45 protein-coding genes and 12 pseudogenes (2 of these 57 only partly in view) are annotated in these 56,778 nt (G+C 59.2%); 22 read left to right on the top strand and 35 right to left on the bottom strand.

Annotation, left to right across the window (positions count from 1 at the left end):
• The 6 genes and pseudogenes from AC1RZR_RS34380 to AC1RZR_RS34405 all read right to left on the bottom strand — a co-directional run.
• Positions 1–442 carry the 5' portion of an HAD-IA family hydrolase gene (locus AC1RZR_RS34380; protein WP_481829570.1) on the bottom strand. 1,793 nt of this gene lie to the left of the window's left edge, so only the first 442 of its 2,235 coding nucleotides appear in the window; the start codon lies at positions 440–442; its stop codon lies beyond the left edge, outside the window.
• A 50-nt stretch (positions 443–492) separates the two neighbouring features.
• Positions 493–1,515: a hydroxymethylglutaryl-CoA lyase-like TIM-barrel protein gene (locus tag AC1RZR_RS34385; protein WP_481829571.1), complete on the bottom strand. Its 1,023-nt coding sequence runs from the start codon at positions 1,513–1,515 to the stop codon at positions 493–495.
• A 46-nt stretch (positions 1,516–1,561) separates the two neighbouring features.
• Positions 1,562–2,368: an SDR family NAD(P)-dependent oxidoreductase gene (locus AC1RZR_RS34390; protein ID WP_481829572.1), complete on the bottom strand. Its 807-nt coding sequence runs from the start codon at positions 2,366–2,368 to the stop codon at positions 1,562–1,564.
• Positions 2,369–2,485: 117 nt separating this feature from the next.
• Positions 2,486–3,250: an SDR family NAD(P)-dependent oxidoreductase gene (locus AC1RZR_RS34395; RefSeq protein WP_481829573.1), complete on the bottom strand. Its 765-nt coding sequence runs from the start codon at positions 3,248–3,250 to the stop codon at positions 2,486–2,488.
• A 352-nt stretch (positions 3,251–3,602) separates the two neighbouring features.
• A pseudogene (locus tag AC1RZR_RS34400) lies at positions 3,603–4,025 on the bottom strand (winged helix-turn-helix domain-containing protein); the annotation flags it as partial.
• A gap of 448 nt (positions 4,026–4,473) precedes the next feature.
• Positions 4,474–4,617 (bottom strand): annotated as a pseudogene (locus AC1RZR_RS34405) (IS630 family transposase); the annotation flags it as partial.
• A 112-nt stretch (positions 4,618–4,729) separates the two neighbouring features.
• Between AC1RZR_RS34405 and AC1RZR_RS34410 the strand changes: the two are divergent.
• Positions 4,730–5,766: pseudogene (locus AC1RZR_RS34410) on the top strand (IS110 family RNA-guided transposase).
• A 268-nt stretch (positions 5,767–6,034) separates the two neighbouring features.
• Here AC1RZR_RS34410 and AC1RZR_RS34415 read toward each other — a convergent pair.
• Positions 6,035–6,319, bottom strand: a pseudogene (locus AC1RZR_RS34415) (transposase); the annotation flags it as partial.
• Positions 6,320–7,019: 700 nt separating this feature from the next.
• Between AC1RZR_RS34415 and AC1RZR_RS34420 the strand changes: the two are divergent.
• Both AC1RZR_RS34420 and AC1RZR_RS34425 read left to right on the top strand, forming a co-directional pair.
• A complete protein-coding gene (locus AC1RZR_RS34420) occupies positions 7,020–7,727 on the top strand; it encodes a class I SAM-dependent DNA methyltransferase (RefSeq protein ID WP_481829574.1) in 708 nt (235 codons plus the stop codon).
• A 1,015-nt stretch (positions 7,728–8,742) separates the two neighbouring features.
• Positions 8,743–8,868, top strand: a pseudogene (locus AC1RZR_RS34425) (IS256 family transposase); the annotation flags it as partial.
• Between the two features lie 894 nt (positions 8,869–9,762).
• On the opposite strand, the gene AC1RZR_RS34430 reads toward AC1RZR_RS34425, so the two are convergent.
• Both AC1RZR_RS34430 and AC1RZR_RS34435 read right to left on the bottom strand, forming a co-directional pair.
• A complete protein-coding gene (locus AC1RZR_RS34430; RefSeq protein WP_481829575.1) occupies positions 9,763–10,482 on the bottom strand; it encodes a hypothetical protein in 720 nt (239 codons plus the stop codon).
• A gap of 40 nt (positions 10,483–10,522) precedes the next feature.
• Positions 10,523–11,014, bottom strand: coding sequence for a hypothetical protein (locus AC1RZR_RS34435; protein WP_481829576.1), 492 nt, complete (start codon positions 11,012–11,014; stop codon positions 10,523–10,525).
• A gap of 142 nt (positions 11,015–11,156) precedes the next feature.
• Between AC1RZR_RS34435 and AC1RZR_RS34440 the strand changes: the two genes are divergently transcribed.
• Entirely contained in the window at positions 11,157–11,573 is a 417-nt protein-coding gene (locus AC1RZR_RS34440; RefSeq protein ID WP_481829577.1) for a hypothetical protein, read from the top strand.
• Between the two features lie 617 nt (positions 11,574–12,190).
• On the opposite strand, the gene AC1RZR_RS34445 is transcribed toward AC1RZR_RS34440, so the two are convergent.
• From AC1RZR_RS34445 to AC1RZR_RS34470, 6 genes are read right to left on the bottom strand one after another with little or no spacing between them, the layout of a single operon-like run.
• Positions 12,191–13,294, bottom strand: coding sequence for a PfkB family carbohydrate kinase (locus AC1RZR_RS34445; protein ID WP_481829578.1), 1,104 nt, complete (start codon positions 13,292–13,294; stop codon positions 12,191–12,193).
• Entirely contained in the window at positions 13,291–14,406 is a 1,116-nt protein-coding gene (locus AC1RZR_RS34450; protein WP_481829579.1) for a hypothetical protein, read from the bottom strand. The genes AC1RZR_RS34445 and AC1RZR_RS34450 overlap by 4 nt, the downstream gene beginning before the upstream one ends.
• A 1-nt stretch (position 14,407) precedes the next feature.
• Positions 14,408–16,318, bottom strand: coding sequence for a hypothetical protein (locus AC1RZR_RS34455; protein WP_481829580.1), 1,911 nt, complete (start codon positions 16,316–16,318; stop codon positions 14,408–14,410).
• 7 nt (positions 16,319–16,325) lie between these two features.
• Positions 16,326–17,069 carry a phosphoribosyltransferase-like protein gene (locus AC1RZR_RS34460; RefSeq protein WP_481829581.1) on the bottom strand — a complete coding sequence of 248 codons (744 nt, stop codon included), beginning with the start codon at positions 17,067–17,069 and terminating at the stop codon, positions 16,326–16,328.
• Complete coding sequence (locus AC1RZR_RS34465) at positions 17,060–17,467, bottom strand: hypothetical protein (RefSeq protein WP_481829582.1); 408 nt, start codon at positions 17,465–17,467, stop codon at positions 17,060–17,062. Before AC1RZR_RS34465 ends, AC1RZR_RS34460 begins: the two co-directional genes overlap by 10 nt.
• The gene (locus AC1RZR_RS34470) at positions 17,464–19,407 is read right to left on the bottom strand and encodes a sucrose-6-phosphate hydrolase (RefSeq protein WP_481829188.1); all 1,944 of its coding nucleotides are present in this window, start codon (positions 19,405–19,407) and stop codon (positions 17,464–17,466) included. The genes AC1RZR_RS34465 and AC1RZR_RS34470 overlap by 4 nt, the downstream gene beginning before the upstream one ends.
• 821 nt (positions 19,408–20,228) lie before the next feature.
• Here AC1RZR_RS34470 and AC1RZR_RS34475 point away from each other — a divergent pair.
• The 3 genes and pseudogenes from AC1RZR_RS34475 to AC1RZR_RS34485 all read left to right on the top strand — a co-directional run.
• Positions 20,229–20,723: pseudogene (locus AC1RZR_RS34475) on the top strand (Mu transposase C-terminal domain-containing protein); the annotation flags it as partial.
• A gap of 1 nt (position 20,724) precedes the next feature.
• A pseudogene (locus tag AC1RZR_RS34480) lies at positions 20,725–21,604 on the top strand (TniB family NTP-binding protein).
• A gap of 80 nt (positions 21,605–21,684) precedes the next feature.
• Positions 21,685–22,419: a TniQ family protein gene (locus AC1RZR_RS34485; protein WP_481829189.1), complete on the top strand. Its 735-nt coding sequence runs from the start codon at positions 21,685–21,687 to the stop codon at positions 22,417–22,419.
• A 259-nt stretch (positions 22,420–22,678) separates the two neighbouring features.
• Here AC1RZR_RS34485 and scpB read toward each other — a convergent pair whose 3' ends face one another.
• The 4 genes and pseudogenes from scpB to AC1RZR_RS34505 all read right to left on the bottom strand — a co-directional run bounded on the left by scpB (position 22,679) and on the right by AC1RZR_RS34505 (position 26,118).
• Positions 22,679–23,389: an SMC-Scp complex subunit ScpB gene (gene scpB / locus AC1RZR_RS34490; RefSeq protein ID WP_481829190.1), complete on the bottom strand. Its 711-nt coding sequence runs from the start codon at positions 23,387–23,389 to the stop codon at positions 22,679–22,681.
• Positions 23,390–23,394: 5 nt separating this feature from the next.
• Positions 23,395–24,385: pseudogene (locus AC1RZR_RS34495) on the bottom strand (DUF1403 family protein).
• 525 nt (positions 24,386–24,910) lie between these two features.
• A pseudogene (locus AC1RZR_RS34500) lies at positions 24,911–25,387 on the bottom strand (transposase); the annotation flags it as partial.
• Positions 25,388–25,557: 170 nt separating this feature from the next.
• Complete coding sequence (locus AC1RZR_RS34505; RefSeq protein ID WP_481829191.1) at positions 25,558–26,118, bottom strand: ISAs1 family transposase; 561 nt, start codon at positions 26,116–26,118, stop codon at positions 25,558–25,560.
• Positions 26,119–26,493: 375 nt separating this feature from the next.
• Between AC1RZR_RS34505 and AC1RZR_RS34510 the strand changes: the two genes are divergently transcribed.
• From AC1RZR_RS34510 to AC1RZR_RS34540, 7 genes are all read left to right on the top strand, one after another.
• The gene (locus tag AC1RZR_RS34510; protein ID WP_481829192.1) at positions 26,494–26,814 is read left to right on the top strand and encodes a HesB/IscA family protein; all 321 of its coding nucleotides are present in this window, start codon (positions 26,494–26,496) and stop codon (positions 26,812–26,814) included.
• 26 nt (positions 26,815–26,840) lie between these two features.
• Positions 26,841–27,302: an iron-sulfur cluster assembly scaffold protein gene (locus AC1RZR_RS34515; RefSeq protein WP_481829193.1), complete on the top strand. Its 462-nt coding sequence runs from the start codon at positions 26,841–26,843 to the stop codon at positions 27,300–27,302.
• Positions 27,303–27,423: 121 nt separating this feature from the next.
• A complete protein-coding gene (queE, locus tag AC1RZR_RS34520) occupies positions 27,424–28,059 on the top strand; it encodes a 7-carboxy-7-deazaguanine synthase (protein WP_481829194.1) in 636 nt (211 codons plus the stop codon).
• Positions 28,056–28,409 carry a 6-carboxytetrahydropterin synthase QueD gene (gene queD, locus AC1RZR_RS34525; RefSeq protein WP_481829195.1) on the top strand — a complete coding sequence of 118 codons (354 nt, stop codon included), beginning with the start codon at positions 28,056–28,058 and terminating at the stop codon, positions 28,407–28,409. Before queE ends, queD begins: the two co-directional genes overlap by 4 nt.
• A 4-nt stretch (positions 28,410–28,413) precedes the next feature.
• The gene (queC, locus tag AC1RZR_RS34530) at positions 28,414–29,142 is read left to right on the top strand and encodes a 7-cyano-7-deazaguanine synthase QueC (protein WP_481829196.1); all 729 of its coding nucleotides are present in this window, start codon (positions 28,414–28,416) and stop codon (positions 29,140–29,142) included.
• A 6-nt stretch (positions 29,143–29,148) separates the two neighbouring features.
• The gene (locus tag AC1RZR_RS34535; protein WP_481829197.1) at positions 29,149–30,102 is read left to right on the top strand and encodes a hypothetical protein; all 954 of its coding nucleotides are present in this window, start codon (positions 29,149–29,151) and stop codon (positions 30,100–30,102) included.
• A gap of 3 nt (positions 30,103–30,105) precedes the next feature.
• A complete protein-coding gene (locus AC1RZR_RS34540) occupies positions 30,106–31,146 on the top strand; it encodes a LacI family DNA-binding transcriptional regulator (RefSeq protein ID WP_481829198.1) in 1,041 nt (346 codons plus the stop codon).
• A 204-nt stretch (positions 31,147–31,350) separates the two neighbouring features.
• Here AC1RZR_RS34540 and AC1RZR_RS34545 read toward each other — a convergent pair whose 3' ends face one another.
• Both AC1RZR_RS34545 and AC1RZR_RS34550 read right to left on the bottom strand, forming a co-directional pair.
• The gene (locus AC1RZR_RS34545; RefSeq protein WP_481829199.1) at positions 31,351–31,650 is read right to left on the bottom strand and encodes a helix-turn-helix domain-containing protein; all 300 of its coding nucleotides are present in this window, start codon (positions 31,648–31,650) and stop codon (positions 31,351–31,353) included.
• A gap of 144 nt (positions 31,651–31,794) precedes the next feature.
• The gene (locus tag AC1RZR_RS34550; RefSeq protein ID WP_481829200.1) at positions 31,795–31,965 is read right to left on the bottom strand and encodes a hypothetical protein; all 171 of its coding nucleotides are present in this window, start codon (positions 31,963–31,965) and stop codon (positions 31,795–31,797) included.
• Between the two features lie 1,277 nt (positions 31,966–33,242).
• Here AC1RZR_RS34550 and AC1RZR_RS34555 point away from each other — a divergent pair.
• Both AC1RZR_RS34555 and AC1RZR_RS34560 read left to right on the top strand, forming a co-directional pair.
• Entirely contained in the window at positions 33,243–34,079 is an 837-nt protein-coding gene (locus AC1RZR_RS34555; protein ID WP_481829201.1) for a DEAD/DEAH box helicase family protein, read from the top strand.
• A gap of 25 nt (positions 34,080–34,104) precedes the next feature.
• Positions 34,105–35,781, top strand: coding sequence for a helicase C-terminal domain-containing protein (locus AC1RZR_RS34560; protein WP_481829202.1), 1,677 nt, complete (start codon positions 34,105–34,107; stop codon positions 35,779–35,781).
• A 103-nt stretch (positions 35,782–35,884) separates the two neighbouring features.
• On the opposite strand, the gene AC1RZR_RS34565 is transcribed toward AC1RZR_RS34560, so the two are convergent.
• Complete coding sequence (locus AC1RZR_RS34565; RefSeq protein ID WP_481829203.1) at positions 35,885–36,058, bottom strand: hypothetical protein; 174 nt, start codon at positions 36,056–36,058, stop codon at positions 35,885–35,887.
• Between the two features lie 364 nt (positions 36,059–36,422).
• Entirely contained in the window at positions 36,423–37,436 is a 1,014-nt protein-coding gene (locus AC1RZR_RS34570) for a 1-aminocyclopropane-1-carboxylate deaminase (protein ID WP_481829204.1), read from the bottom strand.
• A 513-nt stretch (positions 37,437–37,949) separates the two neighbouring features.
• On the opposite strand from AC1RZR_RS34570, the gene tnpA reads away from it, so the two are divergent.
• The 4 genes from tnpA (at position 37,950) to AC1RZR_RS34590 (ending at position 40,592) form a co-directional block, all read left to right on the top strand.
• Entirely contained in the window at positions 37,950–38,288 is a 339-nt protein-coding gene (gene tnpA / locus AC1RZR_RS34575; RefSeq protein ID WP_481826261.1) for an IS66-like element accessory protein TnpA, read from the top strand.
• A complete protein-coding gene (gene tnpB, locus AC1RZR_RS34580; protein WP_006201720.1) occupies positions 38,285–38,632 on the top strand; it encodes an IS66 family insertion sequence element accessory protein TnpB in 348 nt (115 codons plus the stop codon). Before tnpA ends, tnpB begins: the two co-directional genes overlap by 4 nt.
• 66 nt (positions 38,633–38,698) lie before the next feature.
• Positions 38,699–40,369 (top strand): IS66 family transposase, encoded by a 1,671-nt coding sequence (gene tnpC, locus AC1RZR_RS34585; RefSeq protein WP_481826260.1) that lies wholly within the window; start codon positions 38,699–38,701, stop codon positions 40,367–40,369.
• 1 nt (position 40,370) lies between these two features.
• The gene (locus AC1RZR_RS34590) at positions 40,371–40,592 is read left to right on the top strand and encodes a hypothetical protein (RefSeq protein ID WP_481826259.1); all 222 of its coding nucleotides are present in this window, start codon (positions 40,371–40,373) and stop codon (positions 40,590–40,592) included.
• A 956-nt stretch (positions 40,593–41,548) separates the two neighbouring features.
• Here AC1RZR_RS34590 and AC1RZR_RS34595 read toward each other — a convergent pair.
• The 8 genes and pseudogenes from AC1RZR_RS34595 to AC1RZR_RS34630 all read right to left on the bottom strand — a co-directional run bounded on the left by AC1RZR_RS34595 (position 41,549) and on the right by AC1RZR_RS34630 (position 49,143).
• Complete coding sequence (locus AC1RZR_RS34595) at positions 41,549–41,869, bottom strand: exopolysaccharide production repressor protein (protein WP_481829205.1); 321 nt, start codon at positions 41,867–41,869, stop codon at positions 41,549–41,551.
• Positions 41,870–41,907: 38 nt separating this feature from the next.
• Complete coding sequence (gene fdxB, locus AC1RZR_RS34600; protein WP_202296272.1) at positions 41,908–42,225, bottom strand: ferredoxin III, nif-specific; 318 nt, start codon at positions 42,223–42,225, stop codon at positions 41,908–41,910.
• Positions 42,222–42,425: a CCE_0567 family metalloprotein gene (locus AC1RZR_RS34605; RefSeq protein WP_481829206.1), complete on the bottom strand. Its 204-nt coding sequence runs from the start codon at positions 42,423–42,425 to the stop codon at positions 42,222–42,224. The genes fdxB and AC1RZR_RS34605 overlap by 4 nt, the downstream gene beginning before the upstream one ends.
• 25 nt (positions 42,426–42,450) lie before the next feature.
• Positions 42,451–42,870: pseudogene (locus tag AC1RZR_RS34610) on the bottom strand (DUF269 domain-containing protein).
• Between the two features lie 780 nt (positions 42,871–43,650).
• Entirely contained in the window at positions 43,651–43,854 is a 204-nt protein-coding gene (locus AC1RZR_RS34615) for a hypothetical protein (protein WP_481829207.1), read from the bottom strand.
• 112 nt (positions 43,855–43,966) lie between these two features.
• Positions 43,967–45,967 (bottom strand): class I tRNA ligase family protein, encoded by a 2,001-nt coding sequence (locus AC1RZR_RS34620; RefSeq protein WP_481829208.1) that lies wholly within the window; start codon positions 45,965–45,967, stop codon positions 43,967–43,969.
• A gap of 328 nt (positions 45,968–46,295) precedes the next feature.
• A complete protein-coding gene (locus AC1RZR_RS34625; protein WP_481829209.1) occupies positions 46,296–47,075 on the bottom strand; it encodes a phytanoyl-CoA dioxygenase family protein in 780 nt (259 codons plus the stop codon).
• A gap of 763 nt (positions 47,076–47,838) precedes the next feature.
• Positions 47,839–49,143: a lysine N(6)-hydroxylase/L-ornithine N(5)-oxygenase family protein gene (locus AC1RZR_RS34630; RefSeq protein ID WP_481829589.1), complete on the bottom strand. Its 1,305-nt coding sequence runs from the start codon at positions 49,141–49,143 to the stop codon at positions 47,839–47,841.
• Between the two features lie 659 nt (positions 49,144–49,802).
• Between AC1RZR_RS34630 and AC1RZR_RS34635 the strand changes: the two are divergent.
• Positions 49,803–50,651: pseudogene (locus tag AC1RZR_RS34635) on the top strand (GDP-mannose 4,6-dehydratase); the annotation flags it as partial.
• Between the two features lie 89 nt (positions 50,652–50,740).
• On the opposite strand, the gene AC1RZR_RS34640 reads toward AC1RZR_RS34635, so the two are convergent.
• Complete coding sequence (locus tag AC1RZR_RS34640; protein WP_481829210.1) at positions 50,741–51,583, bottom strand: radical SAM/SPASM domain-containing protein; 843 nt, start codon at positions 51,581–51,583, stop codon at positions 50,741–50,743.
• Between the two features lie 1,139 nt (positions 51,584–52,722).
• Between AC1RZR_RS34640 and AC1RZR_RS34645 the strand changes: the two genes are divergently transcribed.
• Complete coding sequence (locus AC1RZR_RS34645; protein WP_481829211.1) at positions 52,723–53,466, top strand: acetoacetate decarboxylase; 744 nt, start codon at positions 52,723–52,725, stop codon at positions 53,464–53,466.
• 1,140 nt (positions 53,467–54,606) lie between these two features.
• On the opposite strand, the pseudogene AC1RZR_RS34650 reads toward AC1RZR_RS34645, so the two are convergent.
• The 3 genes and pseudogenes from AC1RZR_RS34650 to AC1RZR_RS34660 form a co-directional block, all read right to left on the bottom strand.
• Positions 54,607–55,229: pseudogene (locus AC1RZR_RS34650) on the bottom strand (NAD(P)/FAD-dependent oxidoreductase); the annotation flags it as partial.
• A gap of 174 nt (positions 55,230–55,403) precedes the next feature.
• Entirely contained in the window at positions 55,404–56,291 is an 888-nt protein-coding gene (locus AC1RZR_RS34655; RefSeq protein WP_069091080.1) for a universal stress protein, read from the bottom strand.
• Between the two features lie 98 nt (positions 56,292–56,389).
• Positions 56,390–56,778, bottom strand: the 3' end of a protein-coding gene (locus AC1RZR_RS34660; RefSeq protein ID WP_136617667.1) for a response regulator transcription factor. Its footprint extends 397 nt past the window's final position; the window shows 389 of its 786 coding nt (coding positions 398–786); the start codon falls outside the window, past its right edge; its stop codon occupies positions 56,390–56,392.

Raw genomic sequence — 56,778 nt, forward strand, 5'->3', positions numbered from 1 at the left:
CGTTTAGCACTAGAACGATGTCGTGATTGGGGTCGATCCTGCTCGTGTTCGGAAAATCTCCGTAGTCACAAATGTGCCGATTTTGAGGGGCAAGCCCTAACGTATCGATCTCATTTGCCCAATACTGCGAGAAGTTGTCTGACAAGAATGTCTCGACTGGACACGGGCCGAGCAGATTTTGTAAGGCCATGCTGCAGGCCCCAGTGCCTGAACCGGGCACGATTCCGCAGAGCCAGCTATCAGGCAGCTCTAGCAAAGAGGCCATGCGCCGGATTACTTCTCCGAGCCGTTCGGCTCCCTCGGAGCTTCGGTGACTCCGTCCCACATAGCGCAGCATAGTTGGGTGCACGCTCCAGCCGGGATGTTTGCGGCAAGGGCCTGATGAAAACCGTGGATCGAACGGGAGGACCGATGGTTTCACTACCGCATTTGGCAGGGTCATGGCTTCCTCCAAGTTGGGAAAAAGGGGCACCTCAATAGAGATATCTGAGATCAGGCGATGTCCTGCGCCATTAGCGCCGACAGCTTTTCATCGGCAAAACTCATCCGTTCATCGCGGCGGAGCTCTGAAAGGCGCCTGATAATCGCGGCGTTTGACAATGCCCCGCCTTCACAAAGCTTTTGAACGTAGGACGGATGGATGAAGTTTGAGCCTGCGAATTGATATGCCGCGCTGCTGCCCCAGCCATACCGTTTGCGAAGCGGATCGAAGTGACGCAGAACGTGCTCGAGGAGTGCCCGTTCCTGGGATGTTTCTAGGCGAGTGAGAATCGGTAGGAGCTGCTCACTAGCCGTATTTCCTGCCCCGCGGCCCATGCCCCCCATGGTGCAGTCTATCCAGGTCGCTCCCGCCGTCGCGGCGGCCACTGAATTGACCAGCGCATATCCGCGGTTGTCATGGCCGTGGAATCCAATGCCAGGCTCGATTCGGTCCGCAAACCAGCCGATTAATTCCTGAACGCGAGCCGGCTTCATAGAACCAAAGGAATCGACGATATAAAGCACGTCGATGGTGTCGATCTGCTTTACCTCCTTCAGGCACATCTCAACTGCTGCAGGATTTGCCGCGTCGATCTGCATGAGATTCAAAAACACACGGAAGCCCCTGTGAGACAGCTCACCGCAAATGTCCCGGCAGGCAGCCAAGTTGCTGTAATGCGCCGCCACGCGGACGGTCGTAATATGCCCTGGCACCAGCCCTTCTGTCAGGCGGATCACGGCAAGGGGTATAGGCAGTTCGCTCGCAAGCACATCCTTGGCATCGATCATCACGCATGCCTTGACTAGGAGACCGGCGGCCATCTGTTCGGCCTTAGAGCTCGTCACACTGGCGAAATATCCGTGGCTCGCAGGCTTTCCGGCGAGCCCCAGCTCGACCATGCGCACCGGGAGAGTGTTGATAGTAGCAATATAGTCCGACACCAGTTCCGGCGCGAAATGCCAATTTGTGTAGTAGCCGCCGTCGCGCAAGGTGCAGTCTAGGAAGTTCATTTCTTTTGGTATCGCGCTTAACATTACCCAGCCTCCTCGAAATACCGCCTCAACGTCGAAGCATCCTGCATCAGCTCGCGGCGTAGCCCCCATCGACATAGAGAATCTCGCCTGTTACGAACGACGCAGCTGGGCTCGCGAGGAAAATGTAAGGCCCGAAGTACTCGGACACATTGCCGCGGCGTCGCATCGGAGTGAGTTCCATTGCGCGGCGCTGATAAGGGCTATCGAGATTCGGATGCACCCCATCCATGAAGTTGTTGATGAATCCCGGTGCGACGGCGTTTACACGAATACCCCTATTGGCCCATTCTACCGCCATGGTGCGTGTCAGTTGATTGACGCCACCCTTGCTCGCAGCATAGACAGTCAGACCCGGTATGCCGAGCGAACTGGCGACCGAAGAAGTCATGATGATGCTGCCGCCGCCTTGATCCAGCATTGCTTGGGCGGCAAACTTGGCACAATAGTAGTAGCCACGCAGATTGGTATCGACAATTTCGTCCCATTCCGGCTCCTCATATGAATGCGCTGGCTTAATGATGTCGGTACCTGCGTTGCAGATCATCACGTCGATCTGCCCAAACCGGTCGACCGTGCTAGTGATCAGAGCCTTGCAATCGTCGTGCGACCGCACATCAGCGCGGATGGCCGTCACGTTGATTCCCTGGCCCGCGAGTTCGGCCTCTGCTTCGGCCAGCTCTTCAACATTGTGCGAGGAAAGGACTACCTTCGCCCCCAATCGTCCAAAGCAGGTGGCGAGCGACTTCCCTAGACCGCGGCTCGAACCTGAAATACAGACTACCTTGCCATCAATTCCGAAGATCTTCTGGTATCCTTCTGCACCAGTCGCAGAATTATGAGGTGTATCTGACATAGAGATTACCCACTCCAGCTATGAATACACGCATGTGCGATTTGAACGGCCGAGATCGATGACGGCTCTGTTTGCGTTGGCTTCGTTCATGCGACGGCTCCTAGTGCTACGAGTTGTTCAGATGGTTGCACTCAGCCCACCATCGATGACGATCAGGGTGCCGTTGACATAGGCCGCGCGGGCGCTGGCCAAGAATGCGGCAACTGCCGCGAATTCCGAGGGATCGCCAAGGCGTCGGGCCGGGGTCCTATCCTCGAGCGCACGGATGGCTTCAGCGTGGTCGCCGAGGCGATTGGCTTCGTGAATCGCGGTGCTGTGTGCACCAGGTGCGAGCACGTTTACTGTGATGCTCTCCCCCGACAATTCTTGTACGAGTGCGTGGCAGTAGGGCACTAGCCCTGCTCGTGCGACACCCGACAGCGCGAAATGTACCGGGGTCCGTACAATAGCCTCTGAAGCGAGCATCAATATTCGCCCCGCCCGCGAGAGCCGCAGATGCGGCAATGCAGCTGTAACTAGATTTATCGAAGGCAAAAGAACTCGGTCGAACGCTTCGTCGAAATCCTTAGGCGTCATGGCCGAGGGTGGCCCGGTAGAAACGCCGCCGCAATTCGTCACCAAGATGTCGATACACCGAAAATGCTCCGCTGTTTCGGCAACCCAAGCTGCTGCATCCGCGCAGTCAGTTACATCGGTCGCGCGCGCCAGTACTTCGGCGCCTTTGCTGCGCAACAGATCCACTGCTCTTTCTAGCCGCCCCGGATCCCGCCCACAGATGGACAGGCGGCAGCCTTCGTTGGCTAACTCCTCAGCTGTGGCCAAACCTAAGCCGCTGGATGCGGCCGCGACCATTGCCACCTTGCCGTCAAGCCCTAAATCCATCTTTTACCCCCAATTGACAGCGCCACGCTTCTTGGCACCGTTGCAGATAGCCAAGCATGTGCCGTGCCAACACGAAAAAATTCCTTCAAAACAGTAGGATAGCCCTGCTGAAAAAACGTCGGTTTTGCTCTTTCGTCGGATTCGCTACATTTGTGTCTCATGCACGCCGATACGGCTTCCGACGCTGAAGACAGCGTTGGGTAAGCAGCGTAAGTTTTTGCCGAGGCGAGTTATGCTAAGAGTCATGGGATTTGACCGATGTGGGCCCACTCCCGGTCTTCGACAGCTATGAGGCATCATCGCTGCCGCATGCTTAGCAGCAACTGCTCGCTGTCCCAGATGTCAATCTCTTCAATCGGAATGCCTCGGTGTCGGCAAATGGAAGCGCGAGAGCAGCGCCGATGCCGCGGGCCGGGCAAATTGCGCCGAACAGGTAGGCGCTGGTCAGCCGGTTGGCAGAGCCGCGTTCCACGCCTTGCCCATTGCCGCACGATCCCGTTCTTCTGACCAATTCTGGCTTCGCCCTGGAACCACAGCTCCACTTTCGTTCGCAGTGGAAGGTCGCAAAGATGTGCCTTCAGCGTGCACGGCCAGTTTTTGAATTCGTCGACGAACGTGGGCGTCCTGTGCCGGATGCAGCGGACGTGCGGTGACGTGCGAAAAGCCGAGCCTGTGCAGCAGCATTCCGACAAAGCGCGTGTGGCAGTCCACGCCGAAGCGATTCCCTGATGACGCACTTCAGATCGACGCGCCGCCAGCGCACGACACCAGTACGGTCCGGACTTTTGCGGCCAGGTCGGCTTGCTGTTCAGGCGGCAGACGACGGCGGACCAAGCGACCATTGATCGACAGACCTTCGGGACCTGCTACGCGCAGTATCAGCCAGATCGGCCCGAACGCATCGGTGGAGGCAATGGTGACATCTGGGATCGACCGCCGCGTTTAATCGTCGCGAGGACATCGCACGTCTTGGAAAAAATGGTTTCCAGCACAGTGTAAAGGTCTTTGCCAGGGGCGGTACGACGTCCGCTCCCAGTACCATAAACAGGGGAACGCCGAGCTCGTCTTCAATGACTTTGATCTGCCAACGGATCTCTCCCACTGTCTGTCAGCTTTGAGCAAGCAAGTTGCGTGCCGACTACTGCACTGTTCTGAATCGCATCACTCGTCCCAACCGACAGTCGAGCCCGGCCGGCCGTTTTGTCGGGCCTCCAACACTCTTGTCATTCGGCTGGGGTGAAGAGGTCAACGAGCGATCCGACGGCGTTCCACAGGGCTGTGATTGTCCTCTCGGCTTTGGCGCGCATAAGAGCCTTGAGTTTTGAGAAGGCGTTTTCGATCGGATTGAAGTCGGGGCTGTAGATGGGGTATTCGGCTTAGCGCCCTCTAGGCTTCGTGTGGAGAGGCGCTGCGCTTCGAGTTGATGATAGACGTGGTCTGTTCAGGAACAGCCACAAGCATCAGGAAAGGAAGCGCGGCATGAAGCATTATGCGGGGTTAGACGTTTCGGTGAAAGAGACGTCAGTATGCATCATCGACGAAACAGGCAAGGTTTGCCGTGAAGTGAAGGTCCCGAGCCACCCGGATGACCTTATCCGGGCTCTACAGGACCCAACCTGGCAACTGGCGCGCGTAGGGCTTGAGGCTGGGCCATTGTCGCAATGGCTGTTCAGCGGACTGGCGGCAGCCGGCTTGCCGGCGATCTGTATTGAGACACGGCACACGAAGGCGTTTCTAAAGGCGCAGGTCAATAAGAGCGATCGCAATGATGCCCGCGGCATTGCACAGATGATGCGGGTCAATCTGTTCCGGCCGGTGCACGTCAAGACGCTGACCAGCCAGAAACGCCGTGTCCTTTTGAGCGCCCGTAAGTTGCTGCAGGAGAAGGCAGTTGCCTTCGAGAACGACATCCGCGGTTTGTTGCGCAACTTTGGGCTCAAGGTCGGCACCGTTGGTACAGTCAATTTTGAAGAGCGAATTCGCGAACTCGTCGAGGACGAGCCTGAGATCGGCGACATCATCGAGCCGTTGCTGGCCGCCCGGCGGAACTGCGCGAAGAGTTCGCGAAACTCCATCGGAAGCTGCTGTCGATCGTCCGAGGTGACGAGGTTTGCAGGTGCTTGATGACGATCCCCGGCGTCGGACCTGTCGTCTCTCTGGCCTTCAGTTCCACAATCGATGTTCCGGCCCGCTTCAGCAGCTCGAAGGCCGTTGGTCCAGCGTTCGGTCTGACGCCGGTACTCAATCAGTCCGGCGAAAGTCGTCGCGTCGGCCGCGTCTCACTATGCGGCGACGGCATGATGCGCACGCCCCTCTATGAAGCCGCCCAATGCCTGCTGACGCGTGTGACGAAATGGTCGTGGTTGAAAGCCTGGGGGATGAATGTCGCCAAACGACGGGGTCGTCAGAAGGCCGTCGTCGCGTTGGCGCGGCGACTGGCAGTGATCATGCATCGCATGTGGAGCAACGGGACCGAATTCCGCTGGACCAGGGAAAGTATGCCGGCAGTTGCTTGAACGGTCTTCGGAAAGGAGAATAACATTCCGTCAGCCGGCGGAAAGACGTCCTTCGCGGGACGATGGATGAGATGAGTTCGTTGCCGCCCTGGTTCCGACCGCATATTGCGATCAGGACGCGCTGTAGATTGTTCCGTCTTGTCCTTCTAATCCCATATTGGGAGGGCCGAGACGCGCGCCGATCCCGGAGAGAAGCAAGAGCCCGCGAGAGACATCACAAGCCGGCAGAGTAGAATACTCGAAAGTGTTTGACCTCAACACGCCGAATAGAGAAGGGCGGCAGGTAGAGCAGGCTCGTGCCTGCGGCCTCAATCGCGTCGCGCACGCCGGCGGCCTTGTGGGCGGGCAGGTTGTCCATGACGACGACGTCGCCCTCCGACAATGTCGGGACCAGCACCTGCTCGACATAGGCCAGGAACACGTTGCCGTTCATGGCGCCGTCGTAGACGAAGGGCGCAGTCATGCCCGTCAGCCGTAGCGCTCCCGTGAAGGTGGTGGTCTTCCAATGGCCGTGCGGCACGCCGGCCCGGCAGCGCTCACCGCGCGGCGCACGTCTCGATATGCCGACGCCGAACCGCGCCGCCGCCTGCCGTGCCGACATGCCCGCGTCCGAAGCCTTCAAGACCCGGGATCGAAGATCGCCGCTCAGTGCTCTTGCCATCATCCACCTCATCAAAGGGAATGTTGAATCACCCATGCAGCCCGACGTCACATCACAATCGATTCATCGATCGCGGGACGTGCTCTAGTTTCGAACAAAAAGGTTTTGTGGATGGACATGCGCGCGTATCGTCATCTTAACGAGGTGCACCCCGGTCACCGCACCGTTTCCTGCGGAAGATGAACTTTATGTAAATACGGATATTTCGACGTTGTAACTTAATGTAATATAAACTTCTCAAAAATCAGGTTTTTGTTCCGGCATTCGCTGTTACAGTCACTCTTCAGAATACCAGATCGACTCTTTCTGCTAACCGTCTTAGGAATGTCGATGGCTTATCATGGAAAGCGTCGATAGGACCGGCAGCAACCAGGTCAAGAATTGCTGACCAACCCCGGCGGGCGGATCAAGCCGGATGAACATATGTCTCCGCTAGAGGATCTCGACGTGATTCCTTGTGTCTAGAAGTCTTCGCATGGTCAAACAATCATGCTTCGCATAGTGGAAAAGAAAAGTTCGTGGTTTCAATCGTGGGCATTGCGCGCCCATTAATGCAGTGCCGCACTCATCTGCCCTTACACGGAGGAACTTAATGAAGACCCTGGATCAGCAGACAACACCGGAGGAAGGCGCACGGGAGCGCATGAAAGCATCCCATGCCCTCGATGGCGACGCCGGTCGCTTGGCCGACTTATATCGCGGATGGGCGAGTGCCTTCGATCTGGATCAGGGCCGCGTCGGGTACTGCGGGCCGATGATCGTGGCGGAACTGGCAGGGGCCGTGCAGACGGCCTACTTGGCCGGAGAGCGAAATGCCATCGCAATCCTGGACGCTGGCTGCGGAACAGGGCTCGTCGGCGTGGAACTGGAACGCCTCGGCTTCCGGTTGATTGACGGGTTCGATCTCTCCGAAGAGATGGCTGAAAAGGCCCGGCAAACCGGTGTCTACCGCCAGGCCCGAGGCGATGTCGATCTTAACGGGCAGCTCTCCGACTACTCCAGTGCGAGTTATGACTTGACCGTCTGCTGCGGCGTCCTAACGCTCGGACACGTCCGACCGGATGGATTGCGCGAGCTGGCTCGCGTCACCCGCCCGAACGGCTTCATCGTTGCAAGCACGCGGAAGAGCTATGTGGAGACTACATCCTTTGAAGACCAGGTGCGGCGTCTGCAGGATGAAGGCGTTCTTATACCGGCACAGTGTCTAAGGAACGGCAGATACGTCGCCGAGGAAGACGCACACTATTGGGTCTTCCAGGTGCCCGAGAAGGTGAGCGCACCGACGGACAAGCGGCTATGACCACGATACCGCAAACCTCGCCGACGACGAACTGGCAGCCGATGCAAGGCACCACGAGGAGCGCAAGCACCTCCGCCCGCCCTGCCAGAGTCCGCATTCCTCTACATTGTTGAGCTTCGCACCACGAAAGAACGCATCGCACTGGCTACAGGGTGTTATCGAGTCGACGGTCGGCATGTACGGCGACCTGCAGGGCATCGCCGGGAAGGTCATGCAGGAAATTGAGGGCCTTGACGTCCTCGCCATCGATGCGGCCGCGGTTGGCGCTTAAGCGAACCCTCTGGATGGGGGTGCGTCACCGAGAGGCACGGGAGTCGTCAGAAATGCGACGAATTGCCAATCGACCGTGGTCTGCTGACGGCTCATAAATTCATGATGGGTTGAGAGAATAGAGCGGAAGAGTTCTTGGACGCTTCGAAGATGACGACCGACGAAATCCTTGCTGTGATTAGAGCCACTCAAAAGGTTCTAAAGCAGACGGATGCCCTTATGTCGAAAGTCGCCCGGACGGGAATCAAATCTCCTGAGACGCTCACTTTCGTGGCCAGCCAGCTTTGAGACTTAGAGAGCGGATGTTGGAGGAGCGTGACATGCTGCAGCAGGTTTTCGACGCAGCCTTTCGCGCCTGAGAACTGCGGGGACTGGGTATTTCGCCAAGCGATATCGGCATGACTTCCGGACCTTTGCACTTCCGGATGTCTGTTCTCCCGTAGGCCCCAGCCGTCATTGCGGATTTCCCTGGGTGACAGGCAAGGTGGCAAGATTTCCAGCATAGGAGCGCATCTGCAGTCGGCGATCCTGATATTTTCCGCGGTAGCCGAACAGCGCTAAAACCTGCATTTCAAGAAGCCATTGCGAGGCATCCCATGCGTCGAATATGTCTAGGTCGTAGGTAAACGGGGTCGAATGCGTGACCCCGTTGCGAACGAGAACCCGTCCCGAGCCGGTTGCCCCTTCTTCGCCTTCAATCGCTTGCGAAGAAGTTCGGATTGATCCGCTGGATCCCCTTCGATAGGTCGGCGCGATCCTGCTCGAACAGAACGATGAATGGGCCGTGCAGCGCGCCAGATACATGACGCTGGAAACGATCAGCCAGATGAGCGATGATCCCCTGATCAGCCTGCCAGCCGTGGCGCGCTGATCTGCCCGGCCCATGCCGGAGAGCGCGGCGACCAAGCCGTCAGCTACACCACTCCCTGGGACACGATCCGAAAGGTTGGATATCTTGTAGTAGGCCAAGGCCCGCCCGACGCCCCGTTTGGCCTCCGGCGTCTGAAAGATCGTCATGTATGTGGCAAAGAGTGGCGGCAGTTCGTCAGCCAGCGCCCAATGAAACCAGTTTTTCGGCGCCTCCAGCCTGTCAGCCCTGGTGAATCCCAAGCACCGAAACCCGTTACGAGCAGCGTTGCGGACCTCACCGTAACCGACCCGGGTGCCTTTTATGAAGCCCAGAAAATCGGATACCCGGTCTAAGAATTCATACACCTTGGCGGCCTTCAGCGGCTTGCCGTCCAGCGATCGAAGCACCGCCCGATGCGAAATGGTACGGAGGAGCGGCATGCGGGCGCCCCCGCCGCCCAACGCCAAGAAGTGGTCGAATGGCTGCACGGTGACTGCCAGATTGCCGAATTCCAGCACGATTCCTATTCTTTTTGGATGGATTGCCGGACCGCCCAGAATGACGGCTTCCGCCAATCCCTTTGATTTTCCTCCCAGATCCAGAGGCGAGAATCGCGACGTCGCTGAAAATTCTTCGTGCCCGATAAAATGATACTTATGGGAGAGCATCAGGAACTCGGCTGTCGTGCCACCTTCGAACGTGACCTTCAGGTCCTGATCAATCCTGGCAATTCCCGGCTTGAGTGGTCCCGTCCATCTCAGCTGAAGGTCAAGATGTTCGTCAAGCCGCAGCGAGACATCCCCGAACTCACAGGGCTTGCCATCGATAGAAATGGCCACAACCTTTTCCGAGAGCTCGATGGGGCCGTGACCTTTGCCCTCGTATAGGGAGCCGGCCGAGTCGTCCGCTGTCAAATTAGCCCTCCAGCTCTGTCTCAAAGATGTTGGATGCGCCAGCGCTCTGCAGCCGCCTGTAAGCCTCAACGCTCTCGAAGACGATCCCGATGAACACGGTGCGCTCATAGAACCGCAGGAGCCAACCCGACTCGAGGCCCGGCGTGTCCTCGATCCGACCATAACGGTAGTTGAGGATATGGGGCTCTGCGTGGGCCACCTCCACAGACTCGATAAGGTTCTCCGGAATCTGTGCCTTCAGGACATCCACAAACACCTCTTCGTCGCTGACCGGCCAGCGCAAGCTGTGGCGGTAGCTCAAGCCCCTGACGATCTTGCGGACAATCCGCAACACCCTGGGATCGCGACCCGGATAGATCATGTAGCGCGCGCCGGTTTCGTGCTCGATCGGACTCATTAGAGCCAACAGGTCCTGCGCCCTCCTCCTGCCGTTAACCTTTCCGAAGCTGCGCGTGATCGGCCCCTCCCAGAGCTCCGTCACTGCGGAATTCTGGTCGCCGGCAATCGTCACCACGTTGCGGAAATGCACGTCGTCGTCGGAAGTGCCGTTGTTGCAAGTGGCGCAAGTCGGGATAACGATACGCTGGAATCGGCTGTCGGCTTTCGAAGGTGGACAGAGGCCACGCGGCACGACGTGTTCCTTCGTGACCAGGCGGACCTCGCCGCACAGGGCGCAGCGGGCGGCTCGTCTTTTGCCCATGTTAGACCCTTCAATGGCCATCGTGCCGTCTTAGTGGGACACCCCCTGCCGAACCCTGAGTTCACTTGACGATCGGTTCCAGGCAGTTCAGCCTTACGGCAATCGGAGGCGTTGTCGCAACATGCGCAGTCAGTTTACCGAAGACGAGAAAGAGGAACTCCACGCCAAGCTGACCCATCTCGAGGGCCAGATGGAAATGGAAAAGCCCGAACCCACAGGCCTGCTGTCGCAACATCATTCTGCGAATATCGATCAGGGCAAAATCAACGTCGGGGTCCATCCGCACGTAGGGGGCATTGTTAAACCACCGCTTGCTACTGGTCTTTGTGCCGTCTTTTTCGATCGACTCAGCATTGTCCAAGAGAAACCGACATGTCCGCTCGACCAACTGGCGTGCTTTCCGGTCCACCGCCGGTGAGGCAAACCATTTGGTGGCATTGAGACAGGCGGCGGCGAAAGAGGCGGCGTCAACATCGTCTAACGCCTGCCCCTTGGGAAGCACTGGCCGCTTTGGCATCTTCATTTTCGGTGCTAGCATAGGTCGTTCAGACATGTGTGGCCCCCTGCCCTCAGCTGACCTGCAGACAACCATTTCGTCGCATACTGCTCTCAGCGGTTATTATCGCAGCTCCTGACTTGACGGAATGTGCTCCCGGCGCCGGAAGAAACGGCCCAACCAAAAGGAGCACAGTTCCATGACGTACTTGAAAAAGCTCGCCTCCCTGTCGACCGCTCTCGTCCTGGGGTGTCTCGCGCACACCACCTCCACCGAGGCTGCACCACGATCTGAGCAATTTGAAGTCCCCGCCGGCAAGGAAGGGTATCTCGGCGACGTCCCCGACTTCGGCGGACAGGCCTGCTTCTCCGTGGTCGACAAGGCCATCCACCTGCCGGCCAGGGGGCATTTCCGCGGCCTGATCAACGGTCGGCCCATCGACCTCGATCGCCACATGGGCCGCCGCTGCCTCAGGTTCACCAGGGACGGCGGCCTCGGCCTCTATCGTGTCTACGTGCTGGCGGACGAGGGTCTGGACCTCATCGTCACCCACACCGTGAACGAGAAGAACCACGACTGGGTGCCCGGACCTGCCTGGCGCCATGAGCCCACCTGAGCGATCGGTGCGTGGCCGCCTTGGCCACGCGCCGCCCCCCGGCACGATCATTCAAGCAGCGCCCGGTTCCGCAGCCAGGCGCTGCGTTTCAATGGAAGATCCCGGTCAACGAAGGTCTGCGTTGGTGATCAGGGCACATCAGTTATCTTACGACATGGACCTTGCGGCCGAGGCGGCCGTCAAAACGATCCTCCGCTTCCCGATCATCAATGCCGACAAGGTCGTTGCCACGGAGTACTCTCTCGTCGAGCAGCTGATGCAAATCCAACAGACGTTGCAGACAGCGTCGGCGTACTGCGAGATGGCCGGTCGACCTCGACGAGTCCCACATCTGACAAGCGCCTGTCTGAAACCCGTGCGTGCACTATCCGCCATCGCCGGTGGGCGACATGGGATTCGACATCCGAAACATTGATATGAAAGATACGAAACCTACTGAGCATAAACTTTCATGGACGCGCAGACTCTTGCGCTGGCTGTTGGGACGACAACGGCGGACCACTGTCTACAGGCGTATGGTGTGCAAGGCGCGCGCAGCTGACCCGGATACCACTCATCTCTGAGGTCACTGGACGGAGGTGCTGAAGCCAGGGTGTCCACTTCAGCTAAAACTGCCACTAGGCTGCGTCGGCTGTCGACCGGCGCCCTCGGTGGTGAAAGCCATTATCCTCAGCGCCGTCATCTCCGGCTGGGCAAGCCGGGCATGCCACCGATGCGTCGCTGACGGCTTTTGGCAAAATTACAGATAACTTTGGCTTACCCTCCAAGACAGAGATAATCTGCTTGGCAAAGGTGCGGCTGTCGACTGCGTACATACCGCCCCGTGCGCCCTCAAATCCGCAGTTCCACGCCGCAAGCGCCTGACCGTATCGAAGGGCTTGGTGAATCGAGTCGCCCGTTGCATCCCGTAAGGCCACTTGTCCGTGAGCAGCAACTTTCGTCAGAAGCCCTGCGGTACACCAATCTCCCGAACCGCATGTATCAACCATGTTTGGTGCATTGATTGCACTAAGATGCGTCCATTCCGAAATGCCCGCTCCAAGACGATGACGGTATCTCAAACCATCAGAGCCGAGCGTCTGCACCTCAAGCAGAGTGGCACTTTCGGCCTGCATTGTTCCACCTGCCATTGCGAGGCGCTGATCGGAGTATTTCACGATGTGAGCCAGTTGGATCGCCTCTGCGAAGAGCTTCTCATCCGATCTAGCCGAAGGCTCGTAGACGATGACGGCACCCTGGGCTGACGCCGCCGACGCCAGCGAGAGCGCGGCGCGTGAAAGGCGATCCATGAAAAATACGGCTGCTCCAGGAAGGTTCGCAGCGACGGTTTCGATAGCATCCTGGGTGACAGGTCGGTAGCTGGGCAAGCGTTGACCGCAGCGCGGACATGACCATAAAAACCGATGGATTGGAGAGCCGTGGCGGTCCTGACGAATCTGCTGGATGATAATCGGTGTGTGGCTGGTCGGCGCACAATCCGTGAAATCGAGAGCCACGCCCCATCGCTTGAGATCCGCACGGACGCGACGGGACGCCGGATCCCCGTTCATCCTTGCGATGGGGAAGGAGTTCCAGCCGAGGTATGCCAGGATAGCCATGACGTTGCCACAGGTGCCGCCCGCCCAGGATTGAACGGGCAATGTGGCGTCGGCGCCTATCACCAGATCGAGAGCGATCAATCCGGTGCCGAACGCTTTGGGCCGGAAGTCTTTTGTCTTCATGGGGCACTCGTCCCTTCACGGTGAAGCACTGGCCGAGGCTGTGTATACACGTCGCCTTCCGACCAGATGTGTACAAGATTTGGCGTCGAGCTTGTAAGCGGAACTGACCCGTCAAGATCGTAGCTTATCGATTCGAGGTATGCGACCGGTAAATCTCGTTCCAAGGCGGCCATCAGCGCTCCCAATGCCATGACCTTGCTGCCGAGCGGCGACAAGACCAGGAGCGAGCCTCCGACCTCTCGGAAGACCGGCTTTCGCAAATCGTCGAGCCGCAGAATGGTTCTGTAGAGATCGAGGGGATCCGCCTCGTCCGCATAGACGATGTTGCGGGTGTCAACTGACCATCCGCTCTCCATCTCAGTCAGGAATTCCTCCGCCAGCTTGTCGCCAAGTCTCGGGTCACTGGCCGGGAAAGGCAGGATTGGGCACGTGTCATGCGGCCCAACGAATTCATGAAGTCTGCCGAGTGCGCCACGGCGTCCTGTCGCAAGTTGGGGCAGCCATAGCTTTGCCGCTGCCGCTGAACCGTCCAGCGTAGAGCCACCCTTAAAGCCATGGACGTAACCTGGTGCATCGCTTGGTACCGATTGAATAGCTGCATCCAGCGTTGGGTCATGAGCGACGAAGACGTGCAGGTTAGCTGGGCCCCTACCGCGCTCGATCCAATCCACGAGATAGCGAATAATCGGGAAGCTGGTGCCCACGGACAGTGCACTGGCGTCGACGACGACATCTGTAATTTCCTCGAATTTTTCCTTACCAAGGCTGCTGGCAATATTTCTGCCGCCGACAACCGCTCCGTCCGTTCCGAAGATTTCGACAGGAATGACGACATGGTTGGCGACGGCTGTGGTCAGTGATCCAGCGTTTGATGTGGCTCGGTTTATGAGGTCCTGCGCCGGCTTAGGTCGGTTTTCTTGAAACAGGATCGCGCGCACGGATGCCCCGGCAGCTTTCGGGCGCTCGGCGACGGCGGTCGAGCGCGGATCGAAGCCAGCGCCGGCAATCAGTAAGACGTTCCGGCCGGCGCCTCCGAAATAATCGACAATGAATCCGTCAACCTCCGCACCTCGATGTGAGACACAGGGATCCCATCGCCGCTCACGTCTCATGTCAGACCTCGCCCAGAAGCCGAACGAGATCGTCGGCGCGGCGCTCGAGGAAGCCGCCGCGTTTCAGAGTGAGACCATGGTGCAGCAACAGGACACCGCCGAGCTCGACCAGGCACCACAGGCGCTTCTTCGTCCCATGGTTGGGAACCAACATGAACGCGTTGTATGCGACGCCGAACTGCAGGACGCGCGCCAAGTCAGGATAGTTCGACGGGATCGTGTCAAATTCCTCCTGGGGAATCCCGAATGCTGATGCCCCGCCACCTAGGGAGGCATTGCCTTCAAGGCTCTTGGCTAGGCATTCGGAGGCGATCCCCTCGGCGAGACGGCGGACGAGCTGATGCTGGGGAAAGTCCCATTCCCGCACCATTTCCGAGGCTCGATCGCGCAACAAATGGTGTTGCACGCCACTCGTCAGCGTCGCTGGCTTCGATCTGATCAGTTGAGTTTCCGATTGCGACACCAGCCTGGCGGCCAGCTGAAGAAACTGCTCCGCATTTTCGGAGCTGGCGTCGCAGAGCGGGTCGATACCAAAATAGTATGGCCGACCGTGACGGTGGAGCAGATGGATGCGCGCGCCATCGGCGACGCCGGCATCGGCAGTCAGCGGACGGCTTGGTTCGGTGTCTTCTGCGTTTTCCTCAAAGAGGCCGCGCTGAGGGACTCGTTTGGCATAACGCTCGAGGAGAATTGCGAGCATAGCCAGCCGAAGATCCTCACCGTCTTCGTCGCCACCCTTCAAATAGTCGGCAATCTCCTGTTCAAGTCCGCTTCGGCGTTCGGCTGAAACGGCATAGCGACGTTGAAGCGTCTCAACCTGCTTCGCGAGCTTCTCCCGTTTCGATTGCGCTATCGTCTCCGCCTGCGTCGAAAGAAGATCGCCAAGGTTGTGGAGCCGCCGGCGGTTGAAAACCTCCATCTGAACGAGATAGCGGCCAGCCATGTCTTTTGCCATCTTGCGAAACGCCCGACGCTGATTGGCTCGGTCTTCTCCGCTTTGCATCCAGATGCTGGTAATTTCCCTTGCGCGCTTGAAGCCCGGCTCATCGGTCGTCGCGTTGGATCCGTCATCGAGCAGCACATCGGACGGGGTGAGCGCATCGAGCCGCGTGAGTATCCAACGTGACACCCTCAATTCGCGTCGGCTGAGCCAGCGCTGTAGGGCGATGAGTTGGGTCGGATGAAGGCTGTGCGCGTCATCGAAGATCACGAGCGGGCGAAGATCAAACATCTCCTGGCCCGCATTGATGTGAAACGCCTCGATGACATCAAACGGTCTGTAGGCAGCGGCAGCCTCACTGTCGATCTCCTCAATGTCTGGAGGAACGAGGGCCGCCGAAATTCGATAGATTGCGAGTTCCACCTCCCGCGCCCGTGCATGTAGAGCGGGTCCAGTCGTTCCGCCGATAGCGGTGAGAGCTGCCACGGCGTCGGCACGTGGCACAATCTGGACCTGATCCAAGCTGATACCTGCGGCCTGGACGTTCCGCAGCCAAGCAAGCACGGTTCGCGCTTGAAGGAGAGCGATCATCAGCCCTGTCTTCAACTCATCGGAATATGGGAACTCCCAGAACTCGCGATATTCGGCTTCAAGCGGAATCCGGCCGCCAATCAGCGTCGGCCGTTGCTCCGCAATCGCCCCGCAGGCGCTAAGTGTATCGATCAGCGGCTTATAAGAATTCATGGTGCGGTTGCGCAGCAGCGTGCGCAATGTCGAGAATTGGAAAAGTCGGGCCAGAGTCGTTTTGCCGCTGCCCGGCGTCCCTATGATCATAACCAGTCGATCGTAGAGCCGCCCCTCTTCCGCCGGCTTCTGAAAGAAAGTCGCTAGCGGCTCCGGCGTGACAACGGCTAGAAAGGCTTCGTCGTCACGTAGATATTCGGTCGCACGCTTCTCAAATGGGTTTGCCATGTATGACCTATGCGTGCCGTTGCCGACGGCGGAAAAGTGGCCGCATCGCTGGGGCGGTCACGCCATGACGATCGCCTCCATCTGTCTCCGCCCAAAGCAGCGCAACCGAGTTGTTCGGCGTGTTATGCTCGAGCACGAGCGGAAGCGCGCAACCGCCATAGCCAAGCCCCAGATGCGTCACGCCCCCAACATCGGTATGCCGTGTTCTGATGACAGGATCATAGTAGGTTTTGGTAAGCTCCAGGAATTCATCGTAACGACTAGAAACGGCATCGATCGGTAGGTCTTCGGGGAGAACCATACCAAAGCTGAAATGGACGCCGGTTGCCCACCCCTCGCCTTTCAGGGCCTCGCTTGCCTCAGCCCATCGGCTTTGGACGGCCTGGGCCGCCGCAGAAGTCCCGATATAGTGATGGATGCAGAGCTGCCAGTCGGCGGCGAGAACGTGATCGCATTCCAGGGCTTTCACCGCATTGTCGACGGATTCCTTGAACTTCAACAATTTGCCGGACCACTTTTTCTTTTCGGAATTGTAGCGGAGAAACGAGGTCCCCGTGCCCATGAAATCGTCGATGAGATAAACGAGCCGAAATCGAGCGTCGTTGTCCTTGAGGTCCTCGCGCAGGTTCGCAACCAAATCCTGCCATTTTTCCTTGTCCACCTGCGTCGCGAGCACCAATTGTTCGTTCGTCAACAGGCCGACGTTGCTATGGCGGACGATATCGATCCGCGCGCCATCGCTCAGTCCCATGAACAAGGTCTGCCGCCGAAGCCGTTCGGCGGCAGCACGCGCTTCAGGATCAGCGAGTACGCGGTAGGTAGGCAGGCCACGCTCCCGGCAATCGTCGCGATCACACGATCCCGTACGGTTCGCGGATAGAATTGTTCGACAAGCCGCTGCATTTCACTTGGACCAACGTAAATCAGCGTGTTTCGAACGAATGCATATGCGGTTTCGCGCTCTGAGGGCGCAAATTGCTGTAGCCAAGTCGCAAGGCTTTCGATGAACCGCATTCCCGCCTGGAAATCCCTGTAGCCGTCATACTTCAGCCGGGCCACCAGACGCAGCCATTGAAATTCGCGCCGGGCCCGGTCGTCATCCCAGCCCATAATCTCGCCAAGTATTTTCAGGCCGAGGTCCTGGTTCACTGAAGCGCTCCAGACCTCAACCGGACGCCGCCTGGATGAGCCTCGAGTGAGCGAAGATAGTCAAGAGTTACAGCGACGCCACGTTGACCGCATTCAGCAAGATTCCAGCAGGTTTCCGGATCCACGCTTATCTCGTCGACGCTCAATGCGAAGGTTTCCTTCAGTAGGGCATAATCGTTGCCGGGCCAACGACCGCGATCTCCGATAGAGAGGATTGAGACGTCGCCGACGCGCTCTCGCAGTTTCGTCAGAACATTCAGCTTCGAGACCCCAGACGCGACTATATCAATGGAGTGGCTGGACCGTGTAACCGTCATGTTCGCGGCACCGCTGATCAGGATCACCTGATGCGCGAGATCCCACAGGCGATTCTCCGGCATCGCTCGTCTGCCCTGCAGCGTAATTTGAAACCGCCGGTCTGTCTGTTCGGCGGACTCGGCAAGCTCGGGTTGGGCGCGTAACGCGGCTGCGAGCGGCGCTAACGCTTCACAAGTCCCTTCCTGGCCGTCGGGAACACGATCATCATCCAATGTTGCGACCTCAGCCCCGTTGTAATATCCGACGACAACGCGTGGCCATAGCGCAGCTGGCAATCGCGCCCTGAGATCTTTGCGAACCGAAACACCGCGACCTGTGGCGATCGCCAGGTGGCAGCCGAACTCGAGGATTCGGGAGAGTTCGGTTATCACGTCTTCGCGCGCCAGGTCGAAACGATCACGGGTGTCTACGATCGTGCCATCGTAGTCCAACACGACGGCCCCGAAGACGGCTCTCTGCAGGCGGCCACGGAATAGATTGAGCGCCGTTCTCCAGCGGTCAAGTTCGGCCAAAGCGTCAAGGCGTGCAGGCGTCACGCCAGTCTTGCGGGCGATAGCAGCCGCATCTCGATCCGAGAGACTGCGATGCGCGTTCGTCGGCAAAAGTTTGGGAAGCGGGAGGCTGTACAGCTTGCGTCCGAAGTCGGGAACGCCCGGCCGGCCCGGATCGATCCCGCGCGCGGCACCAGCCCATCCGGCTATTCGGAGCGCAGCCACCAGGGAGGCGAGACCCGCTGCCGTTGCTGAGCCTGTAAAATCCAGTCGTGCGCGCTGGATTTCGGGCGGGATGAGCTTGAGCGTTCGATCTGCCAGTGCACGGTCGTGCTCCGACACGAAGGCCAGTACAGCGCTCGTCTCGCCGCGTTTGGCGAGCCAATGGTGTCGCCCGTGACCAAAATTTCGATAGTCCGCAAGTTGAAGGTTGCCTATGGCAGCCTCGGTAAACTTCGACTCAAGGTCGATAGCACCATTTCGGGTTGACGGACCGTAGAGAACGAGCGTCGTTTGCCGAGACCAGAGCCGCGCGGTTACGGCCTGCCAGGCCTCACGCGTATCGGAGCGCTCGGCGAGCAGCGGCCAAATCGTTTCCGTGACCGCGTCCCAATCAGCGTCGCGTCCGAACTCGGTTACGTAGGCTCGCGTCAGAAGCGTGATGAAGCCAAAAAGGGAGTTCGTCGCCAGGAACCCATCCTTGCCCGCAGGCGGCGCGTAAATGAGCAGGTCGACATAGTCATGTCTTCGGCAGAGCTCGGCGAGGGGGCTGTTCTCCCGCCCGCATAGAATGCCGACCTGGCGTGGTTCGCGCGCGATAATAGCTTTCGTGGCGGCCAGAATATCGACGTTGCCACCGCCTGCGCTGAGTAGCCACGGTGCAACACTGGCTTCCAGTGGATCGGCAACTGCGTCGAGCGGTGTGGCCACCGCGGCAATTCGACCGGTGAACCGCTGGTGGAGTCCAGCCAGCGCATGGGCGGCGGTCAGCGAGCCCCCAGATCCGATGGCAAGAAGGGAGGAAAGGCCGGCCGTGCGCACGGCTTTGCGAAGCGGGGCAATATCGACTGCGGCCGACCAAGCAAAGGTCTCGGCGAGTTTTTCCATTTCCGCGGCATAAGGCTTTGCCATCTTGGTTTCCCGGCTCTCGTCAAGAGCCTCTAGTATTCCATTTTGCCTGCGGATTTACAAGAACATATCAAGAACATACGCGGCAGCGTTTCGTTAGTGCGCCATAACAGGTCCTGTCCGAAAAACGTAGCATCGTTCTGACAAGGCCTGTTAACAGTCTAAAAAATTGTTCCAGATTTCGGGCATGTCCACGGACTCGCATTGCGGGTCTGCCTGCCAGACGCGCTCCGGCCCGCGAGGAGGCGAAAACGCAAATTGCCGCTTGTTGACGGCCCTGCACTGGCTTCAGGATGTGCTTGACCAGGATGAAGAGCGTCGTCGTACAGCCGCGACTCTGCGACGACTATTTGACGGTCCAAGCACGGCGCAGCGATCCGGGGGATCTGGTCGACGGTTTTTCGTCCCTACCGATCTGGATGCAAGAGTTCCTCCGAAGCCTGATAGCGCCTGCAAAGTCGGACGTTCCAGGTGCCAAATAAGGTATGTCGGCAATTCGCGTCGCCAATCGGCAAGCCAAAAGCCTAGAATGGCCTCATCAATGCCAGCTTGGGCGATTATCCGTCCTGGGAAGTTGCTATCGCTTCCTCTTCCAAGGGACCGGTGTCGCGATGGCGACCAGGCACCTAGCCCTGTCGGCGGCGGCGCCAACAAGGTGATTAGTTACCTTCTCTTTTTCCGGCGATTTTCCCTCCCGCGGACTGCTTTTTCGCGCCGAGATTTTGGCTGTGGCTCACGACGCGGTTTCAAAAGCTGCGCCATTTCCTCGATTTCAGTCTCAGCAAGCGCAATCGCGCCGGCAGAAAGGAAGTGGCCGGTTAGGGGTCTTGCTGGCATTCATGCCTGGGACGGAGAGGCGCATCTCGCCGCAGGGCGTCAGCATGTTCGCGTTGGACTATTTTTCACCGTGGCTGGGCGGCCTGGTTCCGCAGCGAGACCGGCTGGGGAGGGTCGAGGTGCGATACGATCCCCGCGATATTAGCCACATCTACGTCCGGGATCCGGAGACCAGAGGGTTTCGGGCTGTCGAGAGGCGCGATGGTGCGCTCTCGCCGACGACGTTATGGGAGCACGATGGTGATCGCACGCACCGACGTGCTACGAACGCGCGATCGGAAGTGGAGAAGGTGACGCTCCGCCGGCGGATCGCGGAGATCGCTGGGGGGCAAAAACCTTCTAAAGTCGATCTGCGCAATGCCGTGCGCCGAACCCACGCGGCCGAAGCGCCCAAACCCTATGATGCGATGCGTCCGGCGACGCCAGCCCCTGCCGATCATCCCGTGCGTCAGAAACGCCGCCTGCCGGTCGAGGATTGGTGACATGGCGGATCATCTGCTCGACCACGTTCGCCCGGTTCTTGACCGCAGCATGGAAGAGCGGATCGCCTATATCCAGGCGCCGCGATGGATCGGACATCAGGTGGCAGTCCAAGCGCATGAACGCCTTGCCGAGTTGCTGTCCCGGCCGCCGGCGTTGCGGACCCGCGGCCTAATGCTTCTCGGGCCCTACGCCAACGGCAAGACGATGATCGCGGAACGGTTTGCCGTCGAACATCTGAAAACCGCCGAGCAGCAGCGGGTATGGGTGGTTCAAACGCACGAGGGGTGCCGGTCTCACCCATTTCTATGGAAGCATCTTGCACGCATTGCGAGCGCCGATTGGCAACGGCCGGGATGTCGGTCGTAAGGCCGAGCAACTCGATCATCTGCTCGACAGTCTGAGGCCGAGAGTCCTGATCTTCGGCGAATTCCACAATGCTCTGCGAGGCCGGACTCGCGATGCGGAGGCGGTCTTTGCGTTCCTAAGACGGATCGGCCGTCAGTACGATATCTCGCCGGTCCTGATCGGCGAAGTCGCTGTCTTCGACTTCATCAACGCGACCAGCGAAATGGCGAGCCGGTTCGACCTGCACGCAGTGCCGCGATGGCAATATGGCGAGGAGTTTCTGACGCTCCTCGACAGCCTCGAAGGGGCCATGCCGCTCGCCTGTGGTTCCGATCTGTCCGATGAACCCCTGGCGCGAACAATCTTCCAACTCTCCGAAGCACTGATCGGCGAGATCATCGCCATCGTCACGGCGGCGACAATCACGGCGGCAAGATCCGGTACAGAGCGGATCACGAAGGCAGCAATCGACGAGCAGCGCTACATCCCGGTCTCGAAGCGTCGCCAGGCACGGCTCCGCGACGCCCTGCTATGAGCAGCGGCCAAAGGGCCGGTTCGGGCGTTGCGATCGAGGTCCGGGAGCGATACCGGGACGTTGTTCGGGATCGGTGGCCGATGGCCATTGACCCACAGCCCGATGAATTGCTGTCGAGCTGGCTCCACCGCCTCGCGATCGCGAACGGTGTCGCGCCGCGATGGTTCGCCGGCGTCCTTGGGCTCGGCGAGGGGATGTGGTCGGCCTGCCTCGACCACAGGCTACCGCATGGTGTCGCAACCGTGCTCCAACAACAGGCGGATGTTGCGACGGAAACGTTGTCGGCAATGACGATGGAAGGCCGGGTTCTGACTCCGCTCCTGCTGCCGTTGCGCGAGAAAGCCGGGCGGAACCGTTCGACCTGGATGCAGTACTGCCCTCTGTGTTTCGCCGGCGATGACGCTCCGTACTTTCGCTGCGACTGGCGGCTGGCGACGCGGATCTCGTGCTTCGTGCATGGTTGCGGTCTGCGTGATCGATGTCCCGCCTGTCGAAGCGGGATTGCATCCTTCGACCAGACCGAACTGATGCCGCAGCACTTCTGCGCCCGATGCGCCTTCGGTCTGCGCAGGGCATCGAAGGTGTCCGTCAAAGCGTCGGCACGACGGCTGGAACGGTCGATCGACGATATCTGCAAGGTGGAGAAGGCCAAGGCATCGACGACGATCGGCGACCTGACTTCGCGCCTGCTACGCGCGCCTATCGTTGCCGGTGTCCCATCGGCGAGGACGTTGAACAAATCTGTCAACGTTCTCGCGTATCCGCTGCCTCGAATGGCTCGCGGACAAGCCTGCCGGCTGGTTGACGGCAGATGAGGACGATGCTGTTGCCCGGCGGCGTCAACTCGTCCTGGCTGCAGGCGGCCATGATCGGTTGATCGCGCGCACTTCGCGGATTTCATGGAGAAGCATCAAGGATCGCCGAGGTCTGGGCGATCACCCCCGACCGGCGCTACCCTTGCGGCTCTGCTCGAGGCCTATTCGCGCGCCACTGACGGTGGGATCAGAACGAAGCACCACTTGATTTTGCGATCCTGCGTGGATAGAATCCCGCCCATCCTTGGCGAACAGCATGCTATTCATCACCGGCGACGCCTGCATCCTCCCCGTCATTGGAAAACCCCGGCATGATGTCGCCCGCCAGCAGCTTCTCCTTCGACAGCAGACCTGCATCCTCGAGCGCTTCGATGTCGGGGAGGTCGCGCAGTGTGTCGAACCCGAACTGCAGCAGGAATGCTTTGGTCGTAACGTAGGTGTATGGCGCGCCTGGGGTCGGGCTGCGTGGGTCTGAGGCGATCAGGCCGAAGCCGCGCACATTGCCGATCAGGTCGCGGCTGATTTCCTTGCCAAAGAAGGAGGACAGCTCGGCGCGGGTGATTGGCTGGAAGTAGGCGATCGTCAACAGCACGAGTACCTCCGACTGCGAGAGGTCTATCTTGCGCTCGCTGGCGCCGACGGCGGTGCGGATGGCGTCGGCATAGGCCGGCCGCGTCAGATGCTTCCAGCCGCCGGCGACGGCGACCAGATCATAGGGCCGGCCGCGGAGTTCCTCGCGGATATCGTCGATGAGGAGATCGATGCTGCAGCTCTTGCCGACGATCCGCGCCAGGGTCTCGCGACCGACCGGTTCGCTGGCCGCAAAAATTGTCGCCTCGACCCGATGCATCCATTCCCGCAAACGCACCTCCGGCGGTAGATGATCCAGTTCCCGATCAAACAGGCGGTCGCCTGATCGACCGTCATCTGACCGCCCTTTGCCTCTTCTTGTGCGTACCGCCTCTACCATTGCTCTCAAAGCCCGTAGATGCGGAAGGTCGAGCGGCCGGACAACTCGCGGACGGCACCGAGTTCGACCAGACGGTCGAACAGGCGGCGCAGCCCACGGTCACTCATGCCTACGATCTTTTCCGACGCGACGATCGCGTCGTCGGAGAGGAGCTTTTCGACAACGGCGTCCGCGGCCTTGGCCCTGAGTTTTGGCGCGACGGCAAGCAGCCGGTCCGCCCGGCGCTCGAACTCCACGAAAAGATCGATGGCTCGCAGCGCGGCGCGCGCCTGAGCCACCCTCTCCCTGCCCGGCGCCTGGTCCCTTTCCGCCACCCTGGTTGTCCTCGCTCGCACGCCGCTCGTGCTTCCGCCCGATCCAGGTTGCGCACCCACAAGCGGCACCGCGTGCGGCCATCCCAGCCTCTGTGCGAGTAGGACGTCGGCGAGCCATGAACCCAAATTGCGCCCGAAGCCAAGGCGTTCCGCGCTCGCGAAAGCGCTGGTCAGCATCTCGACAACGCCCCCCTGCCGCAGACAACTGACCGAGTTCGCCAACCAGATCTGTGACCGCTTCACTGTCGCAGGCGTAGCCGAACTCCTCCAACACCAAGGCGAGGCTTTTCTCCGTCAGCAGGTCCTCCGCGGGACGCGCCGCCAGCCGGCGCCAGGCGAGGAGCAAAAGGCCGGCGGGCCCGACATTGTCGCCCGGTCGTGTGAGCAGCACGGCGTCGCGCAGCGCGCTTTCATCCTCGACGCGGCCGGCCTGCTTCGCCGTTGCCGCGGCCGCCGAAAGCGCCAGCCGCTGCCGCCAGGCGCCGGCCCACCGCTCCTGCCGGCGCACGACCGCATCGAGCGCGCCGATCGCGGCACCGGATGCAATCGCAGCATCTTCAACGGTTTGCGCTGCCTCGGCCGCCCTGCGCAGCCAGGCCGGCACGGGCGCCAAGGGCCTGATCGGCGCGGCGCCAAGCGGCTGGACTCCGTGGCGCGGGGACGGTTTGGGGCGGAGAATCATCGTTGACAGCATGATTCATAACGGCGCTTCTGGCAACGCAAATGCGAGCAAACCGCCGCACTTGTCGACGTCGTTTTACGTCCGGTAAGCTTGCCTTACCGGACGTACGGCGAGCATGGCAAAATCATGCTGTTGGTCATCCCAAGATGCAGCTTCAAGGTGAACGCAAGGTGGTCTCATCAATTCCGCTCCAGATTGCGCCTCAGTCTCACCATCTCCGAATCAGTCTCACAATTGTGAATCCGTAAACCGTTGAAAATCGGGTGTCTCATGAATTCCGGTCAGCCGACGCCAGAGCCTCCAAAGACGATCTCTCGGACGCCGACCGCTCGATCGCGATCTGCCCGACATCGCCGACCTCGTCGACCTGGTCGTGGAAATGGGTCGGCTGGCACCGCGTGTTCCGGCACAATCAGGGCCTGTCCCTCAGGAACTGCCGCAGGCGAACGCAGGCACGGATCCGCTGCCCGCTCGGTTGCGACCATCGCGCGCCACCTCTCCGGCCTCGCGTGGAACTTTACCCACATCGCCGACTTTCGATACCGTCTGGTCGTGATCGACCGAGCCGCTCTGCCAGGGTGTCGGCGCGAGGCCCGCATAGGCGGCAACCTGTCGTCGGTTGTCGAAGTCACGCGACAGCTCCTCCGACCACGGCCCGATGCCCTTCAGGTCGAGCAGCATCGCCGGTGCCGGCGAGATGACCGGCACGGCAGCAAGCATGGCATCGCACGCGGCCTCGACAGCCTTGATCTGCTCCAGCAACAGTTCGAGCCTGTCGAGTTCCCGGCCGACCTGAGCCTGCAGATGTGCCGGCAAGGGTCGGCCGTCGCCGGTCTTGAGCGCCGCCAGTCGTTTGCGCCGGTCGCGGCGCAGCGGCTCATAGCCGGACACGCCCTGGGCGAACAGCAGGCCTTTGATGCGGTTGACGTGACGCACGCGCTCGTTCGTCAAGACGTTGCGCTGACGCATGATCTCGCGGGCGAGGCGCCCAGCAGGCCAGGGCTCCGCAAGGCTGCGAATCCAGGTTAGCGGTGAAGCTCGTCGAGGATTGAGGCGAGGTAGTCGGTGCTCCAACCGGCCTTTTGCGTCTCAGCGAAGGAATCCTTGTGGTTGAGGGCGCCGTGGCCCTTTCTGAGCCGCGACTGACCATCAGTGATGGCGACGTCGAGTGTTCAGTGCAGAGCATTTTCGATCAGCCAGTGGCCATCCGGCGTAAGCGGCCGTTCGGCTGTCAGCGCGGCAGAGGCAATTAAGTATCGCGTGTCGAAGCGGCTCCTATTTTTTGTCCGGTGCGTGAGTTGACGCGCACGATGGTTGCGGCGTCTGGCAGGCGCAGTTCGCCGGGGAAGTGGCGCTGGCCTTCGAGCCAGATGACCTCGCGGCTGACGGTGACGGTGCTCCTCGATGCGGCCATGGGCCTCGTTGAGATCGACGAAGCTGTCGAGGCAATCGGCGGGAGCGTCGTCGAAATAGCGCTCGATCTCAGCTCTGAGTCTCGGCTGGTTGGCCTTGACCGCGAGCAGGAAGTCGGCGCCGGCACCCCTGATGGTGGCAGCAATGGCGGCATTGGTGGCGATGGCGTCGATCGAAACGAGCGCGCCCTTGAAGCCGTCATGTGCCGCCAGGCGCAGCACAAGTACCGGGGTCGCGGTCGTATCGCTGCTCTTGTCAATGACGGCCTCCTGGCAGAGCACGAGGCGCGAGGTTGTTCGCCCAAACGACCGAGCGGGCATCGGGCGAATCCGGCCGTTCCTAAGATGTGTGACAGACTTTTTTTCGGTCGAGGCGACGTAACGCAAGAGTGCGGGTCGAACGCACGCCCTGCATTATCTGTCGCGATCCCAGAATGCGAAGAATTGCACGACGAAAGAGTTGCCGCCCATGGCGCCCTCAACATCCCATTTGATCGAAAAAACCAGATGAGGCGACGCACCAGCGATGTGTCCAATGCCGCTTCTGTACGCAGGTTTCACTCTGTCCGACATCCGACAATTGTTGGATGTCAGACAGGGCGCCAAATCCGCTAAACAATTATCCCAATTGAATTTATCTCTCTGGCACGTTCTGTGCAGCGTGGCTTGCGAATGCATCAGCAAGAAAATAGCCCCATGATCACACTCACTGAAAACGCCGTCGCCGCCGTCAAGGCCGCGCTTTCCCGCGCCGACGAGCCGGCGGAAGGCTTTCGTATCATGGTCGAGGCGGGCGGCTGCGCCGGCCTCAAATACCTGATGGGTCTGGAAAGCGTCTCGCGGGAGGGCGATGCCATCATGGAGACGGACGGGGTCAAGGTGTTCGTCGACGCAAACTCCCAGCCCCATCTCGCCGGCACGACCGTTGACTTTGTCACGGACCTGGAGTCCTCGGGCTTTGTCTTCGACAATCCCAATGCGCGGGACAAATGCGCCTGCGGCAAGTCCTTCGGCTAGCCGCCATAACGACAAGGATCGGAGCCATGCGGGGTGACACCGACAACGTCTACCTCATCAGCGACAAGGTGTATTTCATCAACCCGAACAATGTCGGCGCTTTGGACATCCCCAAAGCGGCCGGCAAGGTCGGCGCCGTCGCCTACGGCGATGGGCTTAAATTGACGATGGCTTTCGACCGTAAGACGCAGACGATCTCCGCCGCAACGTTCCAGACCTTCGGCCGCGGCTCGGACATAACCGCTTCCTCGCCGGTTACCGAATTCATCGTCGGCAAGACCATCGATGAAGCCCTTCAGATCACCGATCAGGACATGGCGGATTTTCTCGGCGCCCTGCCGCCGCACACGACATACTCATCGCTCGACCGCCTCATCCTGGATCGCGGCTTGCGGCTGATGAGCGAGTTCTTCCGTGCTGTGAGGCAGGCTTTCGAGGAGACGCCAGGATTCTCACGCCTCGTCCTCGTCAAGGCATCATCGCCATGAGCGACGTGGCGAGTGGGTTTTCGCTAACGAGCCTCAACGGTGGAACGCGCTGCAAAACGTGCAGTGGGACATTTCCCAGCTTTTGCCCCGTCTCGTAAGCCAGCAGAGGCGCTCCCTTGCAATGCCATATGCGGTTAAGGAAATTTTCTACACCCTTCAAGGCGAAGGACGAAATGCCGGGCGGGCCGCCGTATTTTGTCGTTTCGCCGGCTGTAACCTTTGGTCGGGACGTGAAGGCGACCGGACGACAGCATTCTGCGGATTCTGCGACACCGATTTCGTTGGGGTAGATGGCCCCGGTGGCGGACATTTTGCCACCGCACGGGAGCTTGCGTTGGCGGTCGAGCAAGCGTGGCGCGGGTCAGGAACTGGGCAGCGTCTCGTCGTGCTCACCGGAGGAGAACCGCTCCTTCAGATCGATGAAGAACTCCTGGAAGCGCTGCATTCCTTGGCGTTTGAAATTGCCGTGGAGACCAACGGGACCATTCCCACACCCGCCGGCATCGACTGGCTGTGCGTCAGTCCGAAATGCAATGCACGCCTCGTGGTCATGGCAGGGGACGAGCTAAAGCTTGTATATCCTCAGATTGGCGCGGAGCCGGAACATTTCGAAGTTCTCGCGTTTGAGCACCTTTTGCTTCAGCCGATGGATGGGCCCGAGCGCGAGGCGAATACGGCCGCCGCAGTGGCCTATTGTCTTGCCAACCCACGTTGGCGCCTGAGCCTGCAAACCCACAAACTTCTCGGGATCCCATGAAAATTACGCAAGCTTTCACCTTCGAGGCAGCGCACTGTCTTCCGCGCGTGCCAAAGACACATCGCTGTCACCGCGTGCATGGCCACTCTTACCGTGTGGAACTGCGTCTGGAAGGGCCCGTCGATCCAGACACGGGCTTTGTCATCGATTTATTCGATGTCGAGGCTGTGTTCGGACCGCTTCTACAACGCCTCGACCATCAGTATCTGAATGAGATTGAGGGTCTCGACAATCCGACAGCGGAAAACATTGCGGTCTGGATCTGGAACCAAACCAAGCCGCTTCTTGGCCAAATGTGCTCGGTAACAGTCTATGAGACACCGCTGTGCTGGGCTGAATACGAGGGTTGACCCGATGCAACGAGATCCGGGAACCGCACTCGTCCTTTTCTCCGGCGGCCAGGATTCGACAACCTGCCTGGCCTGGGCGCTGGAGAACTTCGAGCGCGTCGAGACAATCGGCTTCGACTATGGGCAGCGGCATCGGATCGAGCTCGATGTGAGGCCCTACCTGCTCGGGCGCCTTCGAACAGACTTTCCGGTCTGGCGTGGGCGACTAGGCGAGGACCACATGATTGACATGGCCGTGCTCGGCCAAATCAGCGATACCGCGCTCACGCGTGACGTCGAGGTCGCACTGAACGCGAACGGTCTAACAAATACCTTCGTGCCTGGCCGCAACCTTCTGTTCCTCGGCTTTGCGGCCGCGATAGCTTACCGGATGGGCGCGGAACACCTCGTGATCGGCGTGTCCGAGGCGGACTGTTCCGGCTACCCGGACTGTCGGGATGACGCAATCAAAGCAATGCAACTCGCCCTGAACCTTGGAATGGAGACGCGTTTTGTCATTCACACACCCCTCATACGGCGCGACAAGGCGCAGACCTGGGCGCTGGCGGATTGGCTGGGCGGCGAGGCGCTGGTGAAGCTCATCTGCGAGGGAAGCCACACCTGCTATAGCGGAGATCGCGAGCATAGACATAGCTGGGGCTTCGGTTGCGGGACCTGCGTCGAGTGTAATCTTCGCGCAACGGGATGGGAGCAATTCCGATCCTGCAAAGAGGCACCGGTGGCCGCCCCATGAAATGACGTGAGCGCCCAGATCCAGGCCGACGGTGGCAATCTCTTCCATAGATCGTTCCTTCTGTTTGTGGTGTTCAGCACGACTAGGGTAGGCGCCTTCGATGCCGTTTCGAAGGGCTGTTCCATACCATCGACCTTGATGATCTTCGCCGTTCGCGTGGTGCCGTTTGGTAGGGGAGTTCAGCACCATGGCGAGCAGGCTGCGGTTGTTATCCTTGGTCCCGGTCGGATTGTTCGTGGAGCGTACCGCCACGAAAAAGCGTGGTTGTGGTTTCGACGAGAGGCGGTTGATGCCCGAGCCTGCCCTTATCTGGAGGATCGTCCATGCACGTCCATAACCAGCACGGCCGCACCATCGGCATCATTGAAGCGACGAATGACGACCTCATCGGCAATCGACGCCGGCGCCTGCGTAAGCCGGCACGGGCGCAGGCGCCTGCGGCGCGCGATGTTGCGGATATCCCTTCCCTGGCCTGCCTCGGCCCAATCAAAGGATCCTGATAAGCGCCTCGATCTGGCATCTCGTGCGTCCGTGAATGCGCGTGCCGCCTTAATGGCGATCGTCACAGCCTCAGTGTCGATGTTTGACGAAATGGATCTGCTCGACCGCCGGAAGACAATCGAGCAGGATAATTCAGCAAAGTCGATCTCATGTGCCGTCGAATTGGAAAGGGCGGCTGCCGTCACGAACGATACGCGCGACCGCATCAAGCGCCGGGGCAAGGCCATCCCAGTGAATCAGAATGGCGAAAGTGTTGTTGAGGTCCCGAAAGCGCTGTCCGTTGAGGTCAGCCAGATTGGCGCCTTCGCGTTGCAGCGCGCCGCGCGGCTCCGGATCGCACAGCCGCTGCGCGCGTGGCTCGAGGAAAACGGGCGGCCGCGGGCGAACAATCTTGCCGATTGGCGTCAGGCGGCGCGGAGATTTCACTGTCATTCACGAAATGCATATGTAGGCGGCTAGCTAATGAACAGGCCAACGATCGCCGATCTGGCGAAAGCTGCGGGCGTAAGTGTTTCCACGGTCAATAGGCTCTTGCACGGAACTGGCACACTGCGACCGCAGACGGCCGACCTCATCCTGAGCGCAGCGCAGCAGATCGGCTTCCGCAGTTCGGGGCCGCTGCACGAACGCAGGCGGGACAATCTTCCGCATCGGCGCTTGAGCTTTCTCATGCAGCAATCGGACCGGCCGCTCTGTCAGATCTGGGCCGAGGCGCTTCTCAGTGCCTGCGCGCGACGCACAGATGCGGTTATTGAGCCAGACGTGCTGTTCGAGGACGACCCTTCCCCCGAAGCGGTTGCTGCCAATCTGCTCAAGATAGGCGGAAGCGCCAATGCAATCGCGGTGATCTCGGCCGATCACCCGCTCGTCGGCCAGGCGATTGACGAGTTGCGCGTCAAGGGCGTTCCGGTGATCGCCTACGTCACCGACCTGTCCGCCGCCAGCCGGGCCGGCTTTGTGGGAACCGACAACTGGAAGGCCGGCCGCACCGCCGCATGGTTTATCAGCCAGACGTCCGGTCGGCCCGGCAAGGTCTTTCCTCTCATCGGCAGCAACCGTTATCAGTTCCAAGACATCTCGGATGCGAGCTTTCGCTCCTACATGCGCGAGCACGCGCCCGAGTTCCATGTCAGCGAAACCCTCCTGACCCATGAGACGCCGAACAACGCCTATGCAGTCGTTCGCAGGCTGATAGCGGAGGAGCCGGAGCTCCGCGGCATCTTCGTCAATGGCGGCGGCATTTCCGGCGTTCTGCGTGCTATGCGCGAGCTCGCTGCGGAGCAGCAGTGCAAAATCCGGATCGTCTGCCGCGACATCGGGCCCGAGACACGCAAGGGATTGAGCGAAGGCTTGATTACTGCTTCCTTGTGCCATCCCGTCGACAGGATTCCTGAAGAACTCATCGACGTAATGCTGCGAATGATCGAACGCACGGACACACGGCTAATCGAACAGCGGATTGTTCCGTTCGAGATTCTCCCGCCAGAGAGCATTTGGACTTAAGAATCGGAAGAGCCATCGTCGTCCGGATAAGGTCATCCGTGCCGCTGCGAAGCGAACCGCTTCGTGGAGTAAAACTGGGGCGCAAAGGGCAGCTCGGCACTCATGATCCTCGTAGCAACCGAAATAGGCCAGGAGGACGAGGAGATGGAAATCCCCGAGGAAGACGATCTTGTCGAGAGCTGGACCCCACGCTTGCGCCAATGATTAGGCTGCTTGTGCGGCCACTCGTGCCGATTTGCGCGGCTTGTGGCGCGCCACAACGTCCACCTTATTATAGCGTCGATCGAGGCAGCGCACCGGGCGATCTATAGAGAACTTGTCTGTTCGCCCCGTGACTACGGCGGATATGTCGAGCTGTTTCATAACAAGCAATTGAGCCGATTCCGCTTGAGTGAGGCGCCGACGCAGAATGATGGCGCGGATCTCACGGGCGAGCTTGGCTTTCGGCAATTCCTCTTCGGAATTATCAAAGCCCAAATCCGCAAACACGTTGCCGCTGGTCATTTCGCCGGTGATTCTTCAGTCATGACTGTGTTCCTTTGCCATACTTTTCGCGATCGTGCGTCTCAGCCACCTTCAATCCCTGTAACGAGATCTACTTCGCACTTGGGCGTGTCCCTGCCCTTCTTCTGGAAGCAAAGATGCAGATCACACCAGCGAAGCGACGGCATGGACGGCGCGATAAGTATCCCCGTCTAAGTCGTCGACCACCGCAAGGATTCGGCCGCCAAATCCCTTGAGGGCTTTGACCGCCAGATGCTGCTCGCCATTTTGGGCATCGTTGATTGCAACACCCATGACGATGCAGACATCGACCAATCTGACTCCGCTCAGCCACTGAAAGAAAGATTCGGGTCAAACAGCCGTTTTCGCCAAGTGATCATATTTCCTATGAACGCATTTTGGACTGCACGGACCGTCCCAGCTCGGCGCAAAACCCTCCCAGATACTCGTCAATCGCGCTCTGCAAATGCACCCAGTAGAGCACTTTGGCGGTGCTACATCGATAATGAGCCCAGTTTTGCCTTTTTTTGAGAAGATGTCCCTCTTGTTTGGCCGCAGCGAATATCTCGGTAAAAATTGGCGGCAGCGCATCGCGTTTAGCGCTCGCCGGGCGGAGCTGGTCCGGGTTGCGAAGCCCGGCGAGCGCGGATCGTCTTGGGCGATGAGTTGATCAGGCGCGGTTCTTGGAGCGCCAGGATTCATGTCCGATTTCGATGATCTCGCAACGATGTGTGAGAGGATCGAGCAGTGCGGTCCGTTGTTCCGTCGAAGTAGCCGCGCCCGCTGTCGCGGATGAGCGCTCGGGCGATGGCAATGGCCAGATGCGACTTCCCGTTCCGGGCCACCAATCAACACGCCATTGGACAAATGCCATCAAGAGCATCTCACCGCCGGGCGGCGGCGAACAAGAAGGAGAGGAAGTGATGGAACGCAGGCTTGACGTGATCGCAGCCCTCCCTGAGGAGCGTCGGGAGCGTGTCGCTGCACGTTTCGAAGAGTTAAGGACGGAGGTCTAGAGCCTCGGCGATCTGCGCCGTGCGGCTGGCAAACCCAGGCAGAGCTTGCCTCGACCCTCAAGATCAACCAGCCCTCTGTCTCGAAGATCGAGCAACAGGCCGATATGTATATGTCGACACTTAGAGCTACGTAGAGGTCTGGGGACAACTCGACCTCATCGTCGCCTCCACATGTCAACAGGTAGGATAGGTTGGCGGCGCGAAGGCCACCGATCGATCGAACATGATCTGAAATCGACAGACAAGCGCGGGATCATACTTAGAGCTGGTTTTGCTCACGCGAGCGAAACGTACCTTGATTTGTATCTTGAAAACTTGCGCCGCATCGCCAAACGGATGGATTGGCATTGATGCCCGAGATCGCATCATACGGCATGATGGAGCGTCTGAGCTCACCTTTCCATGTCACCGCAGGAGTGGCGGATTTTATCCAGGTGCTTCGCGCAGCCGAATTAATATTCAAGCCGTTGAGATAATAAGACTACGATAGTGGATTTATTTGAGTCCGCCGTCCAACGTTGTATGGTTTTTCTCGCGCCTCACCGCTAAACTACGGCAGGGCGTGGGGGAACCATAATGATAGATTTTTCTAAGTTGTCGCGCCCAAAGGGGCTCGCCGCACCGACCGATCCAATAGAGATCTTTAAGAGAACGCCCAATTTGGGTGATGCGCCGAACGATCTGTGGAAAGGACAGGCCGAAGCTCTGACACAATGGCATTCCCACCGGGAAGCATCGGATAACGTGATCATTCTCAACACCGGCGCCCCAAAGTCGATCGTAGGTGTTTTGATTGCGCAAAGCCTTGTTAACGAGCTTATTGGGCCGGTAGTCTACGTATGCAGTACTATCGACCTCGTAAGGCAGACAGAGAGAGAATGTAATCGCGTAGGAATAAAGTATACTGCCAGAGGTGAAAGTTCATTTTCAAATGACCTGTTTGAGACTGGGAAGGCATTTTGTATCACAACGTATGCGTCTTTATTTGCTGCAATAAACGCTTTCAAAAACGAACGATCCCCTGCGGCGGTTATTTTTGATGACGCCCATGTTGCGGGGCGGCTAATACGAGACGCCTTCACTATCAATGTCTCGAAACTAGATCATCCAAGCCTATACGCGGATATCGTCAATATCGTGAGACCCGAGTTTGAGACGCTTGGCAAAGAGGCTCATCTCGGGTTCATCTTAGAGGATGTGGGCCAAACCACGGTTACTTTGTGCCCGCCCGCGACGGCTTACCGACATGCTAATGAACTGATTGAGGCTTTCAAGAAGTACGAATACAAAAAACACAGAGATCTGTTCTTCCCAGTCGTCCAGCTTTATGAGCGAATTGGTATGTGTGCAATACTCGTATCGTCGCAGTCTGTAGAGATCACCCCCCCCTTTCATACCAACCAGCAAATTTGAGTTTTTTGGCTCGAAGACAAGGCGTGTGTACCTTTCCGCAACGCTGGACTACGAAACCGATTTTGTGCGAGGTTTCGGCGTAAGAAACACGCATCGAATCGAGCCTGACAACGACGCTGGCAATGGTGAGCGCCTTATTCTGTTAGGTAGCGAACTCGCTAAACCCGACGGGCAGTTGGACTTGGTGGCCAAGCTAGCCTCAACCAAGAAGGTGCTGGTCTCTGTCCCGTCGTATCCTCGCGCAAAAAAGTGGGCCGGCTTGGCGGTACCCCCGCAACCGAAGGATTTCACGGATCAGCTCAATCAGTTCCGTCTGGCCAAAAAAGGTGTCTTTTGTCTCGTTTCACGGGTCGACGGTATCGACCTTCCCCAAGATACCTGCCGCGTCATGGTGGTGGACGGGGCACCAACAGGATCAAGCCTCCTTGAACGATATCAGTTCGCGTCGTTAGGGATGACCAATCTGTTTTCGACAAAATTTGCAAGTCGATTGACCCAGTTATTCGGCCGCATCAATCGCGGCAGAAGCGACTATGGAGCATTCGCCCTATACGGCAACGACATCACGTCTTGGATCAAGAATGACCGCAATATCGCATTACTGCCAGAGTTGCTAAGAAAGCAAGTTATCCTAGGTCAATCTATGCAAAAGGACCTTGGGCCGCTGGACTATGACGGTACCATGGAGATTATACAGAATGTCTTGGGTCGCGATAAAGGTTGGTTGGAGTTTTATCGCGACACCGTGGACGGCTTAGAAGTATCTAACGTTGTCATTGAGCGGGTAAAAGCTAGGGAGGCTCAGTTGGCGATTGGCGCGGAAGCCGAATGCCGGTTTATGTCCAAGCTTTGGGAGGGCGACATTGATGGTGCGCGCAAGCCGATATTAGATGTGTTGAATGACATTGCGGTCGCAGACGCTAAGCTCGCCGGTTGGTACTCGCTTTGGCTTGGCATGACATATGAGATTTCGGGTGACGATGATACGAGCGGAGTCCACTATCGCCGCGCGCGCTCTCGTCTATCGGCTTGGGTAAATCTTCCTTTCAAAAAGTCATTCCAACAAGGCGTCTTCACCACCGATGCAAAGACTGCACCTCACGAGCGATTGCTTTTTGTCAACAATCAAGGCCCTCAGGCACTATCTGCCTATATCGCTCGGATACGGACCCAGGTCGCTTCCGTCTTGAACGCAGACCATAGTTCAAACCAACATGAGGAGGCCGTGCGATACGTCGGGGAGCTCTTGGGATTTGACGCGACCAGACCAGACAATGAGCTAGGTGTCGGTCCAGACGTCGTCTGGTTTGACGACGAACAAAAATTTCTTATCCCGTTCGAGCTCAAGACAAAAAAGGCAGAGCCTGCGGAATATAGCAAAGACGAAGTTGGGCAATCTTTGAACCATTTGCAGTGGGTCGCCGAAAACTTCAAGGGCTACCGTTGCGACGGATTGTTCGTGCTGGGACCCGATGGCACTTGCAAGGCAAACGCTAACCCAAGCGACGATTTATATCTTTTGACTGTCAAGCGCTTTCGAGATTCACTCGGACAATTCCTAGGTCGACTTGAAGATGTCCGAGGCCGCACTGCACTTGAGCGATGGACGTTGATCAACGAAATGGGCCAGTTGCCAGAGTGGCAACTCAACGGCTGGTTCAACTTGCTGCGCGATCGAAGGTTGCGAGACATCCGCGCTTGAACAGTGAGTGCCACGCCTCAACCTATATTAGACACCCAAACTCTCTTGGTAATTCAGACCCAAGGAGAATGGTCATTCGTTGCCGATAGCGTTCCATCCCGCGTCAAACACGGTCCGCCGATGTCAACATGCGATTGATGATTTTCTGCGAGTAGTCATTAGCAACGTGGCTGAGCGCAGCAAGTTCGCAGAAGAAGACATCATCGCTGATCTCGGGACGCTCGCCCAGAGCACGGCGCTTCCGTTCAGCGGCAGTCAGGTCGAAGCGTTCCTTCATGGCCAAATTGGTCGCTTGGGAAAGGCCCGGGTTCCAGAGCCTTTCACCGTCGAGGTCGAAGTTGTTGCCAACATCGGAGGGAAGATTGAAAGGCGAGGACTTAGCCGGTTCCGCTTTCTTGCCTTTTAGCTCGGGAGGAATGGCACGCTGGAAATACCAGATGCCACGGTTGCCACGCTTTTTGAGATATTTGCCATGGCCGGGCCATTTGGCCGGATTCGATGGCGAGTCAACAAGAGGTTAGGAACGATTTAGGTTAGCTTCTAGGGCACCTGTCAGGTCAGGCGGGGAAGAAACCTTGCATTTACAAGGGATTCAAGGGTTTGGCTAAGAGAGCCATTGGTGCGGTCGAGAAACTCGAGCATCAGCCATTGCGAAAGGTGTAGCCATAACCGTTGATGGCCGGAACGCCGCCGAGATGCGCGTAAAGTATCCTCGAGCCCGCTGGAAAAAAGCCTTTTTGAACGAGGTCAATCATCCCTTGCATCGATTTGCCCTCATAGACGGGATCGGTAATCATGCCCTCGAGCCGCGCACACAGACGGATCGCCTCCTTGGTTTCCTCGGATGGAATGCCGTACCGCGGGTGCGCGTAGTCCTCGAGCAACACCACGTCATCCTCGGCAAGTTCCGATCCGAGCTCGACGAGGGTCGCCGTATGTCGGGCAATGCTAAGCACCTGCGCCTTGGTCTTGACGGGGGTAGCAGAGGCATCGATACCGATCACGTTGCGCTGCCGACCGTCCTTGGCGAATCCGACGAGCATGCCGGCATGCGTTGAACCGGTCACCGTGCAAACGACCATGTAGTCGAAGGCAAACCCAAGCTGTTCCTCCCGGGCGCGCACTTCCTCGGCGAACCCCACATAGCCGAGGCCTCCATTCGGGTGAACAGACGCCCCGGCCGGTATCGCATAGGGCCTGCCGCCCCTTGCCTTGACCTCATAGAGCGCTTTTTCCCAGCTGCGGCGGATACCGATGTCAAAGCCATCGTCGACCAGACGCACCTCTGCGCCCAAGATGCGGCTCAAGAGAATGTTGCCGACCCGGTCGTAGACGACATCCTCATGTGGAACCCAGTTCTCCTGGACCAGGAGACATTTCATGCCGATCTTGGCGGCAACGGCGGCGACCATGCGCGTGTGGTTGGACTGCACGCCGCCGATGGTGACGAGGGTATCGGCATCCGACGCGATCGCATCAGGGATGATGTATTCGAGCTTGCGCAGCTTGTTGCCGCCGAACGCCAGACCGGAGTTGCAGTCCTCGCGTTTGGCGTAGATTTCGACCTTGCCGCCCAGATGCTTGCCGAGCCGGTCGAGCTTCTCGATGGGTGTGGGTCCAAAGGTGAGCGGGTAACGCGCGAATTTTTTCAGCATATTCTCTCCGGCGATGATCATTCAGCTGAAATAGCCACGCAAAACTCGTTCCATAAGCGCTGCTTGGATTGGTCGGCTGCGCTCTTCGACCTCCCATTAGGGCCTTGGGGATTTTCAGCGCTTTCCTTGCGATTGAAACGAAGCGATCCACATGCCGGCATGCTGCGATGAGGCGACCATCGCCTAGGAAACCTACGACGACACGCGGTCGGCATCTGCGTTTTTGCCAGCTTTGCGAGCGCAGCCAGACCGCCAAACCAACAGACTTCTATAAAAACGCAGTGGCTCTTGTTTGCGATTGGACCGGCAGGAACTGCACGGTTGCCGAGCCTAATTCCGCGAGGCGATTTTTGTGGCGCTCAACGCCTCACAGAGGTTTCAGCTGCTCGATCGAAGTGCTCGTCTAGCTGATCGAAACGTACGCCTCCGGCTAAGGCCGCCTTGCGCGAGCATGGCACGGTAGCGAAGCTGCGCTCTTAAGGTCGTCCTTACGAGCGTAGTTAGCAGCACAGCATGAGCCATGTGACGTTATTGACCGGGCCGGAGCGTCGTCGTCGTTGGAGTGAAGAGGATCAGTGCCGGATACTGGCCGCGGCATTCGCGCCCGGGGCCACAGTGGCGGCGGTGGCGCGTCAGTACGATGTCGCGACCAGCCTGATCTATAAGTGGCGCCGCACGGTGAGAGCCCGCGAGACGGGCTTTGCCGAAGTTGTCGTGGTTCCCGATGAGGTGCCGGCGGCATCCCCAGCGGTGATCGAGCTGGAGATCGCTGGCAAGGTGCGGCTGCGGATTCCGCTGACCACGCCGCCGACACTGGCGGCGGCGATGGTGAAGGCGCTGGGCGTTTCATGATCCCGGTTCCGAGCCAGGTGCGGATCTGGCTGGCGGTCGGCCGGACCGATATGCGTCGCGGGATGCAAGGCCTCGCTCTGCAGGTTCAGGAGACGTTGGGCCGGGATCCGCATGCCGGCGATCTTTATGTCTTCCGCGGCCGCAGCGGCAATCTGATCAAGATTATCTGGCATGATGGGCTCGGCATGTCGCTGTATGCAAAACGGCTCGAGAAGGGCCGGTTTCTATGGCCCTCGCCGGCGGACGGTACGGTTTCCATATCACCGGCGCAGCTCGCCTACATGCTCGACGGGATCGATTGGCGCAACCCGCGTCACACGTTCCGCCCCCAGCGCGCGGGCTGAGTTTTTCTTTGAGTTTGCGCCATTTTCCGCGAGTCAGCGGACGCGTTTTATGATTCACTCCAGAGCATGGTTGCCACCGCCCTGGATGCTGTTCCGGACGATATCGGCGCGCTGAGAGCAGCGCTGACCGCGGCGCTGGCCAGAGCCGAAGACGAGGCCGCGCGCGCTGCCTTGGTCGAGGCCGAACTGGCGGTCGCCAGGGCCAAGGCATCGGATGATGCGGCGCTGATCGCACATCAGGATCTGACGATCCGCAAGCTGCAGCGGGCGCTGCATGGTCAGAGTTCTGAACGTTCCGCCCGCCTGCACGACCAGATGGAGCTCACCTTCGAGGAACTCGAGAGCACGGCGACGGAAGACGAGATCGCCGCCGAACAGGCAGCGGCCCGGACCACCGAGGTGGCGCCTTATGTGCGCAAACGACCGGCGCGCCAGCCATTTCCTGAGCACCTGCCGCGCGAACGCGTGGTCGAGGCGGCGCCGACCGCTTGCCACTGCTGCGGCGGTCATCGGCTGCGCAAGCTGGGTGAGGATATCACCGAGACGCTGGAGGTGGTGCCGCGGCAATGGAAGGTGATCCAGCACGTGCGGGAGAAGTTCACCTGCCGCGACTGCGAGGCGATCAGCCAGGCTCCGGCGCCGTTCCACGCCACCCCGCGCGGCTGGGCCGGTCCTGGCCTGCTGGCGATGATCCTGTTCGAGAAGTTCGGACAGCATCAGCCGCTCAACCGCCAGGCTGAACGCTATGCCCGCGAAGGCGTGCCGCTCAGCCTGTCGACGCTCGCCGACCAGGTCGGCGCCGGCGCCGCGGCGCTGATGCCGCTGTTCAAGCGCCTCGAAGCCCATGTGCTGGCCGCTTCACGTCTGCACGGCGACGATACGACGGTTCCGGTCCTGGCCAAGGGCAAGACCGATACCGGCCGATTATGGACTTATGTGCGCGATGACCGACCGTTCGGCGGCGCCGATCCGCCGGCGGTGGTGTTCTACTATTCCCGCGATCGCCGAGGCGAACATCCCGCAGCGCATCTCGCCGGCTGGAGCGGCATTTTGCAGGCCGATGCCTATGGCGGTTATGGCGATCTCTATGCGACGGGCCGTCAGCCGGCGCCTGTTCTGGAAGCCAGCTGCTGGGCCCACAGCCGGCGCAAAGTGTTCGAGCTGGCCGATATCGAAGCGGCGGCGCGCAAGACGGCGCGCGGCGAGAAGCCCAACCTGGTCTATCCGTTAGCGGTTGAAGCCGTGAAGCGCATCGATGCCCTGTTCGATATCGAACGCGAGATCAATGGCCTGTCGCCAGGCCAACGCCACGCCGTGCGCCAAGAGCGGAGCGCGCCGCTGGTCACCGAGCTCGAGCGCTGGATGATCGAGACGCGCGACAAGCTCTCGCGCGGACACGATCTGACCAAGGCCTTCAACTACATGCTGCGCCGCTGGTCATCCTTCACCCGGTTCCTCGGCGATGGGCGCATTTGCCTATCGAACAATGCAGCCGAGCGAGCCCTGCGCGGCATCGCTCTCGGCAGAAAGTCCTGGCTGTTCTGCGGTTCCGATCGCGGCGGACAGCGCGCTGCCGTTCTCTACAGCCTGATCGTCAGCGCCAAGTTGAATGACGTCGACCCTCAGGCCTGGCTCGCCGATGTCCTGGCGCGCATCGCAGCCCACCCAGCACAGCGGATCGATGAGCTCCTCCCTTGGAACTGGCGCCGCGAGGGCCTCGACGCCGCGGCCGCCTGATATGCACATCAATAAAGTCTGCCGCGTCACCACGATCGCCCGCGTTGCCGCGGAGCTCGGCGAAGACGAAAAATGGCTCTCGGATATCGCCGGCGAGATGGAGCCCGAAGACGGATTAATCTGGGTCTATGGTCCGGGCGACGAAGAGACGATTGCCTTCACCGACTTCGGCATCGAGCAGTTGCAGGAACTCATCGCAATCCATCGCGATCAGACCGACTGATCATTATTCCCGGTGAAGCCAAAACCTCTGCGGTGTTCACCGGATGGCTACATCGAAACGGGTGCCAATGCCCTCGAAAGGCTGGCCTCGCCGCGGCCGTAAGTCGTCGGATTGTGGTTGACGAGCGTGTCGGTCCTAGCGGTATCCAGCAACTGATTAGTAATCTGTGTCGGTGTTGCTGACGTGAACTTGCTGCTGTACTGAACGCGAGTCGTCTGAAAGGCATGCCCGGCAGAGACGGAGCTCCCTGCCGGGCCGGGTTCGCCTTGGGAGGTGGCGTAAGCTAGCGACTTTCGTGGCGGTGGGACCGCTCAATCCGTGCGTTTTGCGCAATAACAAGCATGTACCGTGCCAAGCCAAAAAGCATTTAAAAAACACCCAAGAGTCAGCTTCCTCTACGTTGCATACCCGACATTGTGGGTTATCGGACAATGCCGAACGTGCCTCTCGGCATCGACCTACGCCTGAACCCGAGCGCACCCGCAAGGCCGTTCGCTCCATTCGACCTGGCGAATGGTGGTGACCGGGTTTTAGCTCCTAATTGTTCGCCGGCTGAGGGACAAGGCGGATGTCGCTTTTAGAAGAGGAACTGTCGGTACCTTCAATTCAAGAGGGCGCGCCACGAGAGACGGCGCCGCGAATGCGGTCGCGCAGATGATCGCGAGAGTCAACATATCCGGCAGACGGGCAAAACCGCAGCCTGATCAGTGTCCACCCCTAGGGGCGCACTCTAACCGGGGGTCAAAATTGGACGCCGATTCCCCGCCTCAGGTCTCAAAATTGGATGCCGAAACACCGGGCCGTCATCGGCGATTCCGACGGAGAACCGAAACTGCATTCCCCTGGTGTTAGAACGATGAGAATGCCGTCGCCTTCGACCTTACCAGGGAACCATGGCCTGAATAATCAAACTTGAACAAAGGGATGAATCTGAGCTCTGATCTTGTTACGGCGCCTCAAGGGAGGAGCAGCGATATGCCGAGGGTTTGATTGCGCTGGGGCACATCTTGAGTTTCATTCCTATGCTCATCGTCGCGCGACGGGTGCCGAACTTCCTGGGACCTATCGAAAAGCTCAGCCCCTTGCCCGGCTTTGCCAGCGCAGCTCGATCGCCAAATCAGAAAGAGCACGCTTGCGAAATAGCCCAGCTGAAGAAGTAGCGAACAGCCCAGCGTCGTGACGACTGCTAGACGGAACGAATGCGAGGCGAAGTAAACCGTCACAGCGTTGCCGCACAGGACCAGCCCGAGAAGCCGACAAAATGTGATGAAGCGCAATGCCGTACTCCTGATTTTGTTTCGTCAAATCATGCAGCTCATGCTGCGATCTGGTCGGCCGCGAGATGGGTCTGGCAGTTCTTTGGGCAGACGCGGCCGCATGCTCCGCAGCCAATGCAGCGGCCGGCATGGTCAACGACCATGATCATACGATTGAGCTCACCGTCGAAATCGTCGTCATCGGCGTCGCAGGCGCCGAGGATTTCACCCGCGTCATCGACGCCGTAAAGATGCATGACCTCGCGCGAGCAGACTTTGAAGCAGCGGCCGCAGCCGATACAGATCTTGCCATCGATAGCGATCAGATATTCCGGCACCCATATGGAGCCGTCGCGGCTGATGAATTTGCTCCTCATCGCAAAGTCTTCATTTTGGCAAGCTCTCTCCAGGCACCATCCAACTCGGCATAAACGGCATGCGTTTTCTCGGCGACTTCCTCTATCTCAATCCATTTGACCGGGAGACCCTCGGCAAGGTCGCGCAAGGTCGTCTTGGCAATTGCCGCGCGCAGTTGAAGCCTTCGGACTTTCTTCGCCATCTCATCCAGGTTTGACATGATCCTTCCTCGAAAATGGGTTTCTTCACGCCCGCGCCACGTCGGGATAGGCAATAGCTGCAGTCACATCGCCGACCAGTTTCGCGCCGGTATCCGCGAGTTTCCGGAGAGTCTCGAAGCCGAACCGGTAGACGTCTCGACAGACGTTTGATTTCTGTTGTTGACAATGTCATCACGCCTGAGCGCTCCTCGATCGCCAGCTCCGCTACGGTCTAAAACATGTCGAGCCTCCACAGCACGTCCGGATCCGGATTGCCAATGAGTGGATATTCCGGCGCAGTTCCTCAGTGATAATGAAATCGGCCAGCAGCCCGGTGTCCGATTTCCGTTGGCATGAGCCGTGGAAATCCTGAGCACGGATCAGCCGCAGGAGGCATTTGACGAACGGGCGGGAAAGGGCCTCGCCATCCTTGTTGACGGCAGGGCCAAGCGCTGCGTGAGACATTTCGTTTCCTCAATTTCAGGTCTCGTCCTCAACGGAGGATTTCTGCTTTCGGTTATGCCGGCTTCGGGCTCGCTTACGGAGCCGACGTCCGGCCTCGCCAGGCCGATTCCACGTAAATGCTGCCCCTGTGGCCGACCTTGAACAGGTCCTGGACTGTGACGTCTTCAACGACGGGCCAAATTCGCGTCGAATATCGCCGCCGAGGCTATTCGGTTGGAAGTCTAAGGTCCGAGCCCTGAGCTGGAGCAAACCGCCGACCCTGTGCTCCATGGACACAGTTACTGCGGGCGCGCCGCAGAAAATGGGCGAATTGACCAGGGTTCCATTCCACTTGTCATGCCGACACCTTGCCGGGCTGAAAGTTCGTGAGAGGTTAGCCACGCCGCTAGTCGTCCACTTTGATCAGAGGAGCCGGGGACTCTCTACGCAACATGTTGTTCTCCATTCCCACACCTTTCCTGACGTTTATGCGCGAGCTGGTTCTTCTCTCAGAACGGAACACACCGGGTAGGAGACCATCAAAGTCTTGCGTGTTCTCATGCGATCAGCCCTCACTCAGTATTGCCGATCTCAACCAGCAAACGTCATGCCAGCGCTTTGCCCGCAGTAAATGCATGATTCTGCCTCGAAACCTCCAAGCCCAAGACGGCCGGTTGTTTTGAACCCGACATGTCTTCTGCCGCTGTCAGCTTTTGGACACGCATCATGCGTCAGACGCTTGAGGGCGAGAGCGGCTTGGCTGTCTGCCCTGCGGCAATGTTGGCGTCGGCTCATCTAGCATCATTCGCCGCCGGCGAAGCGCGGGCGCGCACAGCTAGGCCGACCCAGCGCCCCGAACCGCATGATCTTTTTGATCGGCCGGCCATAGGTCGGAAATTCCGCGATTCCGAAAAAGTTGGTCAGCGCAGCCCGAAAGCTGTCAACCGAGCAATCCTCCAAGGCGCAGGCCAGCGTCTCGACGATTTGTTGGTTAAGGCCGGCCATTGTTTGTGTCTAGGGTCTGGGAGTGGCCTTCGGCAGCCAGCGGTAGCGAGTAAAGGTTCGGCATCATCGACTTTGATTGCCGCCCAAATCTGGTCGAAATCACGATAGGCTATTATGCCTCCTCCTCATTGAGAACAGGAATGTCTGCTCTGGCGTAGAAGCCTAGCACGGGTCCGAGATCAAAGGTCGTTCCTGGCGCAAGGCGCCGGACGGACGTGGGCCATGTTTCGGTCGAGACGCCATCGATACCTCGCGCCAGCGTGCTGGCGAATCGGGGCATCAGCGGTGCGAGTGTCTGCGCCAGGATCGCAGCGGCCGTCGTCCGAAGGGCCAGCGAAGTGCGGGTGCGGACGGGATAGAGACGTCGCGCCGCTTCATAGTCTTGCGCCTGTCGGTAGACTACACATTCGCTCACGAAATCGCAGGCCTGCGCGGCCGCGCGCCGGACCGAGAAGCCATCGTCCGAATAGGCGCGTTCCATCGCCGCGCGATGGATCTCTATCCGAGCAAAGAAAGCGCGATCGTCAGGAGCCCAGTCGCCTGCGTCGGGCACACAGCCGCCAAAGTCCTGCTTGATTTCCCGATGCAGCGCATCAAGCCAATTCAGCCAGATCCCTTGGAACACCTCGTTCTCGGTGCGGCGTAGCGCGTTCAGCGTGAAGTTCGTTCGCTCACCTTCCGGGCGCGTCAGGCCCAAATGAAGACGGACGACATCGACTGTCTTTGGGCGCAGAACCTCCTTGCCCCAGACCGCGTGGCCGCGGCTGGTCGAGAACTTCTGGCCGTCGAGCAGGTAGAACTCGTTCACATGATACCGGATGCGCGGGGTCCAGTGGGAGAAGACCTCAGCATAAAGCGCCGGATAAAGCAGGACGTGATAGAAGGAATTATCGAAGCCGAAGAAATGGACAATCTGCCAGTCATTGCCGGGCAGGGCCGCGTTCCAGTCTCGACCGAGCGATGTAGCTAGCGCCTGGATGTTGTAAAGAAAACCAAACGCCATCTCTGGCCAGACCCAGATCACCTGCCCCGGGAGCCCCTCGGCCGGCACGCCCCAGTCCGAGGGGTGGGTGATGGGCACGGAAAAGTCGCCACGTTGGCGTAGACGCGCGAAGAGGTCCATGATCCGAACGGGGGCGCCCGACGCCCTTAAATGCCGGTCGATATTGTCGTAGCACCGTTCCAGCGCAAGTTCGGGACGGCGCACGGAGCCGACCACCGGTGCCTCGGCCGAGTGCCGCGACCGGACTGCATCTAGGTCGTGGCATAGGTTCGGTGCGCCGCATTCCTCGCAGATGTTGCCACCAGCGGAGCTGCCGCAATCGGGGCAGAGGCCCCTTACATCCGGCTCGTAAAGGTAGTCGCCTGTCACTGCATCGAAGAGCGCAGGGCTCCGGCGCAGATCTACCGCCGTGCTGCTCAGAAGACTACGGAAACACGCGGCTTGAAACTCTGCATAAGCGCTATCGCCCAAAGTCGAGAGGAAGCTGTGGACCTTACAGTCGAGAAGCGCAAGCGTGGCTCGAATCTCATGGGCGTAGTGGCGCGCCACCTTTGCGGGCGTCGATTGCTCGGCATCGGCACGCGTGGCCACGTAGCTCTGGTAATCGTCGCTTCCAGTCAGGTGATAGGCTTCGACCCCTTTCATGCGCAGGAAACGCGTGTAGACATCGGCGCCAAGATAAGGGCCAGAAAGATGCCCCAGATGCAGATCGCCATTAGGCGTCGGCGGCGTGGAGAAGACGAAGATCGGCCCGCGGGGAATCGCGACTTGTGCAGCAGCTTCGAGGGCGGCCTTGCCGTCGCGCCAGTAGACATCGACGAAGTTTAGGTTTTCGACCCCATCGTTGTGCAGCACATGCGCTTCAAAAGGATGGAACAGAACGACATCGCCGGCTGCGACCGAGATTTCCCCAAGGTCGGTCCTGACCTTGCCCGCTCCGGACAGGACCACGAAGGCCTCGATTTCGTCGTGCCGATGGGGCTCGGATGTGACGCCTGGTGCCACCTTGCCAAATGAAAACCCGGTGCCCGCGCTTCCCGTCCCAAGCGTAGCCATGTCGATGCCGAACGCCCGCGACAGCTCCGTTCGAGAAAACGTGGATTTGCGCATGACGAACCTCAGCTGTTGAAGCAGTGGTATCTTCGGCTGCCAACGCAACAGGCTCTGCTGCAAGTTGCGAAGAGAGGCGGTAGCCCGACACGTTGGCCGGCTCCGTCAGAATAATCCGGCTCTGGGCCCAGGCCGGGGACGACGGGCGGCAGCGGAGCCTTAGGCGTTACAGAAGACTGCCCGGCGACACCTGAACGATCGACATAACGAAGTGTCGTAACGGACTGCGGGCGAGGTCCAGCAGCCGGCAATCAGAACGCCATGCTCTGCGCGCATTTTTTAGCGGTAGATCAGTTTCGTATGCATGGCCTCGCCTGGTTCCGTGAGCTCAATCGCGATAGAAAATGCCGTTTGGGAGCTTGAGGTTGTCGAGATCAGCCACTTTGCCCTCTGGCGGATTAAGGGCGCGCTTAAGCACGTTATATTCAGCGCGGGTCGGTCCACCGGTTGAAGCACGCTGGAACACCAAGTAGAGCGTCCGCCGCGAACGATTGCTTTTATTCGGCTTCGAGTAATGCGGTGCATAATCGTCGAAGATGAAGATGTCGCCAGCCTTCCATACTATGGGTTCCCAGGAGAATGTTTCGGCGACCTCAGGATCAATCACCCCGCCGGCATCCATGGGAAATACCCCCTTCTTGTGGTTGCCGGGGCTGAAGAAAAGGCCACCATTGTCCGGGTCGGAATCGTCAATGCCTATGGCAACGATCGCATGGACCATCCGGTCGGGCAGCCGGTGTGGAATGTGATAAATGTCCTGATGCGGGCGATAACCGCCGCTATCGGGATAGTGGAATATCAGCAACTCCTTGAGTCTGCGCGAATCTTCGCCAAGCAAATCCTCGACCGCAGAGTTTATGCGCTGATCTTCTAGGAGGAGAAGACGCAATGGGTCATGGAAGTCCAGAAAATTCTCGGCCTTAGAGGTGATCTTTCGATCACCAGTCGTCTTCTCGAACCACATGAGCCATTTATCATCGCTAACATCCCAGCGTGATACGTCTTCAACAAAGCTTGAAATCCGTTCCACAGCCGCGGGATCGAAGAACCTTTCGAGCCTGATGTATCCGTCTTTCTGCCACTTTTCTCTTTGTGCATCAGTCAACATGCGAAAGGCCTCCTGTTGGAAAAAATGGTTGGTCGAACATTCCGGTTAGAAGCAGTCGGGCGCTGGCCACGGTGTGGCCCACGGAGACGATACTCCACGGCATGTGGGCGGCGACGCTAGGTGCATTCCGCTCCGGCTGGATTTCAAGGCTGTTTTGTCCCTCCTCAATGGAGCGATTGTCCAGGCTCGTAAAGATTTGTCGATCCGGTACGTCTTTATAGGAGTCACGGCCGAGCATGCTGTTGATGGTGCGACTGCCCGATAAGGCGACCTTTCGTGCAGCTTGACGCGAAGCGAGCCGTGGGCCACGCGAATGTTTACGACAAGTTTCCGTTCCGGTCGGCCGATCAGGGAGGGCACCTCGGCGGCATGAGTCCATCGATCTCCAAGAACGGATACTATCCGCGGAGAGTTCAGCGCTGGACTGGCCATCCCAGGCCAAGCCGGGCTCAGGGCTTCCCTAAGCTTGTCCCGATCATTTACCTCACCCGGCCCAGCCACCACACGCATCGCTACGAGCCGGAAGCCTCCGCCGACGGCCGACGCAGCCATGGCCGCCAGGGCCACTGCGCACTTTCGAGTGAACGACCTGGTACGGTTTCGACGACCGTGGGGCAAATCCTCGCCCGCAGAACAAAGCGATGCGCCCATAGGTCCAAGAGCATGTTCAGTCCCGATGAGTTCGCAGAGGGCTCCGGCCGTCGCCGCAGCGGAGGCGGATAAAATTCCTTGGATGCACCGCCGATGATCAGTAGTCGCTGAGTCATATCCCGCTGCCCATTTCTTCGGCTACCGGGTCGGGCCAGCTCTCGACGGTGGTACGGCTGATAAAGCCAGGATGCTCAGGCTTCGCGCACGGCGCGCGCTGTAGAAGGCTGTCAAGAATGCGGCGAGCTCGCCAGGCCAGCAGGCTTAGGTTTGGATCGGCCAGCCCGCGCTGCCCGGGATTGGCGTTCTGTACGAAGATGCGTCTGTCACGCGGTCCGTCCCAGCACACCGAAAAATCCTCGTTGATGACCAACTCATTGTCGGTCTGTTGCAGCCGATCCGCCATCGGTTCCAAAAAGCTTGGCACGGCGTTCTCGTAACCGGTGGCCAGGATGACGATGTCGGCCGTGACTTCTTCGACGTCGCCCAAGCCGCGCTGCAGCGTCAAGTTATGACCCGCGCCGGCGTTAATGCAGCGCGAAACGTTGCAGCCCGGCCGCAGTGCGATGTCACATAGGTCTGGCTCAAGAAATTCGTGGCGATACAGCGCCTGGTAGACGGCGCGCAAAGTGCGATCCGAAATACCATCCGAGGCGAGCATGAAACGCCGCAGGAACAGCTTGCGCTGCGGCTCGCTCATTGCCGCGAAACGATCCGAAAAACAGGGCATGAACAACTCGTTTGTGAACGGGCTGTTGTCGAGGGGCAGGTAGTTTTCGCGCTGCGAGACCCAGGTGATCGAGGCAGGCCGCCGTTCTCTTGGCCCACCGACCAAATGCAACAGCACCTCGGCTCCCGACTGGCCTCCACCAACGATGCAAACATGTTTATGGCGCACCTCAGGATGGATGTGCAGCAAATCGCATGAATGGAACAGGTTGCGTCCGATCCAGCCCTGAAATTGAGGTGGAATCCGCGCTTGCTTACCGATGCCGACCACTAGGTCTCTGGCACTGAGAACTGCATCGTCCGTCCGCACCCGAAACTCGCCATCATAGCGTATTTCGCGGACGGTCTCGCCGCCGCGCACAAGTGGGTTTCTGCGGAACGCCCAGTTCAGGTATTGTTCGAACTCAGCCCTGAGCACAGCATCGAACTGTGCATTCAGAAAGTGGTATAGACGCCCGTTCTCGTGCAGGTAGTTTATGAACGTGTAGGCGGATCGCGGATTCACCAGCGTGACCAGATCCTTGATGTGGCTGACCTGGAGTTCTGAGGACTCGAATGCGCTGCCTGGATGCCAGCGGAAGTTGACTTGCCGATCCAAGAACAGTGCCCCGTGCCCAACCTGCTCATGGATCTGACACGCGAGGCTCAAATTGGACGGGCCAGCACCGATCCCAATGCAAGAGAGCTCCAGGTGCCTTGCTCCTGCTGACGCCTCCCAATTAGGCGCTGTACGCGGCGAATGTCGGCCATAGCCGGTCGGCTTGCCCTCCCCGCACGCATCATCGACACCACAGGACTTGCAACAGTTTGTCCGCGCGTTCGTAGTATCGGGTGTGACGCCCGCGGATGCCGGCTCCGTGATGAGATCGGCACTCATGCCGACGACATGTTGCGCGTGGCTGGCATCAAGACTCCCGCCTCGATGACCCGGAGTGGTCAGTGACATGCTTTCGCAGCCTATCCCTCATTGCAATTTGGGCTCGGTTGCCCGCCTCGACCGTGATGAGCCGACCTTCGGCCTGCTTGGCGACCAGCGAGGGCACGGTCATGAGCGCGGCGACAGCATTTTTCCGTGGGTTTGATCATAGAAGACATCCGCTGCTGCGTTCGGGAGATCCCCTGCATCGAACGTGCCAGAGCAAAACATCAGCAAAGCAACGGAAGGCAGGTTTGCGATCCTGTCAACTATCCGACATTGAGGCCGAAACCTTGCACCGGCGCCGATTTTTGCACGTAATCGTACTTTTCGACTTCATAGCGTTGCGGGCGCTCTTGGCACTTTCCACGCGGCCGTCATCGAGGAATTGCCTCGGCGCCGAGGGTCGATCCCTGAAAAGGAACTTCCGTTGTCAAGGTCCTCATAATCCCGACATGGTCCTGCATTACGGCGACACGACGGATGCGGCAAACCTGATCCGTCTCCGGCAAGAAACGCAGCCCGACGAAATCTACAATCTGGCTGCGCAAAGCCACGTGCAGTCTCCTGCGGGACCGGGAATACACCGCCAATGCCGATACGCTCGGCACGCTGCTGCTGAGCGATCCGCATTCTTCGTCTCGAGAAAGAAACGCGGTTCTACCAGGCGTCAACTTCCGAAATCTTGGTTCGGTCCAGGGCACGCTCGACCTATGCGGTGGCGAAGCTCTACGCCTACTGGATCACCATGAACTACCGCGAGGTATACGAGCTCTATGGCATCCTGTTCAATCACGAAGGGCCGACGCGCGGCGAAACTTTCATCACGCGCAAGGTGACGCGTGCGGTGGCTCGATCATGGCCGGCAAACAGGACTGTCTCTATCTCGGAAATCTGGAAGCAAAGTGCGACTGGGGCTCGGCGCGCGCCTATGTCGAGGGCATGTGGCGCATCTTGCAGCATCAACCTGACGATTTCGTGCTGGCAACCGGCGAGACACACACGGTCCGCACCTTTGTCGGGGCTTGCCTTCAGGCGAGTCGAAAAGGAGATCGTCTGGGAGGGCGAAGGCGTTGACGAGGTGGGCCGTGAACGCATGAGTAATCAAGCGCTGATCCGGATCGACAAACGCTGTTTCGGGCCAATCAAGGTTGACCTGCTGATCGGCGATGCCTCCAAGGCAGCCGACAAAACTCGATTGGAAGCCGAAGACCACTTTCGATGAGTTCGTCTCGGAAATGGTCGACGCTGACTGCCGCGCCTACGGGATCGTGTTAGCGTGACGTGAAAACACGATGACTTCGCGGGCATGTGCGTCTTGCCGTTTCAGGGACGTCGGCATTTCAGGCCCGCCGCGGTAAGCCGGCGTCAGTCAGTTCCTATCGTTTGGATCGGCAAATTCACACATCCTGCAAAGCAGAAAACCAGCCGCTCCATTCATGCGATCGACGATTTCGCAAAAAACTGGGCTTTTAAAGAGATCGTCATATTCGTCGCATAGAAGGTTGCCCAATACGTGACGCCGCTCAAAATCCATGGAGCAGAGAGTAACCTCGCCGTTTGGAAGGAGTACATTCCGATACTGCCGTTCGTCCACGCATATCAGCGCTCCGACGACTGGCTGCCGTGGTTCTACAATCTTAGGATCTACGCTTCCACCCCTGCTGCTCACCGGTCGCGCGCGAACTAGGGCTTGGGCAGGGATAATGTCGGCGATATCGGGATGGGGCTCACCCAAAACCACGAATCGGATCGAAGGGATGTCGGCGTCGACGAGTTGACCAACCAAATCGCGATACTTGTCTCCGACAAGGCGGCTATTCATGTGGGCGCCATCATCAAAAACATGAACCACGAATACCCCCAACCGCAGCGCCTGCAAGCGTTGTAGATCCCGCCCCTTCATTCCCACAAGCGTCGTGAAAATCCTGATGCCGTGGCCTTTGGCGGAAGCGTGCTCGACCATTTCGGTGCAATCCGGATTGAGCCATGGCTCAGAATACCCGGCAAAACTAATGTCGACGGAGGCTGGTACGCGCGCCAGACAGCGCTTGAAATCTCCAAGACTCAGATGCTTCGTATCAGATACTTTTCTTTGCCGGTCAGCGAACTTGTCCTGCGGACAATATGAACATCCCACGATGCATCCTGTGGTCGTCGTTATCTCCAAAACTCTGCCGGCTGGGATAGCAGAGCGCAGTTCCGGTAAAATCATTCGTTGTGACTCCCACTCGTCTTGGTATGCATAACGTCCAGCATGGTGTCTTTGGCTTCATGACACCGACGGTCAAGACAGTCCGAATGAGCCAGCCATCTCCGCCTGGGCAGCAGTCAACAGCCGTTTCCTCAATCTGCCGAGCGGACTATCAACGAACTTTGGGCGCATCGGCGCGGCAGGGCGGCGCAACCGCAAAGTCGCGCGTCAGCCATTGCCAAAGGTGTAGCCGTGACCGTTGAGCGGGCGCGCCGCCGAGATGGCGCAGCAGACCATCAATCGTCTCGCGTTCTTATGCGGTCAGCCCCCACTCAATATTGCCGCATCTCCAGCAAAGGCCGTGCCAGCGCGCTTAGCCGCAGCAACTGCACGAGTAGGCTTCGAGAAACCTCACGCCCAAGGCGGCCGGTGGTTTTGGACCAGACATGTTTTTTGTCGCTGTCAGCTTTTGGACATGCATTTCATACGCTTGAGGACAGACTTGGCTGTCTCCCCTGCGGTAATGTTGGCGTCGGCTCATCATCTAGCATCATTTCGGCGCCTGCTGTGTGCGCGGAAGATCTACACGACCTGACCGCCGCGTGCAGCGACTGCCTGCCGGCTCATTGCTGATCTTTTCTCCTAAAGCCGGCGATGGGGCTAGGCCGTCGAGTGCGTGCTGCCGGATGCGGCGTATGCTGTTTGGCTAGACGGCGGATACCGCGTCACCTCCATATTTTCGCGACAGAGGTTTGGTGGCGTCGCAGGCCTTCCTGCTACATCACCGCAGTGCTCGGGAATTCGTATCTGATCCGCGTGAGGCGAAGACCTTCTCTCTCGACTGGCTCGCCGAGGCCGTCTGTGCTGCGGGCGCCGAACGATTTCTCATTTGGCATGGCGCATGCGCGTCGATCCGCAAACCCCGTCATGAGGACAAATCGGAGCTGGCCGCCACTCCACCTCCTCCTACCACGAGGGCAGACGGGAAGCAGCGCCTTCAAATAAGGAACAAAATCACTTTACCTCGAATCTTGCCTCTCGATCACAACCGGAGCCATGGAACCGCGTCCGCGATGGCTACGACAGCACCTCGGAGAGCCTCGCCGCCATCATGCAGACCGATCTAAGCCCACCTGATCCAGCACAAAGGAATTTCAAACATGCACCAAGATACCGTCCGTGGGAAAGCTTTCGCCATGCCCCTGACCAGCCCGGCCTACCCGGCCGGCCCATATCGCTTCCGCAACCGGGAGTATCTGATCATCACATATCGCACCGATCCGCAGAAACTGCGCGACCTTGTGCCGGAGCCGCTTCAGGTGTGCGAGCCTATGGTCAAGTTCGAGTTCATTCGCATGCCGGACTCGACGGGCTTCGGCGACTACACGGAAGGCGGACAGGTCATCCCTGTCTCCTTCTGTGGCCGCAGAGGGAGCTATTCCCACTGCATGTTTCTCGACGACCATCCCCCGATAGCGGGCGGACGCGAGTTGTGGGGCTTTCCCAAGAAGCTCGCTAGCCCAACGCTCCGAACGGAGACGGATACCCTTGTTGGCACGCTCGACTACGGCCCGGTCCGCGTCGCGACGGGTACCATGGGCTACAAGCACCGAGCCGCCGACCTCGCGAGCGTGAGGGCCTCGCTCGCTGAACCGAACTTCCTCCTCAAAATTATCCCGCATGTCGACGGCACGCCGCGCATCTGTGAGCTCGTGGAATATCATCTGGAGGACGTCCATCTGAGGGGCGCCTGGACCGGCCCGGCAGCCCTGAACCTCTGGTCGCATGCGCTTGCTCCCGTCGCCGAACTGCCGGTGCTGGAAGTAGTCTCGGCAGTACACCTCGTCGCAGATCTCACGCTCGCGCTCGGGAAGGTCGTCCACGACTATCTCGCGGAAGCCTAGCCTCGCCATCGGAAAGGAAGAAACCATGACTTTTACAGTGATATCTCATTGAACCAACGCGATGGGGAGCTGGTGGACGGCTTCTCGACAAGGAACGCCACTGACAATCTCATACAACGTCTTTCCAGCGACCTAGCCTTAGCGGACATTCTGCCGCTTTGCAGCGAGTGCAGGCGCCTCGCGAGTAAGAGCGATTGCCCTTGCCCATCCTCCCTGCTTTTGGTGCAACATATGCTCGCTGCCGTTTACCAGCGGCTTGACGCCATTGACTGCCTCTCAGAGCAAGGCGCCATAAGACTGAAGGCTTTTACCGATTATCTGGCGGCGGTCGTTCGAATAGCTTCAGAGAGCGGCGACGCGGCACCCTGGATTGATCTAGCAACCCGGTTTAGCGCTCTTTTCGATCCCGACGAGGTTGCCCATTGATCACGCGCTTATCGCTTTTTCGTGGAACGAGCAGCCTCGTCGGCAGATGCGTCATCGATCGCCAGCGGCGTGCCGGCGCATATGCGAGCGTAAAAGCGCCGAGCAGCCGGTGATGTATCTCGAACGTGACGCCGATTGGCGCGATGCGCGTTGGCTCGGGGCCCTCGTGCCCAAGCACGGGTGCGTTCCCATTCCGCGGCATCGTACTCGCGATCCCGTCTGTGCCGTGCTCAAGCAAGCGAGCTCGAGCGAACCGCCCCAGGTTGCGGATTTAGACAATCGTTGATGGAGTTGGCTGGCGAATTGGCGCGTTCGGCCTTCGGTTGGAAGACCGGCTTGAGGGGGGCCAACGAAACGGAATTGGCGAAGCCACGCTGGAGTATCCTTCACTGGGGTCGCGTCCCTACACGTGCTGTAGCGCAGCGTTCGCGAAGCCGCTCGCGAGCGCGCCCTCATAGCGCTGAGCGGGCGAGCGGCTTCGGGGCGGGCGCAGAGGCTGGGTAGACGGGCCGGACTCACCTCACCCGGTCCAGCCACGACATGCATCGCCAAAGGCAAGGACCCCGCTGACCGCGCCCGCAAGGGGGAGATTGGCCGTCATCGCTGCCTTCGCCAATCTCCAAGGCTAGTTTGGAGCCGCCAGGGAAGCTGCCGGTCTCCCCCCTTGCGGGGGAGATGGCCGGCAGGCCAGAGAGGGGGGCTGTCCCGCCAGCGTTAGATCACATTCAATTCCCTGAACGCCCGCCCTTCAGCGACACGGCTGCACCCAAACGCCGAGCAGTCCACCGTGCGGTAGCCGCCGTGCAGATCAGCTCGGCCAGCGCCTTGCCGACCGCCGGCGCCTGCTGCAGGCCGTGGCCGGAAAAACCATTGGCGAAGAGGAAATTCTTAACCTGCGGATGCGGGCCGATCACCGCGTTCTGGTCGAACGTGTTGTAGTCGTAATGGCCGGCCCAGGCGCGTGTCGGCTTGATCGCCTCGAAGGCTGGAATGCGGGTCGCCAGCACCGGCCAGATCACCTCTTCGAACAGCGGCCAGTCGACCTCGAAATCGGTGGGGTCGGCCGGGCCGTCGCCTTCTCCCGGTTCGGCGCCGCCGGTGAGATAGACCGAGCCTTCCGGGCGGACATAGATGCCGGTGGGATCGACCAGCAGCGGCATGTCGGCATATTTCTCGCGCGCCTCGAAAACGAAGACATTGCGCTTGCGCGGCTCGACCGGCAACACCAGCCCCGCCATGGCAGCCACCGTGCCGGCATTCGGCCCGGCTGAGTTGACGACGATGCCGACTTCCAGCCTGTCGCCATTGTCGAGGCTGACACTGGTCACGCTCTGGCCGTTCCACCTCCGCCTTGCGCATGACTGGAGAAATTTCCGGCGGGCGTCGCCTCCCGAGCAATGCTTCATGTTCGTTACTCTTCGTAAGATCGATTATTTCGATGGAGCCCATCTACGTATGAATGCAGGCGTCACAGTAGAGCTTTGAACAGCATCGGTGCGGGTCTCGAACCGTCATCGAGCCAAAAACAGCGGCAATGTCGGCTTTTCAAAGATCCATCTGGTCACACCGCCAAAGAGCCGCTCACGCAGCCGACGGCTGCCATAGGCGCCCATGACGATCATGTCCGCAGAAATGTCGATTGCGTGCTGCGCAAGCACCGTGGCCGCCGATTTGCCGGCACTTGGTAGGAGGTCAACCGACACCCGAGCACCGTGCCGAGTGAGATAGGCAGCGATGTCGGCTCCAGGCTCCGCGCCGTTCCCGTTGTAGTTGGCCTTCGGATCGACCAGGGCGACACGAACTTCCTCAGCAACGCATAGGAGGCCCAGCGCTTCTCGAACCGCACGGGACGCCTCGACTCGCGAATCCCAACCGACCAGGACGCGCCGTGGCCACAGCGTCGCCTCAGCCCCCTTCGGCACAACGAGCACCGGCTTTCCCGTATCGAACAGGCAGCCGTTGACCACAGGAGGTCCGAGATTCTCGTCGTTGAGGAGCCCCGGTCCGATGATCGTGAGGTCGGCGCAGAGCGCCCGCTGTCGTGCCACTTCACCGAGGCTGGCCGGATCGTAATAGTCGGTGTCAACGTCATAGGCGAGCGACATAGATTCCAGCAGTTTCTGAATATCTCTCGAGCGTTTTTCCAGTCTGACCGCGTTCTGTGTAAATCGATCGATTTGCCGAAACCGATCGTTCAATCTGGCAATTGCCTGTCGACGTGCTACCGGCCACTCTGGGACACCATCACCGATCCGCCGATGCGACATAAGGAGCATCGGAGGGGGTATGATCAGTACGGAAAGGTGCGCGCCAATCTCCGCACACAAGCCGGCAGCAGTTCTGACGTCCCGATCGGAATGGTCAGCGCCGGTCGAACAGAGTACCGTTTTAAAGCCCATTTTCCTGCTTCTTCCTGAGTGTTCGATGAGGGCGTTTCATGCCGCAAGACCGGCTCACAGCGCGAGGAAAAGGGAGTGGCACCAGACCCGCACTCGATTCAGCCGTCCAGCTTCTCAAGCGAGTAGCCGGCCGACCTGACGGTACGAATGACGATACCGGTCGAGGCCGTCTCCAGTGCCTTTCTGAGCCGACTGATATGGACATCGACTGTGCGTAGACCGACATGGATATTGGCCGGCCAGGCCCCGCCGATCAGCTCGTCCCGGCTGAAGACCTTGCCGGGAGCCTCCAGCAAATGCCGCAGCACGTTGAACTCGATCGGTCCGAGATGGATGTCATGGCCATTGCCGCAAACCCGGTGGGCATCGAGCTTCATCTCAAGGCTGCCATAGGAAAGCCAGCTGTCGTTTTCAATCCCGTTTGAACCCGGCTTCGGCAGCGCCAGCCTCGTCCGCAGATAATCGAGCAGCTTGGCCGGCGCCATTG

The sequence above is a fragment of the Mesorhizobium bavaricum genome (assembly GCF_056781655.1).

What these genes read in the sequence shown, in the direction of transcription:
- AC1RZR_RS34385 (WP_481829571.1), bottom strand. Translation starts at nt 1,515, where the DNA reads ATGTTAAGCGCGATACCAAAAGAAATGAACTTCCTAGACTGCACCTTG.
- AC1RZR_RS34390 (WP_481829572.1), bottom strand. Translation starts at nt 2,368, where the DNA reads ATGTCAGATACACCTCATAATTCTGCGACTGGTGCAGAAGGATACCAG.
- AC1RZR_RS34395 (WP_481829573.1), bottom strand. Translation starts at nt 3,250, where the DNA reads ATGGATTTAGGGCTTGACGGCAAGGTGGCAATGGTCGCGGCCGCATCC.
- AC1RZR_RS34420 (WP_481829574.1), top strand. Translation starts at nt 7,020, where the DNA reads ATGAAGACCCTGGATCAGCAGACAACACCGGAGGAAGGCGCACGGGAG.
- AC1RZR_RS34430 (WP_481829575.1), bottom strand. Translation starts at nt 10,482, where the DNA reads ATGGCCATTGAAGGGTCTAACATGGGCAAAAGACGAGCCGCCCGCTGC.
- AC1RZR_RS34435 (WP_481829576.1), bottom strand. Translation starts at nt 11,014, where the DNA reads ATGTCTGAACGACCTATGCTAGCACCGAAAATGAAGATGCCAAAGCGG.
- AC1RZR_RS34440 (WP_481829577.1), top strand. Translation starts at nt 11,157, where the DNA reads ATGACGTACTTGAAAAAGCTCGCCTCCCTGTCGACCGCTCTCGTCCTG.
- AC1RZR_RS34445 (WP_481829578.1), bottom strand. Translation starts at nt 13,294, where the DNA reads ATGAAGACAAAAGACTTCCGGCCCAAAGCGTTCGGCACCGGATTGATC.
- AC1RZR_RS34450 (WP_481829579.1), bottom strand. Translation starts at nt 14,406, where the DNA reads ATGAGACGTGAGCGGCGATGGGATCCCTGTGTCTCACATCGAGGTGCG.
- AC1RZR_RS34455 (WP_481829580.1), bottom strand. Translation starts at nt 16,318, where the DNA reads ATGGCAAACCCATTTGAGAAGCGTGCGACCGAATATCTACGTGACGAC.
- AC1RZR_RS34460 (WP_481829581.1), bottom strand. Translation starts at nt 17,069, where the DNA reads ATGGGACTGAGCGATGGCGCGCGGATCGATATCGTCCGCCATAGCAAC.
- AC1RZR_RS34470 (WP_481829188.1), bottom strand. Translation starts at nt 19,407, where the DNA reads ATGGCAAAGCCTTATGCCGCGGAAATGGAAAAACTCGCCGAGACCTTT.
- AC1RZR_RS34485 (WP_481829189.1), top strand. Translation starts at nt 21,685, where the DNA reads ATGGCCATTGACCCACAGCCCGATGAATTGCTGTCGAGCTGGCTCCAC.
- scpB (WP_481829190.1), bottom strand. Translation starts at nt 23,389, where the DNA reads ATGGTAGAGGCGGTACGCACAAGAAGAGGCAAAGGGCGGTCAGATGAC.
- AC1RZR_RS34505 (WP_481829191.1), bottom strand. Translation starts at nt 26,118, where the DNA reads ATGCCCGCTCGGTCGTTTGGGCGAACAACCTCGCGCCTCGTGCTCTGC.
- AC1RZR_RS34510 (WP_481829192.1), top strand. Translation starts at nt 26,494, where the DNA reads ATGATCACACTCACTGAAAACGCCGTCGCCGCCGTCAAGGCCGCGCTT.
- AC1RZR_RS34515 (WP_481829193.1), top strand. Translation starts at nt 26,841, where the DNA reads ATGCGGGGTGACACCGACAACGTCTACCTCATCAGCGACAAGGTGTAT.
- queE (WP_481829194.1), top strand. Translation starts at nt 27,424, where the DNA reads ATGCCATATGCGGTTAAGGAAATTTTCTACACCCTTCAAGGCGAAGGA.
- queD (WP_481829195.1), top strand. Translation starts at nt 28,056, where the DNA reads ATGAAAATTACGCAAGCTTTCACCTTCGAGGCAGCGCACTGTCTTCCG.
- queC (WP_481829196.1), top strand. Translation starts at nt 28,414, where the DNA reads ATGCAACGAGATCCGGGAACCGCACTCGTCCTTTTCTCCGGCGGCCAG.
- AC1RZR_RS34540 (WP_481829198.1), top strand. Translation starts at nt 30,106, where the DNA reads ATGAACAGGCCAACGATCGCCGATCTGGCGAAAGCTGCGGGCGTAAGT.
- AC1RZR_RS34545 (WP_481829199.1), bottom strand. Translation starts at nt 31,650, where the DNA reads ATGACCAGCGGCAACGTGTTTGCGGATTTGGGCTTTGATAATTCCGAA.
- AC1RZR_RS34555 (WP_481829201.1), top strand. Translation starts at nt 33,243, where the DNA reads ATGATAGATTTTTCTAAGTTGTCGCGCCCAAAGGGGCTCGCCGCACCG.
- AC1RZR_RS34565 (WP_481829203.1), bottom strand. Translation starts at nt 36,058, where the DNA reads ATGAAGGAACGCTTCGACCTGACTGCCGCTGAACGGAAGCGCCGTGCT.
- AC1RZR_RS34570 (WP_481829204.1), bottom strand. Translation starts at nt 37,436, where the DNA reads ATGCTGAAAAAATTCGCGCGTTACCCGCTCACCTTTGGACCCACACCC.
- tnpA (WP_481826261.1), top strand. Translation starts at nt 37,950, where the DNA reads ATGAGCCATGTGACGTTATTGACCGGGCCGGAGCGTCGTCGTCGTTGG.
- tnpB (WP_006201720.1), top strand. Translation starts at nt 38,285, where the DNA reads ATGATCCCGGTTCCGAGCCAGGTGCGGATCTGGCTGGCGGTCGGCCGG.
- tnpC (WP_481826260.1), top strand. Translation starts at nt 38,699, where the DNA reads ATGGTTGCCACCGCCCTGGATGCTGTTCCGGACGATATCGGCGCGCTG.
- AC1RZR_RS34590 (WP_481826259.1), top strand. Translation starts at nt 40,371, where the DNA reads ATGCACATCAATAAAGTCTGCCGCGTCACCACGATCGCCCGCGTTGCC.
- fdxB (WP_202296272.1), bottom strand. Translation starts at nt 42,225, where the DNA reads ATGAGGAGCAAATTCATCAGCCGCGACGGCTCCATATGGGTGCCGGAA.
- AC1RZR_RS34605 (WP_481829206.1), bottom strand. Translation starts at nt 42,425, where the DNA reads ATGTCAAACCTGGATGAGATGGCGAAGAAAGTCCGAAGGCTTCAACTG.
- AC1RZR_RS34615 (WP_481829207.1), bottom strand. Translation starts at nt 43,854, where the DNA reads ATGGCCGGCCTTAACCAACAAATCGTCGAGACGCTGGCCTGCGCCTTG.
- AC1RZR_RS34620 (WP_481829208.1), bottom strand. Translation starts at nt 45,967, where the DNA reads ATGCGCAAATCCACGTTTTCTCGAACGGAGCTGTCGCGGGCGTTCGGC.
- AC1RZR_RS34625 (WP_481829209.1), bottom strand. Translation starts at nt 47,075, where the DNA reads ATGTTGACTGATGCACAAAGAGAAAAGTGGCAGAAAGACGGATACATC.
- AC1RZR_RS34640 (WP_481829210.1), bottom strand. Translation starts at nt 51,583, where the DNA reads ATGATTTTACCGGAACTGCGCTCTGCTATCCCAGCCGGCAGAGTTTTG.
- AC1RZR_RS34645 (WP_481829211.1), top strand. Translation starts at nt 52,723, where the DNA reads ATGCACCAAGATACCGTCCGTGGGAAAGCTTTCGCCATGCCCCTGACC.
- AC1RZR_RS34655 (WP_069091080.1), bottom strand. Translation starts at nt 56,291, where the DNA reads ATGGGCTTTAAAACGGTACTCTGTTCGACCGGCGCTGACCATTCCGAT.